We start from the raw sequence: 57,110 nt of genomic DNA, 5'->3' as shown, positions 1-57,110 counted from the left end.
ACCGAACTGCCGGCGCTCTGCGCCGAGGCGGGGCTGGACGCGGCCGCCTGCGCCGATGTCGCCGCCTACGTCAAGGGGCTCCAGGACTGGCAGTCGGGCGGCCACGAGTGGCACATGCGCTCCAGCCGCTACATGAACGGCGGGGGAGCGGTCGCCGGGCGCCCGGCGCGGCTGCCGTTCGTCCCCTCGGGGCCGGGCACCTCGGCGTTGGCGACGCTGCGACCCGCCCCCCGCGCGCAGGCGCGCCGGGCCCGCTCCTTCGCGCACGTACCGCACGAGCGCACCGGCCCCTCGGTGCTGCCGCAGTTCGAGATGCCCTTCGCCGACCGGCTCAGCCCGCATCTGGACGGCGCCCGGGAGCGGGTCGTCGCCTGGGCGCACGGGACGGGGCTGCTGGGCCCGCAGCCGGACGTGGCGGGCGGCCGGGTGTGGGACGAGGAGCTGATCCGGGACTACGACCTGCCGCTGTGCGCCGCCGGAATCCACCCGGATGCGACAGCCGCCCAACTCGACCTGAGTTCGGCCTGGCTGGCCTGGGGCACCTGGGGCGACGACTACTATCCGGTCCGCTTCGGCCGCACCCGGGACCTGGCGGGCGCCAGGGAGTGCACCCGGAGGCTCTCCCTCTTCATGCCCGTCGACGGGGAGTCCGCGCCGCCGCCGGGCAGTCCGCTGGAGTGCTCGCTGGCCGACCTGTGGGCCAGGACGGCAGGGCCGATGCCGCCCGCCAAGCGCCGCCGCTTCCGCACCGCCATCGAGGTGATGGCCGAGAGCTGGCTGTGGGAGCTGGACAACCAGGCGCTCAACCGCATCCCCGACCCCGTCGACTACGTCGAGATGCGGCGCAGGACCTTCGGCTCCGACCTGACGATGAGCCTGTGCCGGCTGGCCCAGCCGGACACGATCCCGGAGGCCGTCTACCGCAGCGGGCCCGTGAAGTCGCTGGAGAACGCCGCCGCCGACTATGCATGCCTGCTCAACGACGTCTTCTCCTACCAGAAGGAGATCGAGTTCGAGGGCGAGCTGCACAACGGTGTGCTGGTCGTGCGCAACTTCTTCGACTGCGACTACCCCACCGCGCTGCGCATCGTCGACGACCTGATGAAGTCCCGGATGCGGCAGTTCCAGCACGTGGCCGCGCACGAGTTCCCTGTGCTCTACGACGACTTCGCGCTCGACGAGGCGAGCCGGGCCGCGCTGGACGGCTATGTGCGGGAGCTGGAGAACTGGATGTCCGGGATCCTGGTGTGGCACCGCGACTGCCGCCGCTACGGGGAGGCCGATCTGCGCCGCCACTTCCTTCCTAACTGGCCGTTCGACGGCCCGACGGGGCTGGGGACGTCGGCTGCCCGGCTGGCGGCGCGGTAGCCGCGGCGACCGGCTGCGGGGGGCGCGGGCTCCGGCCCCGGGAGCGGGAGACCGCGACCCCCGCCAGGCACAGCAGACCGCCGCCCAGGGCCAGGGGGCCGGGCACCTCGTCCAGGACGATCCAGGACATCAGCACGACGAGGACGGGCACGACGTAGGTGGTGGATCCCATCCGGCCCGCGGTGCTGCGGGAGAGCGCGTAGGCCCAGGTGGAGAAGGCCAGCGCGGTCGGGAACACGCCGAGGTAGACGGTGTTGAGGGTGGCGGACAGCGGCGCGTCCGCCATGTCGGAGACCAGGTGCCCGCCGAACGGCAGGCAGGCGACGAATCCGATCAGGCAGCTGAACGCGGTGACCTGGAGCGGGGAGGCGTGCCGCAGCGCGGGCTTCTGGCTGACGACCCCGACCGCGTAGGCGACGGCGGCCAGCACGCACAGCACCACTCCCAGGGGCGAGGAGCCCCCGCCGTCGGAGACGGACAGGCCGACCACGACGGCACCCGCGAAGGAGACCGCCATTCCGGCCAGCAGCCGGGCGGGGAAGCCCTCCTTGAGCAGCCAGCCGCCCAGCAGCGCCATCAGGATGGGGCCGATGTTGACGAGCATGGCGGCCGTCCCGGCGTCCACGAGGCGCTCACCCCAGTTGAGGACGACCATGTAGCCGCCGAACCACAGCAGTCCGGAGGTGATGATGCCGGGCCAGGCGGCGCGCGGTGGGATTCCCTCCCGGCGCACGAGGAGCACCGCGCACAGGACGAGGGCCCCGGCTCCCAGCCGCCCCAGGGCCAGTGCACCGGGGGTGAAGTGTTCACCGGTACTGCGGATGGAGACGAACGACGAGGCCCACAGCACGACCGTGACGGCGGCCGCCAACAGTGCCTTGGCATCGGTGCGTCTTGCGTCTGCCGCCATGGGGGCTCCTTCATGAGTTCGCCTGACCGACCGTGATGTCAGGACCGTAGAGCACCCATGCTCATGACGCCACCGGTTTTCCGGCGCCCCGGCTCCGGCGCGGCGGAGCCGGTCCCGCCCCGCCCGGCCGAGGGTGCGGGCGGGGCGGCGCGGGAGGACGGGATCAGGGCAGCAGCGAGCGCACCAGACGGCAGGTGGTGAGGGACGGCGGGTGCACGCCGATGCGGTGCGCCGTCGTACGGATGGTGCGGTTCCGGGCCTGCGCGGCGGTGTGGACGCCGGTGTCGAGCAGGGCTATCGCGATCCGCATGGCCTTGAGGCGTCGGTTGTGCGCCTCGTACCACTCGCGCGGCCGGCCGGCCGGAAGCGGCTTCTTGGGCAGCACGGGAAGGGTGGACATCTTCGGCAGGGGCTGCTGCTGCGGAATCGCAGTGCGGGTGGTGCGGGTCGTGGGGCGGGAGTGCGAACGAGGGGTTCGGGAACGGACAGCAGTCATCGACGGCCTCCTCCAGACGTCGGTGCGCTTCCTGATTACTACCCCATATCCTACCCCGCCCCACCGACAAAACCCGCTGGTCACCCGGGAATTCGGGACTCGTGTTCGATTATGCGGCGGTCTCCTGCGCCGCCTCTCGCACGGGCTCCCGCGCCGCCTCTCGCGCACCCGGTGCGACGGACTCGTGCGTGCCCTGCCCGGGGGCTGCCGGGCGGCCGAAGTCCCGCAGGATCTGCTCCGTCGCGCGCTCGGCCGAACGCAGTGCCCCGCGCGGTGTGCTGGTGTCCCGGTGCTCCCCGCACACGTACAGGCCCGACAGCACCCGGACCGGACGCCGCGGGTCGTGCGGTGCGGGCATCGCCGGTACCGCGTCCGGATCGTGGTAGGCGGCCAGCAGCTCCCAGCGGTCCGTCGGCACCCCGTAGACACGGGCCAGTTGGCGGCGGGCGGCCGCGTCCAGTGCGGCGGCCGGCTCGCTCGCACGCGTGCCCAGTACGACCGAGGTCAGCAGTGCCCGGCCCGGTGCGGCACGTGACGGGTCCACCGCCGAGGCCGCCCAGGTGTGGCTGACCGGACCCGGCTCCGCCACCTCCCGCTCGGCGCACACGGTGAACGACGGTCCGTCCGCACCCGGCGGGAGGGGCTCGGGAGCGGCGTGGTGCAGCACGGTCACCGGATGGAACTCCGGTACCCGCAGCCCCGGCAACAGCGCGGCGGCCGAACGGGCACCGGTGGCCACCAGCGCCGCCTCGCAGCCGAACGTGCCGTGCTCGGCGGTGCGGACGGCGTGCGTGCTCACCGAGGTGACGCGCACGCCCGTGCGTATCGAGTCCGGCGGCAGCGCGGCGGCCAGCAACTCCACGGCGGCTTCCTGACCGCCTGCCGGTACGCCCAGACCGCCGCGGGCGAAACCGCGCAGGGTCAGATCGGCGACCCGGCTGGAGGTGGTCAGCGCGGGATCCGACAGCAGCGCGGTGAGCAGCGGACGCACCAGCGTCTCCGCGGGACGGGTCGGCAGCCCGCGTGCGGACAGCGCCTGGCCGGCCGGCAGTTCGGGCCGCGACAGCAGACCCTGGGGCGGTACCGCGGCGAACCGGTCCAGGGAGGCGCGCAGCCGGACGAGGCCCAGCGCGTCGGACATGTCGGCCCGGCTCCGCGCTCCCGTGAGCGCACGTGCGGTGGTGAGTGCGCCCCGAGTGCTCCCTGCGCCCCTGGTGCGCCGGTCGAACAGCACCGCACGGCCTGTCCGCTGCGGCGGCAAGCGACGCTCCGCCGACCGGGCCGCCACCCGGTGGGTGCGGCCCTCCGAGTGCAGCAGCGCCCCCGGCGGGAACGGGCGCAGCGCGAGCCCCTCCAGGGCCGGCAGCCGGGTGAGCGCCTCCGCGTCCCGGTCCAGGCTGAGCACACCGGGACTCCGGTCCAGCCGGAACCCCTGGACGCGGTCGGTCCGTGACCGGCCCCCGACGCGGTGCGCCGCCTCCAGGACCAGGACGCGCAACCCCGCGGCGGTCAGCCGGTGCGCCGCGGCCAGTCCGGCCAGTCCCGCTCCGACGATCACCACGTCCGCGGTCCTGGCCCTGCCCCGGCCCTCCACCTCCTCGTCGCCGGTCCCGGTCCGGGTGCCTGCGTATGCGCTGCTGATCAGCACGTTTCCTCCCGACGTCGACGCGCGTACGAGCCGATGGGTCTGCCTTCTCGCTGCTGCCTGTTCTCGTGCTGTGCGGCTGTGCGGCTGTGCGGCCGTGCAGTTGCTGTGTGGCGGTGCGTGTGTCCGGCGGTGCGGCGGTGCGTGTGTCCGGCTGTGCGTCTCCGCGTCCGTGCGTGTGCGGATCCGTGTGCCGCGAGTGCTGCCCGCGGCTGCTGTGCGTGCCGGTGTCCGCGCCTGTGCGGGCGCGTTCCGACCTGTCCGTGTACGTGGGGCCCTGTGCTGCTGCGGGCGCCGGCTGCCGTCCTGATGCCCCGGCGCGCTCAGCTCATACCCGTGTTCGAGCGTTCGTGTGCCGCCGTCCGTGCGGTACGTCGCGCGAGGGGCGCCCGGATGCACATCCCCGGCGTCCACCGCCGTGGCGCACCGCTCCCGGATCCGATTCCGGCTCTCCTCCGGCGCCCTGCGCCCGGGCCCCCGCCGGAGGGGAGACGGTTCACAGGGCGGCGCGGATGGCCTCCGTGACCGTGGGGAAGGCGAACCGGAAGCCCGCGTCCAGCAACCGGCGGGGCAGGACGCGCTGGCTGCCCAGCACGTCCCCGGCGAACTCGCCCAGGGCGGCCCGCAGGACGGGTGCGGGCACCGGGAACGGGGTGGGGCGGCGCAGTACGTGCCCCATGGCGGCGGTCACCTCGCGGTTGGTGGCCGGTTCCGGTGCGGTCAGGTTCACCGGGCCGGCCGGTGCGTCCTCGTCCAACAGGAACCGCAGCGCCGCCACATGGTCGTGCAGGGCGATATGGCTCCAGTACTGCCGCCCGTCACCCAGCCGCCCCCCGAGGCCCGCCTTGAACAGCGGGAAGAGCCGCCCCCACGCCCCGCCGCCGCGGGCGACGACCAGGCCGGTGCGGCCCAGGACCGTGCGGATCCCGGCGTCCTGCGCGGCACCGGCCGCCGCTTCCCAGTCCTGGCACAGCTCCGCCAGGAACCCCTCGCCGGGCGGGGCGGACTCGTCGACGGCCCGGTCCCCGGTGTCGCCGTAGTAGCCGATCGCCGAGCCGACGATCAGGGTGCGGGGCGGGGTGTCCAGTCCGGCCAGCGCCTCGGCGACGGTCCGGGTGCCCTGCACCCGGCTGTCGCGCAGCTCGCGCTTGTAGCTGTCCGTCCAGCGGTGATCGCCGATGCCGGCGCCCGCCAGATGGACGACGGCCTCGCACCCGGCCAGCCCCGCGGTGTCCACCCGGCCCGCTCTCGGGTCCCACCGCACCTCGTCGGCCGCGGCCGCGGGGCGCCGCACCAGCCGCAGTACGTCGTGGCCCTCTGCCCGCAGGGAGCGGGTGAGCGCCGAGCCGATGAGTCCGCTGGATCCGGTGACCGCGATACGCATGCGCCCATCCTGACGTATGCCCCGGGCCGTTGTCGGCTGCGGCTCACAGTCCGCGTACGGCGGCGATCGTGAACGGCGTCCGCGGCGTGCCCGGTCCCATCGGGCCGCCCCGGTCGAACTGCGAGCGGACCACGTACGGCGTGCCGCGCGAGCGGGTCGGCGCCGTGGCGGTTGCAGGCCGCGGAGTGCGGTGGCCGTGACGGCGACGAGCGCGGCCAGGGCGCTGCGGCGGCCAGCGGAGTGAGGTGCCGGGGTCACTCGCCCCGGAAGCGGTCCCACAGCCGGGGCAGGCGGTCGGCCAGCGCCCCGGTGTCCTCCAGGTCGAGGGCGACGCCCTCCGGGTCGGCCGGAGCCTCCGGCAGCCCCAGGTCGGGCAGGACGGTGCCGGTGAGCTGCTCGTACGCCTCGTCCGCCGCGAAGCCCAGCTCCTCGCCGTCGCCGTCCAGCTCCTCGTCGAAGTCGTCCAGCAGTTCGGCGAGCGCGTCCGCGTCGTGGGCAGCGCCCTCGAAGACCTCCCGGCCCTGGCCGATCAGCCAGCAGCGGAACGCGTCGAAGACGTCGTCGCTCGCGCCGTCCAGCAGGATCCAGGCGGCCGCCCACAGATCCCACTGGTAGGCGCGGTTGTAGCGCGACTCGAAGTGGCGGGCGAAGTACGTCACCGCGTCGGGATCGAGCTGCGTCAGCCGCTCGACCAGCAGATCCGCCTGTTCCTGGGGGTCACTGTCGGCCTCCTGCCGGGTGGAGTCGATCAGCTCCCAGAACTCCGTCTCGTCCATCACGCACTCAGCATCGGGCCTGGAGGCCCGCAACGCACGCGGAGTGCGCCAGATGCGGCTGTGTCGTTACGAGAGGTGCACCGCACGGCGATTCCGGTTCCGATACCCGACAGGCGGTGTCCGGTATCCCCGGCAGTGTGTCCCGCCCGGACGGACGCGGCAGCGGCGCCCGGCCGGACGCCGCTGCACGCCGAGGTGTGCAGCGGCACACCGGTCATATCGGGCACGCCGAGGTATGCCGAGGATGCCGTGAGAGGTCCGTGCGGAGCCATGAGAAGTCGTCAGCGGCGCGGGAAGCCGCGAGAGGAGCAACAGGTGCAGGAGCAGAGCAGTTCCCCGGGGCCGCTGGCCGGCAAGGTCGCCCTGGTCGCCGGAGCCACCAGGGGAGCGGGCCGGGCGATGGCCGTCGAACTGTGCCGCGCCGGGGCCGCCGTCTACGCCACCGGCCGTACCACCCGCGCCACGATCAGCGAGGTCGGCCGGGCGAGCGAGACGATCGAGGAGACGGCCGAACTGGCGAGCGAAGCCGGTCGGGAGAGCGGGGGCAGTGCGACCGCCGTCGCCGTCGACCACCTCGACCCCGGCCGGGTGCGTGCGCTGATCGACCGCATCGACCGGGAGGCGGGCGCGCTCGACATCCTGGTCAACGACCTGTGGGGCGGTGACCATCTGGTCGGCTGGGGCAAGAAGCTGTGGGAGCACGACCTGGCCGACGGGCTGCGGGTGCTGCGGCTGAGCATCGACGCCCACCTGATCACCAGCAGCCACGCGCTGCCGCTGCTGACCCGGCGTCCGGGCGGACTGCTCGTCGAGGTCACCGACGGCACCGAGGAGTACAACCGGCGCTACCGGGAACCGGTCTACTACGACCTGGCCAAGTCCGCGCCGCTGCGCGTCGCCCGGGCGCTGGCCCAGGAGACCGAGGAGCACGGCACCACCGTGGTCTGTCTGACCCCGGGCTGGCTGCGCTCGGAGGCGATGCTGGACACCCACTTCCGGGTGACGGAGGAGAACTGGCGGGACGGCTGCGCCGTCGACCCGCACTTCGCCATCTCCGAGAGCCCCGTCTTCGTGGGCCGCGCCGTGGCCGCGCTCGCCACCGACCCGCAGCGGGCGCGCTGGAGCGGGCAGTCCCTCTCCAGCGGCGGGCTGGCCCGGGTCTACGGCTTCACCGACACGGACGGCTCGGCGCCGGACGCCTGGCGCTACCTCGTCGACATCGAGCAGGCCGACGCCGACACGCCGGTGGACGCGGCCGACTACCGCTGAGCGTCCGGGTCCGTGCCGTCCGGGTAGAGGGCCGCCGTCCGCCGCGCCGCGTCCGCGAAGCGCTGCCGCAGCGACGGCGGCCCCAGGACCTCGCACTCCGGACCCAGGGTCAGGAGCTGTTCGAAGCCCACCTCTTCGCTCTCCACCCCCAGCACCACCGTCGTGCGGCCCCGCCCGTCCACGGTGCCGCCCGCCAGCGCCTCGTCGGCAGCGGCCCGGTCGGTGACGTACCGCAGCCTGCGGACGCCCGGGGCGGTGAGCCGCACCGTCACCTCCGACCGCAGCAGCGAGTGCGCGAACGCCGCCGCGTGCTCCGTCCAGAAGCCCGCCAGGTCGAATCCGCCGTCCCGGTCGAAGTGCGCGTCGTGCACGGCGACCTCAGTGAACCGGCCCACCCGGTAGACCCGCCAGGGGGACCGGTCCACACGGCCCGCGTCCGCGGGGACGCGGGCCGCCAGATACCATCGGCCCGCCTTCAGGACCAGGCCGTGCGGCTCCAGCGTCCGCTCGACCTCCCGGTCACCGGGCGCATTCCCGCGGCGGTAGCGGACCAGAATCCTCCGGTCGGACCAGACGGCGTCGGCCAGTGCGGGCAGCTGCGCCGGGGTCTCGGGCGCCTGCCACCAGCCGGGTGCGTCCAGATGGAAGCGCTGCGCCGCACTGCCGTGCACATCGCCCAGCGCCGGGTCCAGCGCCGCCGAGACCTTCAGCCGCGCCGCCGAGGCCGCGTCGGCCAACCCCAGATCCCGCAACGCCGAGGGCACCCCGGACAGGAACAGCGCCTCCGCCTCGCCGCGGCCCATCCCGGTCAGCCGGGTGCGGTAGCCGCCGACCAGCCGGTATCCGCCCGCACGTCCGCGGTCCGCGTATACCGGCACGCCCGCTTCGGAGAGTGCCAGGACATCGCGTGAGACAGTACGCTCGGAGACCTCCAGTTCCGCTGCGAGCTCCGCGGCGGTCATCTCCCGCCGTGCCTGGAGCAGCAGCACCATCCTGATCAGCCGGGCTGCCCGCATGCTGAATACTCCTCCCGTGGGCCGTGGCCCGCTGTTAACGTTCCGCCCGTTATACAGCGAACTAGGAAACGGTCATGTCTCAGCAAAATCGCGAACAGCGCGAACAGTGGGGCTCGCGGGCCGGATTCCTGATGGCGGCCATCGGTTCCGCCGTCGGGTTGGGAAACATCTGGCGCTTTCCCGCTGAGGCCTACAAGAACGGCGGCGGGGCCTTTCTGCTCCCGTATCTCGTCGCGCTGCTCACAGCGGGCCTCCCGCTGCTCATCCTCGAATACACCGTCGGCCGGAAGTACCGGAAGTCGCCGCCCGCGGCCTTCCGGCAGATCTCCCGCCCGGCCGAGGCGATCGGCTGGTGGCAGGTCGCCATCTGCTTCGTCATCGCCTCCTATTACGCCGTGATCGTGGCGTGGGCCGTACGGTACGCCGGATTCTCCTTCGGCAAGGACTGGGGCGACGACCCCGAGGGCTTCTTCGGCGGCGACTTCCTGCACGCCGCGGCCGAACCCGGACTCCCCAGCTCCTTCGTCGGCAACGTCTTCTGGCCGCTGCTCGCCGTATGGCTGATCGTGCTGATCATCCTGGCGCTGGGTGTGCGCCGCGGCATCGAACGGGCCAACAAGATCTTCATCCCGGCCCTGGTGGTCTTCTTCGTCGTCCTGGTGGTCCGCGCCGTGACGCTGGACGGCGCGGCCAAGGGACTGGACGCCCTCTTCGCCCCCGACTGGAGCGCGCTGACCGACGGCAGCGTCTGGGTCGCCGCCTACGGGCAGATCTTCTTCTCGCTCTCCATCGGCTTCGGCATCATGGTCACCTACGCCTCCTACCTGGGCCGGCGCGCAGACCTGACCGGCTCCGCGCTGGTGGCAGGCTTCGCCAACAGCTCCTTCGAGATCCTGGCCGGTATCGGAGTCTTCGCCACTCTGGGCTTCATGGCGCAGTCCAGCGGCGCCGCCGTCGGCGACGTCGTCAGCGAAGGAGTGGGGCTGGCCTTCATCGCCTTCCCGGCGGTCATCTCGCAGATGCCACTGGGCGCGGCCTTCGGGGTGGTCTTCTTCGTCTCGCTGGCCATCGCGGGGCTCTCCTCGCTGATCAGCATCGTGCAGGTGGTCATCTCGGCCGTGCAGGACCGCACCGGCATGCGCCGGGTGCCCGCCGTGTGGACCGTCGGCGGCCTGCTGGCGGTGGTCTCGCTGGCGCTCTTCCCCACGGACGCGGGCCTGTCCCTGCTGGACGCGGCCGACCACTTCATCAACCAGTACGGCATCGCGCTCGCCGCGCTCGTCTTCCTGATCGTCATGGCCTGGGTACTGCGCCGGCTGCGGACCTTCCAGGCCCACGCCGACGAGACCTCGGCCGTGCGGCTGGGCACCTGGTGGCGGGTCTGCCTGGGGGTCATCACCCCGCTGGTGCTCGGCTGGATGATGATCGACAGCTTCCGCAAGGAGCTGGACGAGAACTACGCCGGATACCCCCTCTCCTTCCTCGCCTGGGCCGGATGGGGCGTCGCCGCCGGCGCGCTGCTGGTGGGTGTGCTGATCTCGCTCATCCCCTGGCGCGGGGCACCCGGTGGGGGAGAGGCCGAGAGCACTGCCGACAGTGAGGAGGTGCGCTGATGTCGACCGGAGCCATCGTGATGATGGCCGTGGCCATCCTCATCGTCTGGGGTGGCCTGGTAGCCGCCATTCTCCGACTGCGCAAGCACCCCGAGCCGGAGTGACCGGACCGCGGTGACCGGTGACCGGCGCTGACGCCGGTCGCCGGAGCAGCGCGAAGGCCCTGCCCCCGCGGATGGATCCGGGGGCAGGGCCTTCGTGTGCTGCGGCTGTGTTCTTCCGCCGCGTTCCCGGCGGAGCTCTTCCGAGCCGCCGGGGACGCGGCGGACCGCGTCAGGCCAGGCCGTACTTCTCGGCGGCGCGGCGGACGTCCTCCGCCTTGACCTCGCCCCGGCGCGCGAGCCGGGACAGCGCGGCGACCACGACCGACTCGGCGTCCACACCGAAGTAGCGGCGCGCTGCCTCCCGGGTGTCGGAGAGCCCGAACCCGTCCGTACCCAGCGAGGCCCAGTCCTGCTCCACCCACTGGCTGATCTGGTCGGGTACGGCCCGCATCCAGTCGCTGACCGCCAGCACCGGGCCGGGAGCGCCCTCCAGCGCGCGGGTCACATACGGCACCCGCTCCTCGCCGCGCAGCGCGGCGGCGTCGCACTCCATGGCCTCGCGCCGCAGCTCCGTCCAGGACGGCGCCGACCACACGTCGGCCGCCACGCCCCACTCCTCGGCGAGGATCCGCTGCGCCTCCAGCACCCAGTGGATCGCCGTACCGGAGGCCAGGAGCTGGATGCGCGGCGCGTCGTCGGCGGCGTCCGCCGCCTCCTGGAAGCGGTACAGCCCCTTGAGGATGCCCTCCTCGACGCCCTCGCCCGCGGGCATGGGCGGCTGCACCTTGGTCTCGTTGTAGACCGTCAGGTAGTAGAAGACGTCCTCCTGCGCCGCCGCGTCCGGGCCGTACATCCGGCGCAGACCCTCCTTGACGATGGCGCCGACCTCGTAGGCGAACGCCGGGTCGTAGGAGACGACCGCCGGATTGGTGGAGGCCAGCAGGTGCGAGTGGCCGTCGGCGTGCTGGAGGCCTTCACCGGTCATCGTGGTGCGGCCCGCGGTGGCGCCGATGACGAAGCCGCGGCCGAGCTGGTCGGCCAGCGCCCAGAACTGGTCCGCGGTGCGCTGGAACCCGAACATCGAGTAGAAGATGTAGAACGGGATCATCGGTTCGCCGTGGGTGGCGTACGACGTCGCGGCCGCGGTGAAGTCCGCCAGCGAACCGGCCTCGGTGATCCCCTCGTTGAGGATCTGGCCTTCCTCGGCCTCCTTGTAGTACAGCAGCTGGTCGCGGTCGACCGGGTCGTAGTTCTGGCCGAGCGGCGAGTAGATGCCGGCCGAGGGGAACAGCGACTCCATACCGAAGGTGCGGGCCTCGTCGGGCACGATCGGTACCCAGCGCTTCCCGGTCTCCTTGTCCCGCATCAGGTCCTTGACCAGCCGCACGAACGCCATCGTGGTGGCGATCTCCTGCGAGCCGGAGCCCTTCTTGAGCACGTCGAAGGGTTTGTCGGCGGGCGCGGGCAGACCGACCGGGTGCACCCTGCGGGCCGGGGCCGGACCGCCCAGCTCGGCGCGCCGCTCCTGGAGGTAGCGCACCTCGGGGGAGTCGGCACCCGGGTGGACGTACGGCACCAGCTCGTCGTCCAGCTTGCTGTCCGGGATCGGCAGCTCCAGCAGGTCCCGCATGGCGCGGAACTCCTTGCCCGTGAGCTTCTTCATCTGGTGGTTGGCGTTCCGGGACTCGAAGCCCGGGCCCAGCGTCCAGCCCTTGACCGTCTGCGCCAGGATCACCGTCGGCGCGCCCTTGTGCTCGACGGCCGCCCTGTAGGCCGCGTACACCTTGCGCGGCTCGTGGCCGGCGCGGGAGGACGTGAACAGCTCGGTGATCTTGTCGTCGGTCAGCAGCCTGCCGAGCTCGGTGAGCGCGGGGGAGGCGCCGAAGAAGTGTTCGCGGATGTAGGCCGCGTCGCGGGTGGCGTAGGTCTGGAACTGCGCGTCCGGCACCTCGCGCAGCCGGCGGGTCAGCGCACCGGTGGTGTCGAGCGCGAAGACCTCGTCCCAGGCGCTGCCCCACAGCGACTTCACGACGTTCCACCCGGCCGCGCGGAACTGGGTCTCCAGCTCCTGCACGATCTTGAAGTTGGCCCGCACCGGGCCGTCGAGGCGCTGGAGGTTGCAGTTGATCACGAAGGTGAGGTTGTCCAGCTGCTCGCGCCCGGCCAGGGCCAGCGCCGCGGTCGACTCCGGCTCGTCCATCTCGCCGTCGCCGAGGAAGGCCCACACATGCGATCCGGCGGTGTCCTTGACGCCGCGGTGGGTCAGATAGCGGTTGAAGCGCGCCTGGTAGATCGCCGAGATCGGGCCCAGACCCATGGAGACGGTGGGGAACTCCCACAGCCAGGGCAGCCGCCGCGGGTGCGGGTACGAGGGCAGTCCCTCGCCGCCGGCCTCCTGCCGGAAGCGGTCCAGATGCCCCTCGGTGAGCCGCCCGTCGAGGAAGGCGCGGGCGTAGACGCCGGGGGAGGCGTGCCCCTGGACGTAGAGCTGGTCGCCGGAGCCGTCCTCGCCTTCCTTCCCGCGGAAGAAGTGCTGGAACCCGGTCTCGTAGAGCCAGGCGGCGGAGGCGAAGGTGGCTATGTGGCCGCCGAGCCCCTGGCGGCTGCCGCGGGTGACCATGGCCGCCGCGTTCCAGCGGTTCCACGCCGTGATGCGGGATTCCATCGCCTCGTCGCCCGGGAAGGCGGGCTCGGCCGAGGTCGGGATCGTGTTGACGTACTCCGTCTCCAGCAGCGCCGGTACGGCCAGGCCGCTGTTCCGGGCGTGCTCGACGGTACGACGCACCAGGTATGCGGCTCGTTCGTCGCCCGCGTGTGCCGCTACGGCGTCGAGCGACTCGCGCCACTCGCCGGTCTCCTGCGGATCACGGTCCGGGAGCTGGTCCAGCTCGCTCGGACACGACGGGCGTACGGGATCGGGCATGGTGGCCACCTTCCGGACGTGTAGGCCCCTCCAAACGGGTCGGGAGGGCGGTTGTGCGGGTGGGTCGTGGACCCTGACGGGCAGGACAGGGGAACCCAACGAAGGGACTGTACGCCTCTGATCGATGATCGATCAAAGGTTCTGAAGGGGAAATCCGCCCGCAGACCGAAAATGGCATTCCGTGCCCCGAAATTCGGCACCGAATGCCAGGCTGCCGCGCCTCAGTCCCGCGGAGCGGGCGCACAGCCCAGCACGTGCTCCTTGACCAGCGCACCGATGTGCGGATCGCGGCGCTCGATGGCCGCCATGACGGCCTCGTGCTCCTCCGCGTACGACTCCTGCACCGTCCCCAGCCAGCGGATCGACAGCGCCGTCCACACCTCGATCCCCAGCCCCTCCCAGGTGTGCAGCAGCACGCTGTTGCCCGCGGCGCGCACCAGCTCCCGGTGGAAGGCCACCGTGTGCCGCACCTGGGCCTCCCCGTCCCCGAGCCGGTCCGCCTCGTACAGCGCTGCCACGTGGGGCCGCAGCGCGGAGACGTCCCCGGCCAGCCGGGGCACCGCCAGCTCGGCCGCGATCTGCTCCAGCCCGGCCCGCACCGGGTAGATCTCCTCCAGATCCGCCGCCGACAGCTCCCGCACCCGCACGCCCTTGTTCGGCGCCGACTCGATCAGCCGCAACGCCTCCAGCTCCCGCAGCGCCTCCCGCACCGGCGTCTGGCTGACCTCCAGCTCCACCGCGATCCGCCGCTCCACGATCCGCTCGCCAGGCTTCCACCGCCCGCTGACGATCCCCTCCACGATCCGCTCGCGGATCTGCTCGCGCAGCGACTGGACGACGGGCGGGGTCATGAAGATGCTCCTCGCAACGAGGTGGTGGGCTCCTAGACGATACGGCGTGACCGGGCACGCAGTGCCACTGCGTACGGTGAGGTATCCGTCACGCGAATTCTCCGGCGTCGGCGATCGGGACGCCCACCGGCACCGCGGCGGACAGGCAGGACCGCGAGACATCCGGTGGGCGGGGGCCGCACCCGCCGCGTCGCCCGGTCGGCCGCCGGGCGGCCGGGCACGGCGCCGGCCACGAAAAATGCCCCCGCCACAGGTGTGGCGGGGGCACCTTCGGTACGCGGTGACCGCGGGCCTACAGGCCCAGCTCGCCCTCGAACTCGCCGGCCTCCAGGCGGGCCTTGACGTCGTTGAGGTATCGGGCGGCGTCGGCGCCGTCCACGAGCTGGTGGTCGTAGGACAGGGTCAGGTAGACCATGTCGCGGATCGCGATGGTCTCGCCCAGGTCCGGGTGGTTGACCACCATCGGGCGGCGCACGGTGGCACCGATGCCCAGCTCGGCGACCTGCGGGTAGTTCACGATGATGGTGTCGAAGAGCGCGCCCCGCGAACCGGTGTTGCTGATCGTGAACGTGCCGCCGGACATGTCGTCCGGGCCCAGCCCGCCCTCGCGGACCTTCTTGGCCAGATCGGCGGTCTTGCGGGCGATGCCCGCCAGGTTGAGGTTCCCGGCCTCCTTGATGACCGGGACCATCAGGCCCTTCTCCGAGTCCACCGCGACGCCGATGTTCTCCACGTCGTGGTAGGTGATGGTGCCGTCGTCGTTCAGCCGCGCGTTGACGGACGGGTGCGCCTTCAGCGCCTCGGCCGCCGCCTGCACGAAGAACGGCATCGGCGAGAGCTTGACGCCCTCACGTGCCGCGAAGGAGTCCTTCGCGCGGGCCCGGAGCTGCATCACCCGGGTGACGTCCACCTCGACGACGGTGGAGAGCTGCGCCTGGCTGTGCAGCGCCTTCATCATGTTGTCCGCGATGAGCTTGCGGATCCGCGGCATCTTCACCGTCTGGCCGCGCAGCGGCGACGGCTCCAGCTTCGGCGACTTCGGAGCGGCCGACGCCGCGGCGGTGGGCGCCGCGGCCGGGGCCTGCGCCTTCTTGGCCTCGGCGGCCTCGACGACGTCCTGCTTGCGGATCCGGCCGCCCACGCCGCTGCCGCGCACCGCGGAGAGGTCGACGCCCTGCTCGGCCGCCAGCTTGCGGACCAGCGGCGTCACGTAGGCGCCGTCGCTCTCCGGAGCCGGTGCCGCCGGGGCCTGCGCGGCCGGGGCGGGGGCCGCCGCCGGGGCGGGCTGGGCCTGCGGGGCCGGCTGTGCGGGCTGTGCGGGGGCCGGCTGGGCCTGCGAGGGCTCCGGAGGCGCCTGCGGAGCGGCGGGCTGTGCCGGAGCGGCAGCGGGCGCCTGCGGGGCCGGGGCGGGCTCCGCGGGGGCGGCCGGGGCCTGTACGGCGGGTGCCGGCGCCGCGGCACCGGCGGCACCGATGACGGCCAGCTTGGCGCCGACCTCAGCCGTCTCGTCCTCGCCGACGCTGATCTCCAGCAGAGTACCGGCGGTGGGGGCCGGGATCTCGGTGTCGACCTTGTCGGTGGAGACCTCCAGCAGCGGCTCGTCGGCCTCGACCTCGTCACCGACCTGCTTCAGCCAGCGGGTGACGGTGCCCTCGGTGACGGACTCGCCCAGTGCGGGCAGCACCACGTCGGTGCCCTCGGCGGCGCCGCCGGCGGCGGGCGCGGCGGCGGGCTCGGGCTGGGCCGGGGCGGCCGGTGCCGCGGGCTGCTCGGGCTCGGCCGCCGGAGCGGCGGCGGGCTCCTCGGCGGCGGCCGGCGCCGAGGCCGGCGCGCCGGAGCCGTCGTCGATGACGGCCAGCTCGGCGCCGACCTCCACCGTCTCGTCCTCGGCGACCTTGATGGAGGAGATGGTCCCGGACGCGGGGGCCGGGATCTCGGTGTCGACCTTGTCGGTGGAGACCTCGAGCAGCGGCTCGTCGGCCTCGATGTGCTCACCCTCGGCCTTCAGCCATCGGGTGACGGTGCCCTCGGTCACGCTCTCGCCGAGCGCCGGCAGGGTTACGGAAACCGCCATGGTTTCTGTTGCTCCTTACAAAGCTGTGCGGATGGGTCGCGCCCTGACTCGAACTCGGCGGTCAGTCGTGGGAGTGCAGCGGCTTGCCGGCCAGCGCCAGGTGGGCCTCGCCGAGCGCCTCGGTCTGCGTCGGGTGGGCGTGGATGAGCTGGGCCACCTCGGCGGGCAGCGCCTCCCAGTTGTAGATGAGCTGGGCCTCGGCCACCTGCTCACCCATGCGGTCACCGACCATGTGGACGCCGACCACGGCACCGTCGCGCTCCTGGACGAGCTTCACCTCGCCTGCCGTCTTGAGGATCTTGCTCTTGCCGTTGCCCGCGAGGTTGTACTTGAGCGTGACGACCTTGTCGGCACCGTACCGCTCCTTGGCCTGCTCCTCGGTCAGACCGACCGAAGCCACCTCCGGGTTGCAGTAGGTCACCCGCGGTACCCCGGCGTAGTCGACCGGAACCGGGTTCAGACCCGCCAGCCGCTCCGCGACCAGGATGCCCTCGGCGAAGCCCACGTGCGCGAGCTGCAGGGTGGGGATCAGGTCGCCGACGGCGGAGATCGTCGGGACGCCGGTGCGGCAGTACTCGTCCACCGTCACGAAGCCGCGGTCCACGGCGACCCCGGCCTCCTCGTAGCCCAGGCCCTCGGAGACCGGGCCGCGGCCGATGGCGACCAGCAGCACCTCCGCCTCGAACTCCTTGCCGTCGGCCAGGGTGACCTTGACCCCGCCGTCGGTGTACTCGGCCTTGTCGAAGAAGGTGCCCAGGTTGAACTTGATGCCGCGCTTGCGGAAGGCCCGCTCCAGGAGCTTGGAGCTGTTCTCGTCCTCGGCCGGCACCAGGTGCTTGAGGCCCTCGACGACGGTGACGTCCGCGCCGAAGGACTTCCACACCGAGGCGAACTCGACGCCGATGACGCCGCCGCCCAGGATGATCGCGGACTTCGGGACCCGGTCCATGACCAACGCGTCGTCGGAGCTGATGATGCGCTCGTGGTCGATGGTCAGGCCCGGCAGCGACTTCGGCACCGAGCCGGTCGCCAGCAGGATGTGGCGGCCCTCGTAGCGCTGGCCGTTGACGTCGACCGAGGTCGGCGAGGAGAGGTGGCCGGCGCCCTCCACGTAGGTGACCTTGCGGGAGGCGACCAGCCCCTGCAGGCCCTTGTGGAGGCCGGAGATCACGCCGTCCTTGTACTTGTGGACACCGGCCATGTCGATGCCCTCGAACGAGGTCTTGACGCCGAACTCGGCGCTCTCGCGGGACTGGTCGGCCACCTCGCCCGCGTGCAGCAGCGCCTTGGTCGGGATGCATCCCCGGTGCAGGCAGGTGCCGCCCAGCTTGTCCTTCTCGATCAGGGCGACGTCGAGACCGAGCTGCGCGGCGCGAAGGGCGGCGGCATAACCGCCGCTGCCGCCCCCGAGGATCACTAGGTCGAAAACGGTGCTGGCGTCGTTCGCCACGTCACGTCCTCCATGCATGGGTACGCCGTAGCCGGTCTCCTGTGACCGGGCGGCTTGAGGTTCGGCCGCTGTGTGTCTGCTCGGCCCTTGTCGTGTCGGCTTCTGTCAAGCCGTGCGGGGCCCTGTCCTGCCGGTCATCCATCTTCGCACCTGTTGCCGGAAACCGGGACGCGGGCCCCCGCTACCCGAAGAACCGGGCCCGGGGCGCGCGGCCCCGCCCGCTCACCGGTGCCGGTGGCGGCCGGGGCCGCGCCGGGTACGCGGGGCCGGCGGTGGACCCGCATCCGCCGCGGGCTCAGTCCAGACCGCTCTCCGCGGTGCGCTCCACGAGCCGGACCAGCGTACGGACCGCCGAGCCCGTGCCGCCCTTGGGCGTGTAGCCGAAGGGGCCGGACTCGTTGAAGGCGGGGCCCGCGATGTCCAGGTGCGCCCAGCGGGTGTCCTCGGGGACGAACTCCTTCAGGAAGACCCCGGCCAGCAGGCCGCCGCCCATCCGCTCGCCGATGTTGGCGAGGTCGGCGACCGGCGAGTCCATGCTCTTGCGCAGGTACCCGGGCAGCGGCATCGGCCAGGCGGCCTCGCCCGCCTCCTCCGCGGACTCCTGCACCGCGCCGCGGAACCCGTCGTCGTTCGCCATGATCCCGAACGTCCGGTTGCCCAGCGCCAGCACCATCGCGCCGGTCAGGGTGGCCACGTCCACGATCGCGTCCGGCTGCTCCTCGCCGGCCCGGGTCAGCGCGTCCGCCAGCACCAGCCGGCCCTCGGCGTCGGTGTTGAGCACCTCCACGGTCTTGCCGCTGTACATGGTCAGCACATCACCCGGACGGGTGGCCGAGCCGGACGGCATGTTCTCCGCGAGGGCCAGCCACCCGGTCACATTCGCCCGCAGCCCCAGCCGGGCGGCGGCGACGACCGCGGCGAAGACGGCGGCGGCGCCGCTCATGTCGCACTTCATCGTCTCGTTGTGGCCGGCGGGCTTGAGCGAGATGCCGCCCGAGTCGTAGGTGATGCCCTTGCCGACCAGCGCCAGGGAGGTCTTCGCCTTCGGGTGCGACCAGCCGATCCGCACCAGCCGCGGCGGCTGCGCCGAGCCGTTGCCGACCCCCAGGATGCCGCCGTAGCCGCCCTTGGTCAGCGCCTTCTCGTCCAGCACCTCGAAGGTGAGGCCGTGCGCCTTGGCCGCGTCGCGGGCCTCGGCGGCGAACGCCTTGGGGTCCAGCCCGTTGGCCGGGGTGTTGATCAGGTCACGGGCGCGGTGCACCTCCTCTGCGACGACCAGGGCCCGGTCGACGGCCGCCTTGTGTGCCTTGTCCCGCGGCTTGCCGCCGAGCAGCGCGACCTCCGCCAGCGGCGCCGAGGCGTCCTTGCCGTCCTGGGACTCGCTGCCCTTGCCGCGGTACGCGGTGAAGGAGTAGGCGCCCAGCAGCGCGCCCTCGGCGACCGCGGCCACCGCCTCGGCGTCCTCCAGCGGCAGTGCGAACCCGGCCTTCCGGCTGCCCGCCAGCGCGCGCGCCGCGGCCCCCGCCGCCCGGCGCAGCGCCTCGGTGCCGTACGTCTCCTGCTTGCCGGGGGCGTCGCCCAGGCCGACCGCGAGCACCAGCGGGGCCTTCACCCCGCTCGGTGGAGCCGGGAGTTTGGTGACCTCGCCCTCGCCGCCGCCGGCGCCGAGCGTCTCGAGTGTCGCGGCCAGCTTCCCGCCGTACGCCTTGTCCACGGCCTCCGCGCCGGCGGCGAGGACGACGGCGGAGCCGCCTGTCCGGCCCGCCTTGCCGGCGGAGCCGCCCTTGGCGATACCGATGACGACAGCGTCCGCGCGCAGCGTCGCAGCGGACGAGGTGCTGAGAGTCAGTGCAGACACGTGGGAGAGACCTTCTTCCTGGACAGGCTCCGGAGTGGGATGCGCCTCCGGTTTCGGACGCTCCGGGCATGGTATGCCCGCCCACTTCCTCCCGTCGCAGGTCCTCCCGCCCCGTCCGGCCCGCCCGGCGCGTGCACCGGTGCTCACAGCAGGACCGCCACGACCAGGGTGCAGCTCGCCGCGGCCTCGGCCGCCCCGCCGAAGACGTCCCCGGTCACGCCGCCGAACCGTCTGACGCAGTGCCGCAGCAGCAGTTCGGCGGCGCACAGCCCCAGCGCCGTAGCGGCCGCGGCCGCCATGGCGGCCGAACGTCCCGCCGGCCAGGCGCCCCCGGCCGACAGCACGGTGCAGCAGCCCGCCGCGGCCAGCGCCGCCGCCCGCGGCACCGTCTCCGCGACGGCGGCACCCAGGCCCTCGGGCCGTGCGGCGGGCACGCCCCGGCGGGCAGCGAGGGCCAGCGCGCCGCGGGCGGCGACGGCGGCGGCCACCGCACCGGCCGCCCCGGCGGACCACCCCCGCGCGTACAGCTCGGCGAGCGCGGCCACCTGCGCCAGCAGCACGAACACCAGGGTGACCACGCCGAACGGTCCGATGTCGGACTGCTTCATCACCCGCAGCGCCGCGTCGGCGGGCTTCCCGCTGCCCAGCCCGTCGGCGACATCGGCCAGCCCGTCCAGGTGCAGTCCCCGGGTCAGCACGGCGGGCACCGCCGTGCTCACGACCCCGGCCAGCAGCGCGGACGCGCCGCACAGCAGCAGTGCGGCCCCCGCCGCCGCGGCGAGACCGCCCACCACCAGCCCGACCGCCGGAGCGCACACCATGCCCGCCCGGGCGGCCGGCCGGTCCCAGCGGGCGACCCGCACCGGCAGCACGGTCAGGGTGCCGAAGGCGAACCGGAGTCCCTCGGCCGCGGAGGCCGGAGCGGCACCGTCGGGAGCACCGGGGGGAGTACCGGCGGAGGAGGAGGCGTCCATGGCGGAGCAGGCTACCCACGCCCTCCGCCCGGCCCCGGGCCCGGGCGGAGGGCGCCGCCTCCGCCCGGAGCGGACCGGGCTCCGCACGGGCCGTGGCGGCGCGCCGCCACGGCCGCCCCGGCACCCGCCGGTGCTCAGGTGGCGTCCAGGGCCTCCGGCCCGCCGGGTCGTCCGGTGTCCGGGTCCCCGCCCGGCTCCTCCGGGTCGGCCACGGGGCCCTCCTGGACGGGGAGTTCGGCGGCCAGCGCCGCCGCCGCCCGCACCAGCGGCAGCGCCAGCAGCGCACCGGTGCCGCCGCCCAGCTCGACGCCCTGTTCCAGCAGCGGGTCGGCGGCCAGCCGGTCCAGGGCCTTGGCCTGTGCCGGTTCGCTGCCCGCCTGACCCGCCAGCCACCAGTCCGGGGCCCGGAAGGCCACCCGTTGGCCGACCAGCGCGCAGGCCGCGGAGACGACACCGTCGAGGACCACCGGGGTGTGCCGGACCGCGGACTGCAGCAGGAAGCCCGTCATCGCCGTCAGGTCGGCGCCGCCGACCGCCGCCAGCAGCTGGAGCTGGTCGCCCAGCACCGGCCGGGCCCGGCGCAGCCCGTCCCGGACAGCGGCGCACTTGCGCATCCAGGTCAGATCGTCGATCCCGCCCCCGCCGCGCCCGGTCACCACCGAAGCGTCGGTGCCGCACAGCGCGGCGATCAGCGTCGCGGCCGCGGTGGTGCCGCCGACGCTCAGGTCGCCGAGCACCACCAGGTCGGTCCCGGCGTCGGCTTCCTCGTCGGCGAGCACCATCCCCGTGCGGAACGCCTCCTCGGCCTCCTCGGGGGTCAGCGCGTCCTCGGTGTCCAAGCGGCCCGACGAGCGGCGCACCCGGTGCCGGGTCACCTCGGCCGGGAGCGTCCCGGGGTCGCAGTCGAGCGCCATGTCGACCACCCGCACCGGCACCTCGAACTGCCGCGCGAGGATGCCTGCGGGGGACGCGCCGTCCAGCAGTTCGCGGACCAGTTCGGCGGCGGTGCCCGGCTGCCGGGTGGAGACGCCGAGTCCGGCGACGCCGTGGTCCCCGGCGAAGACCACCAGGCGCGGGCGGGCGACCGGCCGCACCGGTACCCGGGCCTGCGCGGAACCGAGCCATTCGCCCACGTCCTCCAGCCGTCCCAGGGCCCGCGGGGGCAGCCCGGTCAGCGCCCGCCGTTCCTCGGCCTCCTGGCGCAGGCCGCCGTGCGGCCGCTCGATGAGGTCGGAGAAGTCGTCCAGATCCAGGCTGCGCTCGCTCATGCTCGCCGAGCGTACGTGAGTGGCACGAGCGCTTCAGCAGCCCCCGTACGGCAGTTCGGGGGAGAGCGGTGAGCTGGGGGAGCGGGGCCGGTCCCGCTCCCTCACCGCAGCGGCAGCGCCACTCCGGCGACCGTCAGCAGCACATGCTCGCACTCCTCGCCGAACCGCGCGTTCAGCCTGCCCAGTTCGTCGCGGAACCGGCGTCCGGCCGAGGTCGCCGGCACCACCCCGGACCCCACCTCGTTGCTGACCGCCACCAGCAGCCGCGGCGTGCGGCGTACGGCCTCCAGCAGCGCCCCCACCCGTGCGGAGAGTTCGGCGGCCCCGCCCTGCGCCCAGCGGGTGTCGTCCCACGCCTCCACCTCGTCCATGGCGTGGGTCAGCCACAGCGCCAGGCAGTCGATCAGCAGCGGCGGCCCTTCCCGTTCCAGCAGCGGCACCAGGTCGCAGGTCTCCTCGGTGCGCCACGAGGCGGGGCGCCGCTCGCGGTGCTCGGTCACCCGCGCCGCCCACTCGGGGTCCCCGTCGCGGGTGCCGCTCGTCGCCACGTACACCACCCCGGGGAACGCCGCCAGCCGCCGCTCGGCCTCCACCGACTTGCCCGACCGGGCCCCGCCCAGCACCAGCGTCCGGCGCGGGACCTGCGGGCCGTCCGCTCCGCCGTGGTACGCGCCGGCGGTGAGCGTCGTACCGTCCGGCACCGTCCGGGCCCCGGCGGCGGCCAGCCGCCGGTGCAGCTCCGCACCCGGCGGCACCGCGTGCCCCAGGTGGACGGCGACGACATCGGTGCCCGCGCCGACCAGGCCCGCCTCCCGCAGCCCGGCCAGCGCGTCGGGTCGCCCGGCGACATCCATCAGCACGGTGTCGCAGGGACCGCCGTGCCCGGCGCCGCCGCCCACTCCGGCGGGTGCGGCGCCCGGCGGCAGGTGGAGCAGCCGCTCCCCGTCGGGGCCGGTGACCAGGTAGCCGGTGCCGGGCGAATCCAGCGCCAGGGCCCGCACCCGGTGCCCGCTGATCAGAGCCAGTTCCTGGCGGTCCGGCAGCCGGACGGGGGACGGCAGCCCGGCGGGCACCTCCGGGGCCGGACCGTCGTGCGGATGGGTCAGCAGCACCTGCCGCACCCCGCTGAGCGACCGCCCGGCCCGTGCCGCGGCGAGCGCCGGCCCCGGGGTCAGGTCCAGCAGCAGGGTGCTGTCCACCAGCACCGCCGTCGCCGCCCGTGCCTCGCTGCCGGTGGCGGCGGCGCAGCGGGCGCAGGGGCAGTCGGGCAGCGGGAGGCCGGCGGGACCGCCGGTGCCGAGCAGAGTGAGTTCCACCCTCCGATCGTCTCGTGACCTGCCGTCGCGTGCGCACGGGGGACTACGCTTCCGGGAGCAACCGGCGATCTTACGGAGGCACTGATGGCGTGGACGTGGCGGTTCGAGAAGGCCGACGGCACGGAGACCGAACCGGCCGTGGAGCCGGAGGAGTTCCCCACCCAGTCGGACGCCGAGTCGTGGATCGGCGAGGTGTGGCGGGAACTGCTGGAGGGCGGCACCGATCAGGTCACCCTCCAGGAGGACGGCAGCACCGTCTACGGGCCGATGAGCCTGCGTTCGGCTTCGGAGGCGGACACCGGGGAGGCCGCCGCCGGGTGACGGGGCGGCGCCCCGCGCACCCCGGAGCCCGCCCCGCGCTCGGCCCGGGGTTCGGTGCGGCGGTCCGGCCGGCGACCGGTCTCGCCGGTATCCGACAGCCGCTACCCTCGGTGCGCATGGACGTACGAGGTGCGGTTTACGTGGTGCTGCGGGGCCCGGCCGAAAAGGTGGAGCGGACATTGGCGACGCTGAAGAAGGCCGGGATCTTCGCCGAACGGTCGGTGCGCGGGCCCGACGCGGTCGAGGCCTTCTTCCACGGGGGTGACGAGCGCCCCAGTCCCCGCTTCATGGACGTGTGCGCGGCCCATGTGGCCAAGGCGGCCATCGGCACCGACTTCACGGTCGAGGAGACGGGCACCATCAGCAGCGCCGCGGCCGCCCGGCAGCTCGCCTACAACCGGCGGACGGGGGAGTGGCTGGGCGCCTTCATCGACACCCAGGCGCCGGAGCAGGCCCGGTCCGAGACGCTTGCCCACCTCGCCCGGGAGCAGGGCATCGAGCGGGCCGACATCGAGCTACGCGATCCGCCCGAGTTCCGGCCCGCCGCCGGCTGACCGGCGGCCGTCTCCGGGAGAGCCGAGCGGGGCTGCGCACACACCGGGCCCCGCGGGCCCCGGCACCGTCCGGACGGCCGCCCGGCACGGCCGGGCGGCCTCAGTCCCGCACCAGCGACCTCGGCCCCCGGACAAGCTTCAGCCCCGCACTCCGGGCCTCAGCCCCGCACCCCGAACAGGTGCAGCGACTCGGCCACGCCCCGGTAGGGGTCCATGCGGCAGGCCCGCTCCTCCGCCTCCAGGGCCTCGGCGGGACCGGCCGGGTCGCCCGGTGCGAGCACCCCCACGCCGTACCAGCGGTCCATGGGCACGCCGATCCGGGCGAGGAACGAGGTCAGGGCCTCCAGCCGCAGAAAGCGGTCGCTCTCGCCGGGCTCGGCCTCCAGCGCCGCCCGGGCGCCCGCCCAGTCCCCGGCGAGCCCGGGCCGCATCGCCCGGGCCGCCACGTTGGGCAGGACGAGCGAGAGCAGCCCGCCGGTGTCGAGCACCCGGGCGAGCCCGGCCAGTGTGCTGTCCGGGTCCCGGGACCGGCCCAGGATGTCGTGACCGAGCACCAGGTCGAAGGTGCCGGGCAGGAAATGTGCCCCGGTGTCCTGGCCGCCGCCGGCCCGGGTGCGGAAGCGGGCGCGTATCCCCTCGGGCTCCTCCGCGAGCGCCGCGTCCAGCGCCGCGAGCCGCGCCGGATCGGACTCCAGGCCGGTGACCTGGTGACCGGCCCGCGCCAGCCGCAGCGCCTGCGCGCCGTCGCCCAGCCCGGCGTCCAGCACCCGGAGCCGCCGCCCTACCTCGAAGTGCGCGGCGATCCGCTCCTCGAGCTGCCGGGCGACCAGCTCCTGCCTGATCAGGGCTTCTCGCCGCGCGCGACCTGCGGCTTGGGCAGGCGCATGCGGCGCATCTGAAGGGTCCGCATCAGCGCGTAGGCGATGGCGCCCCGGCGGTTCTCGTTCGGGTAGCGCTCCCGGACCCGCTTCTTGAGCCGCACCGTGGTGCCGATGGAGTCGATGACGATCAGCACGATCACCACGAGCCACAGCAGCAGCGAGATGTTCTTGAGCTGCACCGGGGGCAGCATGCTCAGGACGAGGATGATCACGGCCATCGGCAGGAAGAACTCCGCCACGCTGAACCGGGAGTCCACGAAATCGCGCGCCAGGCGCCGCACCGGACCCTTGTCGCGGGCCGGCAGATGGCGCTCGTCCCCGCTGGCCAGCGCCTCGCGCTGCTTGGCCAGCTCGGCCCGGCGAGCCTCACGCTGCCGCTTGGCCGCGTCCTTGCGGCTCTGCGGCCCGGTGGCCATCGGGCGGCGCGGACCGCGCGCCTCGCTGCGCTTGGGAGTGGGGCGACCCTTGGGGGCTTGCGGGTCGCGGGGCTGGTGGGGCTCGGCCGCCATCACCTGGGATGAGCCGGCCTGCCCTGCTTTCGAACGGCTACGGAACACACCTCAAGAGTACGGTGTGACGCGGAGTGCGCCCCAGCCCCCAGGGGTAGGGACTGGAATCACCGGTCCCTGTCGCGGACGGGTGCCTACTCCCTGCGCCGGAGAGCGCGGGAGGCTGATCGTCCTCACGGAGGAGCGTTTCCGCACTCGAACGGTGCGGTAATGGAAGACAGCCCCGTACCCTGGGGTCTGTAGGTTGCCGAGGGTTTGAGTCCGTTACGAAGGGGGCGCGCGAGGCCCATGAGCGGTGTCATGAAGCGTATGGGGATGATCTTCCGCGCGAAGGCCAACAAGGCCCTGGACCGGGCCGAGGACCCGCGTGAGACGCTCGACTACTCGTATCAGAAGCAGCTCGAACTGCTGCAGAAGGTGCGCCGCGGCGTCGCGGACGTCGCCACCTCCAGAAAGCGCCTGGAGCTGCAGATGACGCAGTTGCAGGGGCAGTCCTCCAAGCTGGAGGAGCAGGGCAAGAAGGCGCTCGCGCTGGGCCGCGAGGACCTGGCCCGGGAGGCGCTCTCGCGCAGGTCCGCTCTCCAGCAGCAGGTCACCGACCTGGAGGGGCAGCACCAGACGCTGCAGGGCGAGGAGGAGAAGCTCACCCTGGCGGCGCAGCGGCTGCAGGCCAAGGTGGACGCCTTCCGCACCAAGAAGGAGACCATCAAGGCCACCTACACCGCCGCGCAGGCGCAGACCCGGATCGGCGAGGCGTTCTCGGGCATCTCCGAGGAGATGGGCGACGTCGGCATGGCCATCCAGCGGGCCGAGGACAAGACGGCCCAGCTCCAGGCCCGCTCCGGCGCCATCGACGAGCTGCTGGCCTCCGGGGCGCTGGACGACCCCTCCGGCATGGCCAGGGACGACATCACCGCCGAGCTCGACCGCCTCTCCGGTGGCAGCGACGTGGAGCTGGAGTTGCAGCGGATGAAGGCGGAGCTGGCCGGCGGCAGCGGCAGCGGCGGCCAGCAGGCCATCGAGGGGGGCCAGGACCAGGAGGGTCAGGCCAACGGACGGCAGCAGGACGCGCCCAGGTTCAACAAGGAGTGAACCGGGCCTCAGCGGCACCCCCGCGCAGCCTGAGGAGGAGAACGGCATGATCGTACGGATCATGGGCGAGGGCCAGGTCAGACTGGACGACAGCCACTTCGCCGAACTGAACAGGCTCGACGACGAGCTGCTCGAGGAGATGGAGAGCGGAGACGAGACCGGCTTCCGCCGCACGCTCCACGCGCTGCTCGACGCCGTTCGCCGGCTGGGCAGCCCGCTGCCCGACGACGCGCTCGAACCCTCCGAGCTGATCCTGCCCGCGCCCGAGGCCGACCTGGACGAGGTGCGCAAGATGCTCGGCGACGACGGACTCATCCCCGGTTAGCCCGCGTCCGGCGCCGCACGACCGGGCGCCTCCGTCCTGTTCCTCACTCCCGACGCCCCCGACGACCCGCACGCAGACCACGACGGCACACACACCAGGAGAGCCGGGCATACGGTGCCTGCTGTAACCCTCCGCGACATCCGCGAGCGCCTCCGCGCGCATCCCCACGCGGTCGACGCCCTCATCGCTGTCGGGACCTTCTGCTGCATCCTCCTCGGCGCCTCGACCGAGCCGCACGGACCCGACGGCCAGCCGCGGTTCGCGGAGCGCGAGATCAGCGGTCAGACGGTGTTGCTGGCGGCGCTCTCCTGCGGGGTGCTGGCGCTGCGCCGCCGGGCTCCGATGCCGGTGCTGCTGCTGACCGGGGCGATATCGGTCCTCGCGCTCGCCGCGGGCGAGGGCCCCACCGGCGGTTCGGCGCCCGAGGCGCCGCTCGTCTCGGCCGCCGTCATCGCGCTCTACACCGTCAGCAACACCACCGACCGCCGTACCAGCTGGCAGGTCGGAGCGGTCAGCGTCGGTGTGCTCACCGGCGCGAGCATGCTCTTCGGAGCCCGGCCGTGGTACGCGCAGGAGAACCTCGGCATCTTCGCCTGGACCGCGCTGGCCGCCGCCGTCGGCGAGGCCGTGCGCAACCGGCGCGCCTTCGTCGACGCCATCCAGGAGCGGGCCGAGCGCGCCGAGCGCACCCGTGAGGAGGAGGCCAGGCGGCGGGTCGCCGAGGAGCGGATGCGCATCGCCCGCGAGCTGCACGACGTGGTCGCCCATCACATCGCCCTGGTCAACGTGCAGGCCGGGGTGGCCTCGCACGTCATGGACCGGCGTCCCGACCAGGCCAAGCAGGCGCTGTCCCATGTGCGGGACGCCAGCCGGCACGCCCTGGCCGAACTCCAGACCACCGTGGGGCTGCTGCGCCAGTCCGGGGAGAGCACCGCGCCCACCGAGCCCGCGCCCGGACTGGAGGTGCTGGACGACCTCGTGGACGGCTTCCGCAACGCCGGGATGTCCGTCGCCGTGGAGGCACCGTTGCCCGCCGGGGGGCCGCCGCTCTCCTCGGCCGTGGACCTGACCGCCTACCGGGTCGTCCAGGAGGCCCTGACCAACGTGCACAAGCACGCGGGCAGCGGCGCCCACGCCGAGGTGCGGATACAGCGGGACGCGGAGGCGTTGGAGATCGTGGTCGTCGACGACGGGGCGGGCACCACGCACACCGTTCCCGACGAAGCGGCGGATCCCGCGGACGGGGACGAGCCGGGGCGGGCCGCGGGCGGCACCGGCGGGCACGGCCTCGTCGGTATGCGGGAGCGGGCCGCCGCACTGCACGGTGTCTGCGAGACCGGGCCGCTGCCCGGCGGCGGATTCCGGGTCCACGTACGGTTGCCGCTGGAGACGACGGCGCCCCGGAAGGAGACCCCGGCATGATCCGTGTCGTACTCGCCGACGACCAGGCGCTGCTGCGCAGCGCCTTCCGGGTGCTGGTGGACTCCGAGCCCGATATGGAAGTGGTGGGCGAGGCGGCCGACGGCGCCGGGGCGGTGGCGCTGGTGCGCGAGCGGGGCGCGGACGTGGTGCTGATGGACATCCGGATGCCCGGCACCGACGGGCTGGCCGCCACCCGCGCCATCAGTGCCGACCCGGCGCTGGCCGAGGTCAGGGTCGTCATCCTGACCACTTTCGAGGTGGACGAGTACGTGGTCGCGGCACTGCGCGCGGGGGCCTCGGGGTTCCTGGGCAAGGGCGCCGAGCCGGGGGAGCTGCTCTCCGCGGTGCGGACGGCGGCCAAGGGAGACGCGCTGCTCTCGCCGGTGGCGACCAAGGGGCTGATAGCCCGGTTCCTGGCACAGGGCGGCGCCGTGGAGGGGGACGACCCGGCGGCCGGGGGGCGTGCTGCCCGGCTGGATGCACTGACCGCCCGCGAGCGCGAGGTGCTGGCGCAGGTGGCAGGGGGGCTGTCCAACGACGAGATCGGCGTCCGGCTCGACGTCAGCCCGCTCACCGTCAAGACCCATGTCAACCGGGCCATGGCCAAGCTCGGCGCCCGGGACCGGGCGCAGTTGGTGGTGGCCGCGTACGAGAGCGGACTGGTGCGGCCGGCCGTCCCGGAGTGACCGGCCGGTCCGGCGCGCGGCGCCGCCGCCCCGTACCACCCGCGGCGGGGCGGTAGGGGGCGGCGCCGCGGCGCTCCGGGGTCAGACCAGGTGGCCCTGGACCTCGGTGGCGGCGTCGTGGCCGTAGGCCTTGGTGAAGCGCTCCATGAAGTGGACGCGCTTGAGCTCGTACTCCTGGGTGCCGACCGTCTCGATGACGAGGGTGGCGAGCATGCAGCCCACCTGCGCGGCGCGCTCCAGGCCGACGCCCCAGACCAGCGCGGAGAGGAATCCGGCGCGGAAGGCGTCGCCGACGCCTGTGGGGTCGGCCTTCTGCTTCTCCTCGGCGCAGCCGACCAGGATCGGCTCCTCGCCCGCGCGGTCGATGCGGGCGCCGTTCTTGCCGAGGGTGGTCACGCGGGTCCCCACGCGCTGGAGGACCTCCTCGTCGCTCCAGCCCGTCTTGGTCTCGATCAGCTCCTTCTCGTACTCGTTGGAGAAGAGGTAGGTGGCGCCGTCGGTCAGCGCCCGGATGCCGTCGCCGTCCATCCGCGCGATCTGCTGCGAGTAGTCGGCGGCGAAGGGGATGCCGCGGGCGCGGCACTCCTCGGTGTGCCGCATCATGCCCTCGGGGTCGTCGGCCCCGATGAGGACGAGGTCGAGCCGGCCCGCCCGGTCGGCGACGTGCTTGAGCTCGATGTTCCTGGCCTCGGTCATGGCGCCGGTGTAGAACGAGCCGATCTGGTTGTTGTCCGCGTCGGTGGTGCAGACGAATCGTGCGGTGTGCGCGACCTCGGAGATGTGCACGGACTCGGTGTCCACACCGTGTCGTTCGAGCCAGGCGCGGTATTCCTCGAAGTCCTCTCCCGCCGCACCGACGAGGATCGGCTGGACACCGAGCTGGCCCATGCCGAAGGCGATGTTGGCGCCGACGCCGCCTCGGCGGATGTTGAGGCCGTCGACGAGGAAGGAGAGCGAGACCGTGTGCAACTGATCGGCGACCAGTTGGTCGGAGAAGCGCCCCGGGAAGGTCATCAGGTGGTCGTTTGCGATGGAGCCGCAGACTGCGATACGCACGACGAATTCTGCTCCTGAGAGACATCGGGTGCCCCCGTACGCCCAGCGCACGAGGGGAAGGCCAGCGCCACGCTACCCGCTGGGCCCGCCGAGCCGAACAGGACACAACTACCTCATAGTAGGGTCTTACGGGCAGGTCATCGGATCCGTAGCGTGATCCTCATGCCGAAAACAGCGCTTTTCCCGCCCGGATACGCCGAGCACGAGTCGATGGAGCAACTCCTCGGCGACTGCGCGCGGATGGCCCCGCACTGGACGGTTGCGCCCGCGGGGGCGCAGGAGCAGCACCGCGCGCCGCTGCCCGCGCTGCACGGCGTGCGCGTTCCGGTACGCTCCGCACGCCTCCTGGAGGGGATGTCCGAGTACGGCGACTGAGGCGGCCGGGGCGCTCGCCGAGCGCCCCTCTGGAACCGTCGGCTCCCGCTCCCCGTCCCACTCACGTCCCCCTCGCATGAGGGAGCGCGCCTCTCCTCGCCCGCGGGGAGGGTGTGCGGGAGGACCTCGCGACGAGGGAGAACCCCATGGACGCGGAGCCAAAGGAGTTTTCGGTGAGTACAGACCAGTCCCCCGAGACCGAGGACCGGCCGGCCCCCCGGAGCAGGCGGCGGCGGCTCTCCGTCGCGGCTGTGGCGACCGCGGTGCTGCTGGCCGGCGGGGGCGGCGCGTACTGGGCGTCCTCCGCCTCCTCCGGCGGTTCGGACTCCGAGAGCGCCGCAGCCGACGGTGACAGCGGCCCTCCGAAGCTGGCGCTGGACGGCACGACCGCGTCCGACCAGGACCGCGGCGAGGGCATCGCGCCGGGCGAGCCGATGGGCCCGCGCGGCTACCGGGCCGAGGGAGAGCTGCCGGACGGTCCCGAGTCCGCCGCCGTCCGCAAGCCCGGACACCGGGTGAGCCGCGCCGAGGCGGCCCGGCTCGCGGCGGCCTTCGGGATCGAGGGCGGGGTCGAGGCCGAGGCGGGCCGCTGGCAGGCGGGCGGCGACAGCAAGGGGAAGGACCCCCGGCTGACCGTCGAGCGGGGAGCCGGCGGCGGCGCGTGGACGTATCAGAACGGCGGAACGGTGCCGCTGGACGCCGACCCCGACCCGGCGCCCGGCGGTGAGCCGCTCTCCGCCGCCGAGGCGAAGAAGGCCGTGCGCCCCGCGCTGCGCGCGCTCGGGCTCCAGGACGCCTCGCTGGACGCCGGGTCGCCGGTCGGCGGCACCCGTACCGTGACCGCCTCGCCCGAAGTGGCAGGTCTGCCCACGCACGGCTGGGACAGCACCTTCGTGGTGGACGACAAGGGTGCGGTCACCCGGGCGCAGGGGAACTGGAACAAGACCCGCAAGGGCGAGGCCTACCCGGTGGGCAGCGCCACCGCGACGCTCGACCGGCTGAACAAGGCCGAGCAGGCGCGCGGCGGCCACCGCGAGGGGGCCCAGGGGAACGAGCCGACCAGGATCGGCGGCGCGTCGTTCGGGCTCGCGCTGGAACGCTCGCACGGCGAGCCGCTGCTGGTGCCGGCGTGGATCTACCAGGTCAAGCGGTCGGGCGGGGGAGACCTGGAGGTCACCCATCCGGCGGTGTCGCCCGAGTACCTCAAGCCGTCGAAGACCTCCGGCCATCCTCCGGTGCCGGACGGCAGCACGGGGCCGGGGAAGAAGCCCTCGCAGGCGGTCGAGTCGTACGAGGTGCACGGGCGCACGCTGGAGCTGAGCTTCTGGGGCGGGGTGTGCGACACCTACCGGGCCGAGGCCGAGGAGTCGGGGTCCGCGGTGCGGGTCTCCGTCGAAGCCGGTGAGAAGAAGGCCGGCAAGGACGGCAAGAAGGTCTGCGTCAAGATCGCCAAACGGCAGACGGTCGAGGTGGAACTCGACGAGAAGCTGGGCGACCGCAAGGTGCTGGACGCGCGGAACGGCGAGAAGCTGCCGAGGAAGTGAGCGCGGCCCCGCCCGCCCGGAACCGGCGAGGGCGGCGGACTCCTGGTGGGGGGAGTCCGCCGCCCTCGCCATGGCCGCGACCGGCCGGCGCCGCCCGGTGTCCGCCGTCGGCGGCCGCCGCGGGCCGGTGGCTCAGTTGAACGAGTCGCCGCAGGCGCAGGAGCCGGTGGCGTTCGGGTTGTCGATCGTGAAGCCCTGCTTCTCGATGGTGTCGACGAAGTCGATGGAGGCGCCGCCGAGGTAGGGGGCGCTCATCCGGTCGGTGACGACCTTGACGCCACCGAAGTCCTTGACCACGTCGCCGTCGAGCGAGCGCTCGTCGAAGAAGAGCTGGTACCGCAGGCCGGAGCAGCCGCCCGGCTGGACGGCGACGCGCAACGCCAGATCGTCGCGGCCCTCCTGCTCCAGCAGGCTCTTGACCTTCGCGGCGGCGGCGTCGGACAGGATGATGCCCTCGCTTACAGCGGTCTCGTCCGAAACGGACATCTGCTTCTCTCCCGGGTTGTACGGACTGCACTCTTACCGTCGGCCTAACCGGCGGCATCCCGGATTCATTCCAGGAGTGGTCACTTCATGCTCGCACACCGCCGGAGCGCGTGGGAATGCGTCACATCGACGCGATGGGCATCGTCAAACTGACGTGAAGCGGTTATGATAGATAGCGTCACTTAGACGAGAATCCGATGGGGGCCGCACCGGAAGGCCGCGCGGGGAAGCGTGTCCCGCGCCTGACCGGTACGGCTCCGTGTGGCGCCTCCGACGCTACTGAGCTACAGAAAGGGCTGGTCCTGTTGAGTGCCGCCCAGCCGCTGGACGTGCAGCCGACCCCGCTCGCGCTGCTGCTGCTCGGCCGCGAGGCCGACCCCAGGAGCGAGCGCGGGGTCGAGTGCCCCGGCGACCTTCCCGCTCCCTCCGACCCGGACCTGGTGGCCCGGGCGCGCGCCGCGAAGGAGCAGCTCGGCGACCGTGTCTTCGTGCTCGGCCACCATTACCAGCGCGACGAGGTCATCGAGTTCGCCGATGTGACCGGTGACTCCTTCAAGCTGGCGCGGGAAGCGGCGGCCCGGCCCGAGGCCGAGTACATCGTCTTCTGCGGTGTGCACTTCATGGCCGAGTCGGCCGACATCCTCACCTCGGCGCAGCAGCGGGTGGTCCTGCCCGACCTGGCGGCCGGCTGCTCCATGGCGGACATGGCCACGGCCGAGCAGGTCGCCGAGTGCTGGGACGTGCTGACCGAGGCCGGGATCGCCGAGACGACCGTCCCGGTCTCGTACATGAACTCCTCGGCGGACATCAAGGCGTTCACCGGACGGCACGGCGGCACCATCTGCACCTCCTCCAACGCCAAGCGGGCGCTCGAGTGGGCCTTCGGCCAGGGCGGGAAGGTGCTGTTCCTGCCCGACCAGCACCTCGGCCGCAACACCGCCGTTCGCGACATGGGCATGACGCTGGACGACTGCGTGGTCTACAACCCGCACAAGCCGAACGGCGGGCTGACCCCGCAGCAGCTCCGCGACGCGCGGATGATCCTGTGGCGCGGCCACTGCTCCGTGCACGGCCGCTTCTCGCTGGACTCGGTCCGCGAGGTGCGCGAGCGCATCCCCGGCGTCAACGTCCTGGTGCACCCGGAGTGCAAGCACGAGGTCGTCGGCGCGGCCGACCAGGTCGGCTCCACCGAATACATCATCAAGGCCCTGGAGGCGGCTCCCGCCGGATCCAAGTGGGCCATCGGCACCGAGCTGAACCTCGTCCGGCGGCTGGCGAATCGTTTCGCCGCCGAGGACAAGGAGATCGTCTTCCTGGACCGCACCGTCTGCTTCTGCTCCACCATGAACCGCATCGACCTGCCGCATCTGGTGTGGGCCCTGGAGTCGCTGGCCGACGGCACCGTCGTCAACCGGATCGAGGTCGACGCGGAGACGGAGAAGTTCGCCAAGCTCGCCCTGGAGCGGATGCTCGCCCTGCCGTAGCGCCCGGGCCGGGGGACCGCTCCGGCCCCGTGTGCGTGCCCCCACCGCTGCGGTGCCGGCTCCGGCCGGGACCGCAGCGGCGCTCGCCCGGCCCCGGCGGGCTGCCGTAGCGTGCTCCGATGCTGCTGCGACCTGTCAGGGACACCGAAGACGACGCGGAGACGGTACGGACGCTGGCCGAGGCGGCGTTCGGGGCCTCGCACCAACTCAAGGGCGACGCACCGAATCCGCCCTCGGCGGACCGCGCGGCGCTCAAACGCGCGCAGATCCTGCACATCGTCCGGCACGACCCCGCGGGCAGCTGGCTCGCCGAGGACGCCGACGGCCGGGCCGTCGGCGCGGCCCAGTCCCACATCCGCGAGGGCACCTGGGGCCTGGCCCTCCTCGTCGTACTGCCCGGTGTCCAGGGCGGGGGCGTCGGCCGGGCCCTGCTGCAGCGCACCCTGGAGTACGGGCGCGGCTGCCTGCGCGGGATCATCTGCTGCTCGCGGCATCCCGCCGCCGCGCGCGTCTACCGGCAGGCCGGGTTCGCGCTGCACCCCACCATCCGGATGCGGGGCCCCGTCGACCGGGCGGGACTGGGCGGCGCCGAGGGCGCCGCGGTCGAGGGCGGCCCCCGCGAACGCGATCTGCTCGACTCCGTGGACCGGCGGCTGCGCGGCGGGGCGCACGGTCCCGACCACGACTTCCTGATCCGGCACCACCGGCTGGTCGTCGCCGACGACCTGGCCGGCAGCGGCTACTGCTACCTCACCGCCGACGGGAGCAGAGTCGCGCTGCTCGGCGCCACCTCGCGGCGGATCGCCACCCGAGTGCTCACCGCGGCACTGCACAGGGTGCCGGAGGGGACCGAGGTGGAGGTGCAGGACGTCACCGCGGAGCAGCAGTGGGCGGTCGACGTGGGCCTCCGCGCGGGCCTGGAGCTCCGCTCCGAGGGGTTCGTCTGCTTCCGCGGCCTGCGGCCCCCGTCGCCGTACATCCCCTCGGGGGCGTTTCTGTGACGCGGGGCCACCCCGCAGCGGGGGCGCTCATCCGCTGCCGCCCGCTCTCCGCACCCGGTACTCGACGCCCTCCGCTCCCTCGAAGGCGTGTCCGGTCATCTCGCACCAGGCCGGGATGTCGAGCCGGGCGGCCTCGTCGTCGGCCAGCACCCGCACCAGGCCCCCTGCCGGGACCCGCCCCACAGCCTTGGCCAGCTCGATCACCGGCAGCGGACACAGCCTCCCGCGCGCGTCGACCGTGATCTCCCCGGCTCCTTCCGGGGGTGTCGCCGCCGTCGCGGCGACGTCCGCGGCCGTGTCCCGGTCCGGGCCGGCGTCCCCGGCCGTCGTGCCCCCGGCGTCCTCGGCGGCCCCGGCCGCGGGTGCGGCTCCCAGCCGGGCCCGTACCTCCGCGACGGCTCCCGGCAGCACCTGGAGGAACCGGTCCACCTCGCTCTCCTGCGTCCCCGGCGGGAGTGACACCCGCACATTGCCCTCCGAGAGCACCCCCATGGCCCGCAGCACATGGCTCGGCGTCAGGGTGCCGGAGGTGCAGGACGAGCCGCTGGAGACCGAGAACCCGGCGGCGTCCAGCGCGTGCAGCAGCGCCTCGCCGTCCACGTACAGACAGGAGAAGGTCACCAGGTGCGGCAGTCTGCGCACCGGATCGCCGACGACCTCGGTGTCCGGGACCAGTCCGGGCACCCGGGCCCGGATCCGGTCCACCAGGGCCCGCAGCCGGGCGCCCTCCGCCTCGGCCTCTGCCCGTACGGCGCGCAGCGACGCGGCCGCCGCGACCACGGCGGGGACGTTCCCGAAGCCGGGGGCGGCTCCGGACTCCCGTTCGTCCACCGGCCCGGGCGGAGCGAACCGCACGCCCTTGCGCACGGCGAGCAGCCCCACCCCGGGCGGCCCTCCCCACTTGTGGGCGCTGCCGGTCAGCAGCGACCAGTGCCCCTCCACCGGCCCCCAGGGGAGTGACTGGGCCGCGTCCACCAGCAGCGGCACGCCCGCCGCGGCGCAGACCTCGGCCACCCGGGCCACCGGCTGCACGGTGCCGGCCTCGTGGTTGGCCGACTGCAGACAGGCCAGCGCGCAGTCCTCGCCGAGCGCCTGTGCCCACTCCTGTGCGTCGATCCGTCCGGTGCGGTCGACCTCCACCTGGTGCACCAGGCCGCCCGCCCGCTCGTGGGCCTCGCCCGCGTGCAGTACGGCAGAGTGTTCGACCGCGGAGACGACCAGTCGCCGCCCGGCGCGCCGCCGCGCCGTGAGCGCGCCGCCGATCCCGGTGTGCAGGGCCTGGGTACCCGAAGAGGTGAAGCGCAGTTCGTCCGGCCGGCACTCCAGCGCCTCGGCTGCCGTCTCGCGGGCCGCGTCCAGCAGCATCCGGGCGCGCCGGCCCTCGCGGTGCGGGCGTGCCGGGTCGGCCCACCCCTCGTCCACCGCCGCCAGCAGCGCCTGCCGCGCGACCGGGTGGAGGGGGAGCGAGGACGCGGCATCGAAATAGGACACACTTGTACGCTACCGCCGCACCCGTCCCCGGCGTACTCGGTGCCCTTCCCGGCCGGGAAGGGGCCTGTCCAGCCTCAGTTCGGGGGCGGCGCGGATGCGTCCCGGCCCATCGGGGTGGCACGCGGCGCGTTACACCCCCTCCCCGCGCGACCCCAAATGGCGTCGGCTAGGGTTTGGTCCGCATAAACATCCAAACCCCTGCCCGCGCCTGGGCCGGCGCCCGACCACGTAAGAGGGCCGCCCGACCGACGCGGGCGAGACTCTCGGGAAGGCGCTACGTGAGTCCCAACGGCTCCGACCTCCCCCACGAGCGCCCTTCGGGCGCCGTGGGAGGCACCCCCACGTCGCGGCGCCCGATGCGGCGGAAGCTGCAGCAGGCGTCGGCAGCGGGCCTGGTCCTGGCAACCGCGACCGGTTGCACATCCAAGGACTTCCCCCGTCTCGGCATGCCCACCCCGGTAACGGACGAGGCGCCGCGGATCCTCTCCCTGTGGCAGGGCTCCTGGGCGGCCGCGCTCGCCGTGGGCGTGCTGGTGTGGGGCCTGATCCTGTGGAGCGTCATCTTCCACCGGCGCTCCAGGTCCAAGGTCGAGATCCCGCCGCAGACCCGGTACAACATGCCCATCGAGGCCCTGTACACCGTGGTCCCGATCATCATCATCGCGGTGCTGTTCTACTTCACGGCCCGGGACGAGACCAAGCTTCTGGCGACCTCGAAGAAGCCCACCCATGTGATCAACGTCGTTGGTTACCAGTGGAGCTGGGGCATCAACTACATCGAGGACGTGGACGGCGACCCCAGGACGGACGTCAACACGGACAAGGCGCTGGACAAGGAACTGAGCGCCATCCCGGACCGGATGACCAAGGGCTTCCCGAAGGGTGCCGAGGGCGTCTACACGGCGGGCACTCCGGCCGATGTGAACCCGCAGACCAAGAACCCGGGCCCCACGCTGTGGCTGCCCAAGGGCGAGAAGGTCCAGTTCATCCTGACCTCCCGGGACGTCATCCACTCCTTCTGGGCCATCCCGTTCCTGATGAAGCAGGACGTCATCCCGGGCCACGTCAACCGCTTCGAGGTGACCCCCAACAAGGAGGGCACCTACCGGGGCAAGTGTGCCGAGCTGTGCGGCGTCGACCACTCCCGGATGCTCTTCAACGTGAAGATCGTCTCCCCGGAGCGCTACCAGAAGCACCTGGAGGACCTGGCGAAGAAGGGCCAGACCGGCTACATCCCGGCGGGTACCGCCACCACGGGCGGCGCCAAGAATGCGGAGACGAATAACCCGTGAGCATCCTCAACGAACCCCAGGGTGCCGCCGCGACAGCTCCGGCGACAGCCTCCGGACGGCCCAAGCGGCCCGGCCAGATCGTTGTCGACTGGATGACGACGACGGACCACAAGAAGATCGGCAGCCTGTACCTGATCACGTCGTTCGTCTTCTTCTGCGTCGGCGGCGTCATGGCGCTCCTCATGCGCGCCGAGCTCGCCCGTCCGGGCACGCAGATCATGTCGAACGAGCAGTTCAACCAGGCGTTCACCATGCATGGCACGGTCATGCTGCTGATGTTCGCCACCCCGCTGTTCGCCGGCTTCGCGAACTGGATCATGCCGCTGCAGATCGGCTCGCCCGATGTGGCCTTCCCGCGGCTGAACATGTTCGCCTACTGGCTCTACCTCTTCGGCTCGCTGATCGCGGTGGGCGGTTTCCTCACCCCGCAGGGCGCGGCCGACTTCGGGTGGTTCGCCTACTCGCCGCTGTCGGACGCGGTCCGCTCGCCGAGCGTCGGCGCCGACATGTGGATCATGGGTCTGGCCCTCTCCGGCTTCGGCACCATCCTCGGCTCGGTCAACTTCATCACCACGATCATCTGCATGCGCGCACCGGGCATGACGATGTTCCGCATGCCGATCTTCACCTGGAACGTGCTGCTGACCGGTGTCCTGGTGCTGCTGGCCTTCCCGGTGCTGGCCGCCGCGCTGTTCGCCCTGGAGGCGGACCGCAAATTCGGGGCGCACGTCTTCGACGCCGCCAACGGCGGAGCGCTGTTGTGGCAGCACCTCTTCTGGTTCTTCGGCCATCCTGAGGTGTACATCATCGCGCTGCCGTTCTTCGGCATCGTCTCCGAGGTCATCCCGGTCTTCAGCCGCAAGCCGATGTTCGGCTACATCGGCCTGATCGGTGCCACCATCGCCATCGCCGGCCTCTCGGTGACGGTCTGGGCGCACCACATGTACGTGACGGGCGGCGTGCTGTTGCCGTTCTTCTCGTTCATGACCTTCCTGATCGCGGTGCCGACAGGTGTGAAGTTCTTCAACTGGATCGGCACGATGTGGAAGGGCTCGCTGTCCTTCGAGACACCGATGCTGTGGACCATCGGCTTCCTGATCACCTTCACCTTCGGCGGTCTGACCGGTGTCATCCTGGCCTCGCCGCCGATGGACTTCCACGTCTCGGACTCGTACTTCGTCGTCGCGCACTTCCACTACGTCGTCTTCGGCACCGTGGTCTTCGCGATGTTCGCCGGCTTCCACTTCTGGTGGCCGAAGTTCACCGGCAAGATGCTGGACGAGCGGCTCGGGAAGATCACCTTCTGGACGCTGTTCATCGGCTTCCACGGCACGTTCCTGGTGCAGCACTGGCTGGGCGCCGAGGGCATGCCGCGGCGGTACGCGGACTACCTCGCCGCCGACGGATTCACCGCGCTGAACACCATCTCCACCATCAGCTCGTTCCTGCTCGGCATGTCCATGCTTCCGTTCTTCTACAACGTGTGGAAGACGCACAAGTACGGCGAGAAGGTCGAGGTCGACGACCCCTGGGGTTACGGACGCTCCCTCGAATGGGCGACGAGCTGCCCGCCCCCGCGGCACAACTTCCTCACGCTGCCGCGTATCCGCTCCGAATCCCCGGCCTTCGACCTGCACCACCCGGAGATCTCCGCGCTCGACGAGTTGGAGAACGTGGGCAGGGAAGACAAGGCGCTCGCCGGCAGCAAGGAGGCCGGGAAGTGAAGATCCAGGGCAAGATGTTCCTGTGGCTGTCGCTCTTCCTGCTGGCAGTCGCCATCACCTACGGGCTCTGGTCGAAGGAGCCGGTGGGCACCACCGGCCTCTTCCTGGCCTTCGGCCTGTCGATCATGATCGGCTACTACCTGGCGTTCACCGCGCGCCGGGTGGACACCGGGGCGCAGGACAACAAGGAGGCGGATGTCGCGGACGACGCCGGCGAGCTGGGCTTCTTCAGCCCGTGGAGCTGGCAGCCGCTGGCGCTGGGCCTCGGCGGCGCCTTCGCCTTCCTGGGCGTGGCCATCGGCTGGTGGCTGGTCTACGTCTCGGCGCCGCTGCTGCTGATCGGCCTGTTCGGCTGGGTGTTCGAGTACTACCACGGTGAGAGCCGCACCCAGTAGCCGTCCGCCGGGCCGCGCGGCGGCCCGGCGGAACAGCACCACAACCGAAGAGCAAGGACCGGCCCCCCGACACTCCGGGGGGCCGACCCGTTTGTACGCACTCAGCGAGCCCGAAATGACGATTCTTCATATTTTGGGCACATGAGCCACAGCCATAACACCGCGATAGCCGAGGGGGTCCTCACCCCCCGCACCGTCTCCCGCAAGCACAAGCGCCGGGTGGTCCGCAGCTGCGCCCTGCTGCTGGCGCCCCTCTCCGTGGGGCTCGCCGCCTGCAGCGGGGGCAGCGACGGGAGTTCGCTCGCCTCCGCGCCCTACGACGCCACGGACGCCGTCGCCGTCAACGCCGACGCCGACAGCAAGGACGTCGACCCGGACAAGGCGCTGGAGGTCACCGCCCAGCACGGCGACACCCTCACCGACATCTTCGCCAGCGACGCCTCGGGCCACGTGGTCCAGGGCGAGCTGTCCGAGGACGGCAAGCACTGGCGCAGCACCGGGCCACTTGCCGCCGATGCCCGCTACACCCTCAAGGTCAGCACCGAGAACGACGAGGGCGCCCCAGGGCGGCGCACGGTGCACTTCCGGACCAAGGCGGCCTCCAAGCACCTGAGCGTCAAGCTGGGCCCGGACAACGGCACCTACGGCGTCGGGCAGCCGCTCACGGCGAAGCTGGGCCGGGCCATCAAGAAGCCCGCACAGCGGGAGTTGGTGGAGCGTGCACTGAAGGTGAAGTCCACCCCCCATGTGGACGGCTCCTGGCACTGGGTGAACAGCAAGGAGCTGCACTACCGGCCCCGCTCCTACTGGCCCGCGCACGCCTCCATCACGCTCCGCTCCTCACTCGAAGGGCTGAAGGTGCGCAACGGTCTCTACGGCGGGAAGACCGATCCGGTCCGGATGCGGACCGGGGACCGAATAGAAGCGATCACCGATGCCTCGTCCCTGGTCATGAAGGTCAAGAAGAACGGGAAGACCATCCGCACCATCCCCGTGACCACCGGGAAGTCGGGCTACGAGACCCGCAACGGCATCAAGGTGATCCTCACCAAGGAGCCCTACGTCCGGATGACCAGCGCCAGCATCGGCGCCGGGGACTTCTACGACCTGGGGGTCCACTGGGCCACCCGGCTCACCAACAGCGGCGAGTACGTGCACGGGGCCCCCTGGTCGGTCGCCTCCCAGGGCGTGTCCAACACCAGCCACGGCTGCACCGGGATGAGCAGCTCGAACGCCAAGTGGTTCTTCGACCACGTCCGGCAGGGCGACATTGTCCAGCACGTCAACACGGCCGGCGACCGGATGGCGCCCTTCGGCAACGGCTTCGGCGACTGGAACCTGGGCTGGAAGAAATGGCGCGCGGGCAGTGCCGTCAACACCAAGCCCGTCGGCAGCGGCCCCGCGGACGCCGCGCGGCTGCGTCCTTCGGTGTGACCCACCCCGGAGGAGAACGGAACGACGCGCCCGGGCATCCCTCGAACGAGGGGTGCACGGGCGCGTCACCTTGCAGAAGGGGCCCTGCCGGGGCTCACGTGCGGGCCAGGTCGCTCCTGGCGGCGCGGTCCCGCAGCAGCCCGGCCAGCGCGTCGGCCAGCGCGAGTGGGTCCACCGGGTGCGAGACCGCCGCCTCGGCCCGGCTCCAGGTCGCCAGCCAGGCGTCCTGCGGCCTGCCGATCAGCAGCAGCACCGGGGGGCAGTCGAAGATCTCGTCCTTGATCTGCCGGCACACGCCCATGCCGCCCGCCGGGGCGGTCTCGCCGTCCAGCACGCAGGCGTCCACGTGCAGCTCCTCCAGGGTGGAGAGCACGGCCGGCAGGGTGGCGCACTCCACATAACGGATCTCGGGCACATCGGTTGCGGGCCTGCGGCCTGCTGCGAGCCGCACCTGCTCGCGGGTGGTGGCGTTGTCGCTGTAGACCAGCACCGTGGCGGTCGGCTGCATCGTTCCTCCGCGTCCGTATCGGGTGAACCGCTGACGCACCGGGCGGCTTCGGGCACATTCCGCGGTGGCGCCGCTCGGATGCTACTCCCTCCGACGCACCGTCAACACCGGTCGGCACGCACCGGTGCCCGGGAACCGGGGCCGCCGGGGGATCGTCGTCCCTGGTTACAGCCCGGCCGCCGGGTATGGACACACCGAACGGCACCCCCGAAGTGAGGCCGGGATAAGCGACCGACATAATGTCGGTCGTGGCGACAGCAACAGCAGTAGAAACCGGGCACGCGCACCCGTCGGTCAACCGGCCGAACCTCACCAGCGTCGGAACCATCATCTGGCTGAGTTCCGAGCTGATGTTCTTCGCGGCCCTCTTCGCGATGTACTTCACCCTTCGGTCGGTGACCGGCGCCGAGTACTGGAAGGAGCATGCCTCCGAGCTGAATCTTCCCTTCGCGGCGACGAACACCACGATCCTCGTGCTCTCCTCGCTCACCTGCCAGCTCGGCGTCTTCGCCGCCGAGCGCGGTGACGTGAAGAAGCTCCGCGCGTGGTTCGTCGTCACCTTCATCATGGGTGCGATCTTTATCGGCGGCCAGGTCTTCGAGTACACGGAGCTGGTCAAGGAGGGCACCTCACTCTCCTCGAGTCCGTACGGATCGGTGTTCTACCTGACCACCGGGTTCCACGGCATGCACGTGACAGGTGGTCTGATCGCCTTCCTGTTCGTCCTGGGGCGCACCTATGCGGCCAGGCGGTTCACTCACCACCAGGCCACCGCCGCCATCGTCGTGTCCTACTACTGGCACTTCGTCGATGTCGTCTGGATCGGCCTCTTCGCCACGATCTACCTGATCCGGTAACGGGCCGGGGCGCGGTCCCGCCGCGCGCGCCGTGCCGCGCAGGCGGACCACGGAACAGACGGACAGACACAGCATCGACGAGAAGATCCTGACACCGGGGTAATCCGTGAAAAAGCTCTCCGCACGACGGCGCCATCCGCTGGCGGCGCTCGTCGTTCTACTCTTCGCGCTGGCGGCCACCGGGGGGCTGTACACCGCGTTCGCTCCCGCGGGCGAGGCCAAGGCCGAGCAGGAGTCGACCCAGTCCCTCGCCATCGAGGAGGGCAAGAAGCTCTACGCCACCGGGTGCTCCAGCTGCCACGGAACCGGCGGCCAGGGGACCAGCGACGGTCCCAGCCTGGTCGGTGTCGGGGCCGCGGCGGTGGACTTCCAGGTCGGCACCGGCCGGATGCCGGCCCAGCAGCCCGGCGCCCAGGTGCCCAAGAAGAAGAGGATCTACGACCAGGACGAGATCAACCAGCTCGCCGCGTACGTCGCCTCGCTGGGTTCGGGCCCGAGCCGGCCCACCAAGGAGATGTACGACCCGGCCGGCGCCGACATCGCCAGGGGCGGGGAACTCTTCCGCACCAACTGTTCGCAGTGCCACAACTTCACCGGTGAGGGCGGCGCGCTCACCCACGGCAAGTACGCCCCCGACCTCGGCGACGTCGATCCCAAGCACCTCTACGAGGCCATGCAGACCGGCCCCCAGAACATGCCGTCCTTCACCGACGGTGCCCTTCCCGAGAAGGACAAGCGGGACATCGTCGCGTACGTGAAGGAGGTCAACAGCGGCAAGTCGGAGAGCCCCGGTGGGTTCAAGCTCGGTGGGTTCGGCCCGGTCGCCGAGGGCATGTTCGCCTGGGTCTTCGGTCTCGGCGTGCTGATCGCCGTCGCTGTCTGGGTCGCCGCTCGGACCGCAAAGGCCAAGAAGTCATGAGTAGCGAGACTGGACCGGACGAGAACGTGTCAGACGAGAACCTGCCTGCTGAGCAGGAAACGGCCCACGGCGCGGAAGTCGCCGAGGGCGACCCCTTCGTGGATCCTGGACTGCCGCCGCACGAGCACCGCATCCAGGACATCGACGAGCGGGCGGCCAAGCGCTCCGAGCGCGCCGTCGCCTTCCTCTTCACCCTGTCGATGCTCGCCACGGTGGGCTTCATCGCCTCCTTCGTGGCCTTCCCGATCGACAAGATCATCTATGTCTGGCCGCTCGGGCACATCAGCGCGCTGAACCTCTCCCTCGGCCTCACCCTCGGTGTCGCCCTGTTCTGCATCGGCGCCGGAGCGGTCCACTGGGCCCGCACGCTGATGTCGGACGAGGAGATGGTCGACGAGCGGCACGCCGTCGCCGCGCCCCCCGAGGTCCGCGAGAAGGTCTTCGCCGACTTCAAGCAGGGCGCCAAGGAGTCCGCGCTCGGCCGCCGGAAGCTGATCCGGAACACGATGTTCGGTGCCGTGGCCCTGGTGCCGCTCTCCGGCGTCGTCCTGCTCCGCGATCTGGGCCCGCTGCCCGAGGACAAGCTGCGGCACACGGCCTGGAAGAAGGGCAAGCTGCTCGTCAACGAGAACACGAACGAGCCGCTGCGTCCGGAGGACATCGCCGTCGGCTCGCTCACTTTCGCCAAGCCCGAGGGCCTGGAGGAGGACGACGAGGAGTTCCAGAAGGAGATCGCCAAGGCCGCCCTGATGATCATCCGGCTGGAGCCGAGCGACATCAAGGACAAGCGCGAGCTGGACTGGTCGCACGAGGGCATCGTGGCCTTCTCGAAGATCTGCACCCACGTGGGCTGCCCGGTCAGCCTCTACGAGCAGCAGACCCACCACGTCCTGTGCCCGTGCCACCAGTCGACCTTCGACCTGTCCGACGGTGCGCGTGTGCTGTTCGGCCCGGCCGGCCACCCGCTGCCGCAGCTCGACATCAGCGTCAACAAGGACGGCTACCTCGAAGCGCAGGGCGACTTCGCGGAGCCCGTCGGTCCGGCCTTCTGGGAGCGCGGATGAGTACTGCAACCGAGACCCCGGGCAGCGCGGCTGCCGAGGGCAAGAAGAAGGCGCCCGCGGGTGAGCGGGTCGCCGACTGGGCCGACGGGCGGCTGGGGATCTACAGCCTCGCCAAGGCCAACATGCGCAAGATCTTCCCGGACCACTGGTCCTTCATGCTGGGCGAGGTCGCGCTCTACAGCTTCATCATCATCATCCTGACCGGTGTCTACCTGACGCTGTTCTTCCACCCGTCGATGAACGAGGTGGAGTACCACGGCGCGTACACGCCGATGCAGGGCGTCCGGATGTCCGAGGCTTTCGCCTCGACCCTGGACATCAGCTTCGACGTGCGCGGTGGTCTGCTGGTGCGGCAGATCCACCACTGGGCGGCGCTGATCTTCCTGGCGGCGATGTTCGTGCACATGATGCGCGTCTTCTTCACCGGGGCGTTCCGCAAGCCGCGCGAGGTCAACTGGGTCTTCGGGTTCCTGCTCTTCGTGCTGGGCATGTTCACCGGCTTCACCGGCTACTCGCTCCCGGACGACCTGCTCTCCGGTACCGGTGTGCGGTTCATGGAAGGTGCGATCCTCGGGACACCGGTTGTCGGCACCTACGTGTCGATGTTCCTCTTCGGCGGCGAGTTCCCGGGGCACGACTTCGTGGCCAGGTTCTACTCGGCCCACATCCTGCTGCTGCCGGGCATCATGCTCGGGCTGCTGGTGGCGCACCTGATCCTGGTCTTCTATCACAAGCACACCCAGTTCGCGGGTCCCGGCCGGAAGAACTCCAACGTGGTCGGCATGCCGCTGCTGCCGGTCTACATGGCCAAGGCGGGAGGCTTCTTCTTCCTGGTCTTCGGCGTGATCTCGGCCATCGCGGCGCTGTTCACGATCAACCCGATCTGGGTGCTGGGCCCCTACCGGCCGGACCAGGTCTCCACCAACGCGCAGCCCGACTGGTACATGGGCTTCTCCGAGGGCCTGATCCGGGTGATGCCCGGCTGGGAGATCAACCTGTGGGGCCACACGCTGGTACCCGGTGTGGCCATCCCGCTGATGATCGTCTTCCCGCTGGTCCTCGTCGCGATCGCGGTGTACCCCTTCATCGAGGCGTGGGTCACCGGCGACAAGCGCGAGCACCACATCGCCGACCGGCCGCGCAACGCGCCGACCCGGACCGGGTTCGGGGCGGCGTGGATCGCCTGGTACTTCGTGCTCCTGGTCGGCGGCGGCAACGACCTGTGGGCGACGCACTTCAACCTGTCGATCAATGCGATCACCTGGTTCGTCCGCGTCGGGTTCTTCGTGGTGCCGGTCCTGGTCTTCTGGGTCACCCGGCGGATCTGCCTGGGCCTGCAGCGCAAGGACCGGGAGAAGGTCCTGCACGGCAGGGAGACCGGCACGATCAAGCGGCTGCCGCACGGCGAGTTCGTGGAGATCCACGAGCCGCTCTCCCAGGAGCAGCTGCACTCGCTCACCGCGCACGACCAGTACCAGCCGCTGGAGATCGGTCCGGGCACGGACGAGAATGGCGTCGAGCGGAGGATCTCCCGCGGGCAGAAGCTGCGCGCCAAGCTCTCGAAGGGCTACTTCGGGGAGTCGGGACAGATCCCCAAGCCCACCCGCGAGGAGTACCGCGAGGTCGAGAGCGGGCACGGGCACCACTGACCGGTCCGCGCGACCGGACACGCCACACCGAAGGGGTCCACGGGTACGCCCGGGGCCCCTTCCGGCGTTCCGGGCACCGGCCTGCGCGGCTCCTGCCCGCAGGTCGGACGGATGACCGGGCGAGCCCCGGAATCGATAGGGTGGCCGCACAAACGCGTCGGTTCTATTGCCAGGAAGTGGTCCCCATGAGCGCTGCTGTCCCCGCCGGAGGCGACACCGTGGCGGCGCGCACCTGGCCCGACGTGCTGAGCGCCCTGCTGGCGGGCGAGGACCTGAGCGCCGACGCCACGGCCTGGGCGATGGACCGGATCATGCGTGGCGAGGCGAGCGACGTGCAGATCGCGGGCTTCGCCGTGGCGCTGCGGGCCAAGGGCGAGACGGTCGAGGAGATCTCGGGCCTCGTGCGGGCGATGTACGCGCACGCCCGCACGATCGAGGTGCCCGGCCGCACCGTCGACATCGTCGGCACCGGTGGCGACCGGGCGAAGACCGTCAACATCTCCACCATGTCGGCGATCGTCGTCGCCGGCACCGGCGCCAGGGTCGTCAAGCACGGCAACCGTGCCTCGAGCAGCGCCAGCGGTGCCTCGGACGTGCTGGAGAAGCTCGGCGTCAACCTGGAGCTGCCGCCCGACCGGGTCGCGGGGATGGCGGACGAGGCGGGGATCACGTTCTGCTTCGCGGTCAGGTTCCACCCCGCGCTGCGGCACGTCGCCGTGGCCCGCAAGGAGCTGGGGGTCGCCACCCCCTTCAACTTCCTCGGCCCGCTCACCAACCCCGCCCGGGTCGGCGCCCAGGCGACGGGGGTCGCCGACGCGCGGATGGCGCCGATCGTCGCCGGGGTGCTGGCGGCACGCGGCTCCTCGGCGCTGGTCTTCCGGGGGGACGACGGACTGGACGAGCTGACGACGACGGCGACCTCCACCGTGTGGACCGTCCGCGACGGCACCGTGCGGGAGGAGACCTTCGACCCCCGCGACGTGGGCGTCGAACTGGTGCCGGTGGAGGCGCTGCGGGGCGCGGACGCGGCCTACAACGCCGATGTCGCGCGCCGGCTGCTGGAGGGGGAGCGCGGTCCTGTGCGGGATGCCGTGCTGCTCAATTCCGCCGCCGCGCTGGCGGCGCTGGACCCGACCGGCGCCCCGCTGAGCGAGCAGATCGCCGCGGGGATGGCCCGCGCCGCCGAGTCGCTCGACTCGGGCGCGGCGCGTGCGGTGCTGGAGCGGTGGGTGGCGGCCAGCAACCGCCCCTAGAACGGCCTGGGAGACGGCCGTTCGGCGGCGGCCCCGGCGGCGGACGGGCGCGGTCCGGCCCGGTTTCCGGCCCGGGCCGCGCACACCGCGAGCGGCCACCCGCCGCTCAGGCGGATCCCTGCCGCACGGCCTCCTCCAGCGCGTTCAGGTCGAGCTTCTGCATCCGGAGCATGGCGCGGGTGGCCGGTTCGGACACCTTCGGGTCCGGGGAGCCGACCAGCTCCAGCAGCCGGCGCGGCACGATCTGCCAGGAGAGGCCGTACTTGTCCTTGAGCCAGCCGCACGGTCCCTCCTGTCCTCCGTCGGCGGTCAGCTTCGCCCACAGGTCGTCCACCTCGTCCTGCGTCTCGCAGTCCACCTGCAGCGAGATCGCCTCGGTGAAGGAGAACTGCGGGCCGCCGTTGAGCGCCACGAACTGCTGCCCGGCCAGTTCGAAGACGACCGTCATGACCGAGCCCGTCTCGCCGGGAGCGGCGTCGTTGTAGTGGGTCACCTCCACGACGCGGGAGCCGGCGAAGAGGGAGACATAGAACCGCGCCGCCTCCTCGGCCTGCCCGTCGTACCACAGGAACGTCTTGATCTTCTGCGGCTGCATCATGATGCGCCCTCCTGAGCGATCGGTGCGGCCGGCCGGGGTACCGGGCCGGCCGCCGGGGTGTCCTCGCAGGAGAGACCGGCCGCGGCGCCGGAATTCATCGGCCCCGCGGCGAGATGTCCTCACTCCGTCCCCGCGGCCCGCGTGAGCACTCCCTTTCGTGTGCGTTACGGGGCCGCCCGGAGGCGGTAACGGCCCGCTCCTAGCATCGGTGTTCCTTCCAGCGGACAGGAGACGATGTGCGAGCACGGTGGATCACCCGATGGGAGCCGGAGGACCCGGGCTTCTGGGCGAGCGAGGGACGGCGCACGGCGCGGCGCAACCTGTGGCTGTCCGTGTTCGCCGAGCACATCGGGTTCGCGGTCTGGAGCCTGTGGTCGGTACTGGTGCTGTTCATGACGCCGCAGGCCGGCTTCACCCTGACCCCGGACGAGAAGTTCCTGCTGGTGTCGCTGGTGTCCCTGGTGGGCGCGCTGCTGCGGCTGCCCTACGGGTTCGCCGTCACCCGGTTCGGGGGCCGCACCTGGACGGTGTGCTCCGCACTGGCCCTGCTGATACCCGTGGCGTCGGCGGCGGTACTGGTGCGCCGCCCGGACACGCCGCTGTGGGCACTGCTGCTGTGCGCCGCCGTGTCCGGCCTGGGAGGCGGCAACTTCGCCTCCTCCATGGTCAACATCAACGGCTTCTTCCCCGAGCGGGAGAAGGGCTGGGCGCTGGGACTGAACGCCGGGGGCGGCAACCTCGGGGTCGCCACCGTGCAGCTGCTGGGGCTGGCCGTGCTGGCCACCGCGGGCATCGCACACCCGGAGGTGCTGCCCCTGCTGTTCGTCCCGGCCCTGCTGCTGGCCGCCCTGCTGGCCCACCGGGGGATGGACAACCTGGCCACCAACCGCACCGACTACGGCGCCTACCGGAGCGCGGTGCGCGACGTCCACTGCTGGTCCCTCTCCCTGCTGTACATCGGCACCTTCGGCTCCTTCATCGGCCTCGGATTCGGCTTCGGGCTGGTGCTGCAGAACGAGTTCGGCAAGAGCCCCGCGCAGGCCGCCGCGCTGACCTTCCTCGGGCCGCTGCTGGGCTCGCTCTCCCGGCCGCTGGGCGGCAGGCTGGCCGACCGGTTCGGCGGCGCCCGGGTCACCGCCTGGTCGTTCCTCGCGCTGGCCTGCGGCGCCGGATGCGTGCTGGCCGCCTCCGCCGCCGACTCGTTCGCCGCCTATGTGGCCGTCTTCACGGTGGTGTTCGTGCTGACCGGACTGGGCAACGGCGCCACCTACAAGATGATCCCCGCCCGCTATGCCGCGCGTGCCCGGAGCGCCGTGGAGGCCGGGGCCGACCCCGAGGCCGCCCTGGCCCGGGGACGCAGGCTGGCCGGTGCGGTCATCGCCGTCTCGGGCGCGATGGGCGCCCTGGGCGGGGTCGGGATCAACCTCGCCTTCCGCCAGTCGTACCGGAGCACGGGTGACGCGGACGCGGCGATCGGCGCCTTCCTGGTCTTCTATCTGCTGTGCCTGGCGGTGACCTGGGCCGGATACCTGCGGCGGCCCGCCGCCGGACCCGCCATCCGGGCGGCCGCGGTGCGGCGGCAGCCGGCCCGGCCGGAATCGGACGCGCGGCCGGAACCGGACGGCCGGCCGGAGCCCCAGCCGGCCGTCGCCGAGCGGGGGGCCTGAGGTGACCACGGCAGCCACCGCGACCCACTGTCCCTACTGCGCGCTGCAGTGCGCCATGACCCTCACCCCCGGGCCCGCCCCCGGAGCCGCACCGGGCCCGCCGCCCGCACCGGCCCGCCCGTCCGTCGCCCCGCGCGCGTTCCCCACCAACCGGGGTGGCCTCTGCCAGAAGGGTTGGACCTCCGCGCAGCTGCTGGACTCGCCCGACCGGCTGACCAACCCGCTGATCCGGGACGCTGCGGGCGGCCCGCTCCGCGAGGCCGGCTGGGACGAGGCACTGGACCTGGTGGCCCGGCGCTTCGCCGCCCTGCGCGAGCGGCGAGGAGCCGACGCCGTCGCCGTCTTCGGCAGCGGCGGGCTGACGAACGAGAAGGCGTACGCGCTCGGCAAGTTCGCCCGGGTCGCGCTCGGCACCTCGCAGATCGACTACAACGGCCGGTTCTGCATGTCGTCCGCGGCCGCGGCGGGCAACCGGGCCTTCGGACTCGACCGCGGACTGCCGTTCCCGGTCACGGACCTGGACGACTCCGGTGCGCTGGTGCTCGTCGGCGCCAACCCCGCCGAGACGATGCCGCCGCTGATGGGACACCTCGACCCCGCGCGGCTGATCGTCGTCGACCCGCGGCGGACCGCCACCGCCCAGGCGGCGCTCGACGGCGGCGGCAGCCACCTCCAGCCGGCGCCGGGCACCGATCTGGCGCTGGCGCTCGGGCTGCTGCACATCGCGCTGGTGGAAGGGCACCTGGACACGCCGCGGCGCCGCGCCTACCGCCGGGAGCGCACCACCGGCTGGGAGGCGGTACGGCGGTCCGCGGCGCGCTGGTGGCCCGAGCGCACCGAGCGGCTGACCGGAGTGGCCGCCGCCGACCTGCGCCGCGCCGCCGCGGCACTGGCCCGGGCACCGCGCGCCCACATCCTCACCGGACGCGGTGCCGAGCAGCACAGCAAGGGCGTCGACACCGTCTCCGCCTGGATCGACCTGGCTCTGGCGCTCGGACTCCCCGGCACCCCGGGCTCCGGCTACGGCTGCCTGACCGGGCAGGGCAACGGGCAGGGCGGCCGCGAGCACGGCCAGAAGGCGGACCAGTTGCCCGGCTACCGGCACATCGAGGACCCCGCGGCCCGCGCGCACGTCGCCGGGGTCTGGGGGGTGCCCGCGGCGTCGCTGCCCGGCGCCGGACGCAGCGCCTGGGAGCTGCTGGACGCGCTCGGCACCCCGGAAGGACCCGGCGCGCTGCTGGTGATGGGCTCCAACCCGGTCGTCTCCGCGCCGCGCGCCCGCCGCGTCGCCGACCGGCTGGGCGCGCTGGACCTGCTGGTCGTGGCCGACTTCTTCCGCTCGGAGACCGCCGAACTCGCCGACGTGGTGCTGCCCGTCGCCATGTGGGCCGAGGAGTCCGGCACCATGACCAATCTGGAGGGCCGGGTCCTGCGCCGCAGGGCCGCCCAACCCCCGCCGCCCGGAGTGCGGACCGACCTGGAGGTGCTGCACGGCCTGGCGGTGCGGCTGGGCCGCGCCGGGCACGAGTTCCCCACCGAACCGGCCGCCGTCCTCGACGAACTGCGCCGCGCCTCGGCGGGCGGCACCGCCGACTACGCCGGTGCCGCGCCGGAGCTCCTGGACGCGGGGCGGCCCGTGTACTGGCCCGTCCCCGTCCCCGTCCCCGTCGCGCCGCCCAGCGCCGGCGCGACGGAGCCGACCGGCGCCGTCGGCACCCCGCGGCTCTTCCTCGACCGGTTCGCGCACCCGGACGGCCGGGCCCGCTTCCTGCCGGTCGAGCACCGGGACGCGGCCGAACTGCCCGACGCCGCACACCCGCTGTACGCCACCACCGGGCGGCAGTCGCAGCACTACCAGTCCGGAGCCCAGACCCGCCGGGTGCCCGAACTGGCCGCCGCCGGGCCCGGACCCTATGTCGAGGTGCACCCCGACACGGCCCGCCGCGCCGGGCTCGCCGACGGGGACACCGCGCGGATCGTCTCGCGGCGCGGCGCCGTCCTCGCCCGCACCCGCTGTGTCGCGAGCCTGCGCCCCGACACGGTCTTCCTGCCCTTCCATTTCCCCGGCGACGGCGCCGCCAACGTCCTCACCAACCCCGCGCTCGACCCGGTCAGCCGGATGCCGGAGTTCAAGCTGAGCGCCGTCCGGCTGGAGCCCGCCCACGGCGACGGCGACGGGCCGCGTCCGGGGCGCGCGTACGAAGAGCCCGCAGCGCCCCCGGTGGGCGGGGAGACCGCGCGGACCGGGAAGGGGACGGCGTGAGCAGGGCGCTGGACGTGGTGGTCGTCGGCAACGGCATGGTCGGCGCACGGCTGCACGAGGAGACGCTGCGCCGCGATCCGGAGCGCAGCCGGGTACGGATGACCGTCCTGGGCGCGGAACCGGTCGGCGGCTGCAACCGGGTGCTGCTGCCGACCCTGCTGACCGGCTCGCTCACCGAGGCCGACCTGGTGCCGGAGCCGGCCGGCCCGGGTCCGCTCGCCACCGGCACCACCGTCACCGCCGTCGACCGCGCCGCCCGCACTCTCAGCACCGCCGACGGGCGGCGGCTCCGCTACGACAGGCTGGTGCTGGCCACCGGCGCCCGCCCGGTGCTCCCCCCGCTGCCCGGACTGGCCGCCGCGCCGGACGACGGCGGCTCGCACCCGGCGGCACCGGCCCGCGGCGTCACCGCGCTGCGGACGCTCGCCGACGCCCGGCGGCTGGCCCGGCTGGCCGACCGCGCCCGGGCGCGCGGCTCGCGGATCGCCGTGCTGGGCGGCGGCGTCCTCGGTCTGGAGGCGGCCCGGGCCCTGGTGGCACGGGGCGTCGCGGTGACCGTCGTGCACCCCGCAGCGCACCTGATGGACCGGCAGCTGGACGGGCCCGCCGCGCGGGTGCTGAGCCGCGTGCTGCGGCGCACCGGCGTCGAGCAGCGGCTGGGCACCGCCGCGGTGCGCTGGGAGCCGGAAGCCGGACTGCACCTGGAGGACGGCAGCGTGCTGCCCGCCGCCGGACTGCTGCTGTGCACCGGGACCCGCGCCGAAACCGGACTCGCCCGCGCCTGCGGACTGGCCGCCGGACCGGCCGGGATCGCGGTCGACGACACCCTCACCACCTCCGACCCGGACATCCACGCCCTCGGCGACTGCGCCGACGCCGCCCCCGGGCTGGTGCAGCCCGGATGGGAGCAGGCCGCGGTCCTGGCCGCCCGGCTGACCGGCGCCGACCCGCACGCGCGCTACCGGGGCACCCCGCGGGTGACCCGGCTCAAGGCCGCGGGAGTCGAACTGGCCAGCCTCGGCGACCCGTTCGTCGAGGACACCGCGGACGGCGGCACCCCGGTCGGCGACCGCCCCGACGGCAGCCCCGAGGTGCTGCGGCTGGAGGACCCGACCGGGGAGCGGTACGCCAAGCTGGTGCTGCACGGCGACCGGGTCACCGGCGCCATCCTGCTCGGCCTGCCCGACGCGGCGGCCGGACTCGTCCAGCTCTACGACCAGGGCGCCCCGGCACCCTCCGACCGGCTCGCCCTCATGCTCGGCCGGGCCCTCCCGTCCGGCACGGCGGACGGCGCCGACCTGCCCGACCACGCGACGGTGTGCCGCTGCAACAGCGTCACCAAGGGTGCGCTGCGCACCGCCTGGGCCGACGGCGCCCGCTCCACCCGCGAACTGACCGGCGCCACCCGGGCCACCACCGGCTGCGGCGGCTGCCGCGGCGCCGTCGAGAAGCTCGCCGCCCGCTTCGCCGAGACCACCCCGCCCGCCCGCCACGACACCCCCGCCACGACCGTTCCGAGGAGATTCCCATGAACCCGACCCGGCCGACCCGGCCTCCGCAGGACAGCAGCGCCCCGTACCCCGGTACCGGCACCGCGGACGCCCGCAGGCTCGTCGTCGTCGGGCACGGCATGGTCGGCCACCGGCTGGTCGAAGCACTCGACTCCCGGGACACGGAGCGGCGCTGGGAGATCACCGTGCTCGCCGAGGAGCACCGCCCGGCCTACGACCGGGTGGCTCTCTCCTCCTGCTTCGAGGGCGCCGACGAGAGCGCGCTGCGGCTGCCCGCACACGACCCCGGCCGGGTCGGACTGCGACTGGGCGACCCCGCGACGGCGCTCGACCGTGCCGCACGGACCGTGCACACCGCCTCCGGCGCCCGGGTGCCGTACGACGCCCTGGTCCTGGCCACCGGATCGCGGCCGTTCGTCCCGCCGATCCCCGGCGCCGAGGCCCCCGGCTGCCTCGTCTACCGCACCCTGGACGACATCGACGACATCCGCGCCGCGGCCGCCGGGTCCCACACCGGACGGGCCGTCGTCGTCGGCGGCGGGCTGCTCGGCCTGGAGGCGGCCAACGCACTCCGGCTGCTGGGCCTGACCACCCACGTCGTGGAACTCGCCCCGCACCTGATGGCCGTCCAGCTCGACCAGGGCGGCGGCGCACTGCTGGGCCGCATGGTGGGTGAACTGGGCGTGAGCGTCCACACCGGAACCGGGACCCGCGGCGTCGCCACCCACCCGCGCACCGGAGCCGCCGCCGGAGTGGAGCTGACCGACGGCACCTTCCTGGATACCGACCTGGTCGTCTTCGCCGCCGGGGTGCGGCCCCGCGACGAGCTCGCCCGGGACGCCGGACTCCGGGTGGGGGAGCGCGGCGGAGTCGTGGTCGACGGCGGCTGCCGCTCCGTGACCGATCCGCGGGTGTGGGCCGTCGGCGAGGTCGCCTGCGTCGAGGGCCGCACCCTCGGGCTGGTCGCGCCCGGCTACGCCATGGCTGAGACCGTCGCCGACCGGCTGCTGGGCGGTGCGGCCGTGTTCCCCGGCGCCGACACCGCCACCCGGCTCAAGCTGCTCGGCGTCGCAGTGGCCTCCTTCGGCGACGCGCACGCCACCACCCCCGGCGCGCTGGAGGTCGTGCTCAACGACCCCGTCGCCGCCACCTACGGCAAGCTCGTCGTCTCCGACGACGCCCAGACCCTGCTCGGCGGCATCCTCGTCGGCGACACTTCCGGCTACCCGCTGCTGCGCCCCCTGGTCGGCAGCCCGCTGCCCGCCGGACCGTCGGCGCTGCTCGCGCCCGGAACCGAGGACGGCGGGGGTGCCGGGAGAGGAGTGGCCGCGCTGCCGGACAGTGCCCAGATCTGCAGCTGCCACGCCGTCACCAAGGGCACGCTGACCGCGGCCGTCACCGGGCAGGGTTGCACGGACGTGCCCGCGCTCAAGTCCTGCACCAGGGCCGGCACCGGCTGCGGCTCCTGCGTCCCGGCACTCCAACAGCTCCTGGAAGCGGCGGGCGTCGAGCAGCCCACGGCGCTGTGCGAGCACTTCGACCACTCGCGGGCCGAGCTGTTCGAGATCGTCGCGGCCACCGGCATCAGCACCTTCTCCCGGCTGCTGACCGAACACGGGCGCGGCCTCGGCTGCGACGTGTGCAAGCCCGCCGTCGCCGCGATCCTCGCCTCCCGGGACAGCGGCACCCACATCCTGGACGGCGAACGCGGCGGACTCCAGGACACCAACGACCGCCACCTGGCCAACATGCAGCGCAACGGCACCTACTCCGTCGTACCCCGGGTACCCGGCGGCGAGATCACCCCGGCCCGGCTCATCGTGCTCGGCGAGGTGGCCCGCGACTTCGGCCTCTACACCAAGATCACCGGAGGTCAGCGCATCGACCTGCTCGGCGCCCGGCTGGAAGAGCTCCCCGCCATCTGGCGCCGGCTCACCGAAGCGGGCTTCGAGTCCGGGCACGCCTACGGCAAGGCCGTCCGCACGGTCAAGTCCTGCGTCGGCTCGACCTGGTGCCGCTACGGAGTGCAGGACTCGGTCGGCCTCGCCGTCGAACTGGAACTGCGCTACCGGGGGCTGCGCGCACCCCACAAGCTCAAGGCCGGCGTCTCCGGCTGCGCCCGCGAGTGCGCGGAGGCCCGCAGCAAGGACTTCGGCATCATCGCCACCGAGCAGGGCTGGAACCTCTACGTCGGCGGCAACGGCGGCGTCACACCACGGCACGCCGAACTCCTCGCCACCGACCTCGATCACGACACCCTGGTGCGCACCATCGACCGGTTCCTGATGTTCTACATCCGCACCGCCGACCGCCTCCAGCGCACCGCCGCCTGGCTGGAATCCCTCGAAGGCGGCCTGGATCACCTGCGGGCCGTCGTGCTGGACGACGCGCTCGGCATCGGCGCCGACCTGGACGCGGCCATGGCCCGGCACGTGGCCGACTACCGCGACGAGTGGCGCGGCGTCCTGGAGGACCCCGCCAAACTCGCCCGGTTCACCTCCTTCGTCAACGCGCCCGGTACCCCCGACCCGGCGATCTCCTTCGCCGTCGAACGGGGCCAGCCCGTCCCGGTCGACCTCGGACTGCCGGCCGCGCGTGCCGCCGCCGAGGCGGGCACCCGATGACCGGCGCCGCGCCCGACTGGACAGCGCTCTGCCCGCTGGACGCCCTCCCGGCCGACCAGGGACGCGCCGCACTGCTGCCGGACGGCACGGGCGTCGCCCTCTTCCGGCTGCGCAGCGGCGAGCTCCACGCGCTGGGAAATCTCGACCCCTTCAGCGGGGCACCCGTCATCTGCCACGGCATCGTCGGCGACCGGGCCGGGGTCCCCGTCGTCACCGGCCCCCTCGGAAAACAGACCTTCGAACTGGCGACCGGGCGCTGTCTGGAGGACGACACCGTCCGGCTTCCGACCCACGACGTGCGGCTGTCCGGACACGTGATCGAGGTCTCCACCCGCCGGACCGCCGCGCGCGAGACCATGGCGGACATGCGCGAGACCATGGTGGACAGCAGCATCCCCGCACACCCGACCGGGCCGCCCGGCGCGGACACCGGGCACTGAGAGGAGACGCGGTGCCGGCATCCCCACCGCCACGGAGCCGCACCCGCTCCGCACCCCCGCTCGCCGGATTCACCGTCGCCGTCACGGCCGCGCGCCGGGCCGAAGAACTCGGCGCACTGCTGGAGCGGCGCGGAGCGGCCGTCGTACACGGGCCCGCACTGCGCATCGCCCCGCTCGCCGACGACGAGGAACTGCGCGACGCCACCGGGCAACTCCTCGCCCGCCCGCCCGACGTGGCCGTCGCCACCACCGGCATCGGCTTCCGCGGCTGGATGGAGGCCGCCGACGGCTGGGGCGAGGGCGAAGCCCTCCGCGGCGTCCTCGCCGCGAGCGAACTGCTCGCCCGCGGCCCCAAAGCATGCGGGGCGCTGCGCGCCGCCGGACTCCGCGAAGCCTGGTCCCCCGCCTCGGAATCCTCCAGCGAAGTCCTCGAACGGCTGCTCGCCCGCG

General features: G+C 72.8%; 50 protein-coding genes (2 of these 50 only partly in view). 29 read left to right on the top strand and 21 right to left on the bottom strand.

All coding sequences use genetic code 11. From position 1 onward, the window contains the following. Positions 1-1,368 carry the 3' portion of a germacradienol/geosmin synthase gene (locus ACFYMO_RS08720; RefSeq protein WP_366773996.1) on the top strand. Its footprint begins 852 nt before the window's first position, so only the last 1,368 of its 2,220 coding nucleotides appear in the window; its start codon lies beyond the left edge, outside the window; it ends in the stop codon at positions 1,366-1,368. Here ACFYMO_RS08720 and ACFYMO_RS08715 read toward each other — a convergent pair. From ACFYMO_RS08715 to ACFYMO_RS08695, 5 genes are all read right to left on the bottom strand, one after another. Next, complete coding sequence (locus ACFYMO_RS08715; RefSeq protein ID WP_366773995.1) at positions 1,304-2,278, bottom strand: DMT family transporter; 975 nt, start codon at positions 2,276-2,278, stop codon at positions 1,304-1,306. The genes ACFYMO_RS08720 and ACFYMO_RS08715 overlap by 65 nt on opposite strands. 163 nt (positions 2,279-2,441) lie before the next feature. Continuing rightward, on the bottom strand, positions 2,442-2,678 hold the full coding sequence (locus ACFYMO_RS08710) for a hypothetical protein (protein WP_366774020.1): 237 nt from the start codon (positions 2,676-2,678) through the stop codon (positions 2,442-2,444). Between the two features lie 205 nt (positions 2,679-2,883). Continuing rightward, a complete protein-coding gene (locus ACFYMO_RS08705) occupies positions 2,884-4,422 on the bottom strand; it encodes an FAD-dependent oxidoreductase (RefSeq protein WP_388545178.1) in 1,539 nt (512 codons plus the stop codon). A gap of 493 nt (positions 4,423-4,915) precedes the next feature. Next, on the bottom strand, positions 4,916-5,803 hold the full coding sequence (locus ACFYMO_RS08700) for a TIGR01777 family oxidoreductase (protein WP_366773994.1): 888 nt from the start codon (positions 5,801-5,803) through the stop codon (positions 4,916-4,918). A gap of 254 nt (positions 5,804-6,057) precedes the next feature. Beyond that, positions 6,058-6,579 (bottom strand): DUF4240 domain-containing protein, encoded by a 522-nt coding sequence (locus ACFYMO_RS08695; RefSeq protein WP_019358720.1) that lies wholly within the window; start codon positions 6,577-6,579, stop codon positions 6,058-6,060. A 315-nt stretch (positions 6,580-6,894) separates the two neighbouring features. Here ACFYMO_RS08695 and ACFYMO_RS08690 point away from each other — a divergent pair, with 315 nt between their 5' ends. Then, on the top strand, positions 6,895-7,848 hold the full coding sequence (locus tag ACFYMO_RS08690; RefSeq protein ID WP_366773993.1) for an SDR family oxidoreductase: 954 nt from the start codon (positions 6,895-6,897) through the stop codon (positions 7,846-7,848). Here the strand turns inward: ACFYMO_RS08690 and ACFYMO_RS08685 are convergent. Then, a complete protein-coding gene (locus tag ACFYMO_RS08685) occupies positions 7,839-8,864 on the bottom strand; it encodes a WYL domain-containing protein (RefSeq protein ID WP_366773992.1) in 1,026 nt (341 codons plus the stop codon). The genes ACFYMO_RS08690 and ACFYMO_RS08685 overlap by 10 nt on opposite strands. A gap of 74 nt (positions 8,865-8,938) precedes the next feature. Between ACFYMO_RS08685 and ACFYMO_RS08680 the strand changes: the two genes are divergently transcribed. Together ACFYMO_RS08680 and ACFYMO_RS08675 are read left to right on the top strand one after the other, a co-directional pair. After that, on the top strand, positions 8,939-10,477 hold the full coding sequence (locus ACFYMO_RS08680; RefSeq protein WP_366773991.1) for a sodium-dependent transporter: 1,539 nt from the start codon (positions 8,939-8,941) through the stop codon (positions 10,475-10,477). Beyond that, positions 10,477-10,581, top strand: coding sequence for a methionine/alanine import family NSS transporter small subunit (locus ACFYMO_RS08675; RefSeq protein ID WP_019358716.1), 105 nt, complete (start codon positions 10,477-10,479; stop codon positions 10,579-10,581). Before ACFYMO_RS08680 ends, ACFYMO_RS08675 begins: the two co-directional genes overlap by 1 nt. A gap of 169 nt (positions 10,582-10,750) precedes the next feature. Here the strand turns inward: ACFYMO_RS08675 and aceE are convergent, their stop codons facing one another. The 8 genes from aceE to ACFYMO_RS08635 form a co-directional block, all read right to left on the bottom strand. After that, the gene (gene aceE, locus ACFYMO_RS08670; protein WP_366773990.1) at positions 10,751-13,444 is read right to left on the bottom strand and encodes a pyruvate dehydrogenase (acetyl-transferring), homodimeric type; all 2,694 of its coding nucleotides are present in this window, start codon (positions 13,442-13,444) and stop codon (positions 10,751-10,753) included. Positions 13,445-13,665: 221 nt separating this feature from the next. Further along, positions 13,666-14,295 (bottom strand): GntR family transcriptional regulator, encoded by a 630-nt coding sequence (locus ACFYMO_RS08665; RefSeq protein WP_388545172.1) that lies wholly within the window; start codon positions 14,293-14,295, stop codon positions 13,666-13,668. A 292-nt stretch (positions 14,296-14,587) separates the two neighbouring features. Further along, complete coding sequence (gene sucB, locus ACFYMO_RS08660) at positions 14,588-16,369, bottom strand: 2-oxoglutarate dehydrogenase, E2 component, dihydrolipoamide succinyltransferase (protein WP_388545169.1); 1,782 nt, start codon at positions 16,367-16,369, stop codon at positions 14,588-14,590. A gap of 61 nt (positions 16,370-16,430) precedes the next feature. After that, the gene (gene lpdA, locus ACFYMO_RS08655) at positions 16,431-17,837 is read right to left on the bottom strand and encodes a dihydrolipoyl dehydrogenase (protein ID WP_366773988.1); all 1,407 of its coding nucleotides are present in this window, start codon (positions 17,835-17,837) and stop codon (positions 16,431-16,433) included. Positions 17,838-18,114: 277 nt separating this feature from the next. Continuing rightward, positions 18,115-19,677: a leucyl aminopeptidase gene (locus ACFYMO_RS08650; RefSeq protein WP_366773987.1), complete on the bottom strand. Its 1,563-nt coding sequence runs from the start codon at positions 19,675-19,677 to the stop codon at positions 18,115-18,117. Between the two features lie 143 nt (positions 19,678-19,820). Continuing rightward, the gene (locus ACFYMO_RS08645) at positions 19,821-20,651 is read right to left on the bottom strand and encodes an adenosylcobinamide-GDP ribazoletransferase (RefSeq protein ID WP_366773986.1); all 831 of its coding nucleotides are present in this window, start codon (positions 20,649-20,651) and stop codon (positions 19,821-19,823) included. Between the two features lie 134 nt (positions 20,652-20,785). Further along, a complete protein-coding gene (locus ACFYMO_RS08640) occupies positions 20,786-21,919 on the bottom strand; it encodes a nicotinate-nucleotide--dimethylbenzimidazole phosphoribosyltransferase (RefSeq protein ID WP_388545165.1) in 1,134 nt (377 codons plus the stop codon). A gap of 101 nt (positions 21,920-22,020) precedes the next feature. After that, positions 22,021-23,235: a bifunctional adenosylcobinamide kinase/adenosylcobinamide-phosphate guanylyltransferase gene (locus tag ACFYMO_RS08635; protein ID WP_366773984.1), complete on the bottom strand. Its 1,215-nt coding sequence runs from the start codon at positions 23,233-23,235 to the stop codon at positions 22,021-22,023. Between the two features lie 84 nt (positions 23,236-23,319). Between ACFYMO_RS08635 and ACFYMO_RS08630 the strand changes: the two genes are divergently transcribed. Next, positions 23,320-23,556: a hypothetical protein gene (locus ACFYMO_RS08630; RefSeq protein ID WP_366773983.1), complete on the top strand. Its 237-nt coding sequence runs from the start codon at positions 23,320-23,322 to the stop codon at positions 23,554-23,556. 116 nt (positions 23,557-23,672) lie between these two features. After that, positions 23,673-24,110: a hypothetical protein gene (locus ACFYMO_RS08625; RefSeq protein WP_366773982.1), complete on the top strand. Its 438-nt coding sequence runs from the start codon at positions 23,673-23,675 to the stop codon at positions 24,108-24,110. Between the two features lie 158 nt (positions 24,111-24,268). On the opposite strand, the gene ACFYMO_RS08620 is transcribed toward ACFYMO_RS08625, so the two are convergent. Both ACFYMO_RS08620 and ACFYMO_RS08615 read right to left on the bottom strand, forming a co-directional pair. Then, complete coding sequence (locus tag ACFYMO_RS08620) at positions 24,269-24,955, bottom strand: methyltransferase domain-containing protein (RefSeq protein WP_366774018.1); 687 nt, start codon at positions 24,953-24,955, stop codon at positions 24,269-24,271. Next, positions 24,952-25,548 carry a DUF3043 domain-containing protein gene (locus tag ACFYMO_RS08615; RefSeq protein ID WP_388545160.1) on the bottom strand — a complete coding sequence of 199 codons (597 nt, stop codon included), beginning with the start codon at positions 25,546-25,548 and terminating at the stop codon, positions 24,952-24,954. The genes ACFYMO_RS08620 and ACFYMO_RS08615 overlap by 4 nt, the downstream gene beginning before the upstream one ends. 240 nt (positions 25,549-25,788) lie before the next feature. On the opposite strand from ACFYMO_RS08615, the gene ACFYMO_RS08610 reads away from it, so the two are divergent. The 4 genes from ACFYMO_RS08610 (at position 25,789) to ACFYMO_RS08595 (ending at position 29,025) form a co-directional block, all read left to right on the top strand. Next, complete coding sequence (locus ACFYMO_RS08610) at positions 25,789-26,592, top strand: PspA/IM30 family protein (protein ID WP_366773980.1); 804 nt, start codon at positions 25,789-25,791, stop codon at positions 26,590-26,592. Between the two features lie 46 nt (positions 26,593-26,638). After that, positions 26,639-26,917 (top strand): hypothetical protein, encoded by a 279-nt coding sequence (locus ACFYMO_RS08605; protein WP_366773979.1) that lies wholly within the window; start codon positions 26,639-26,641, stop codon positions 26,915-26,917. Positions 26,918-27,031: 114 nt separating this feature from the next. Further along, positions 27,032-28,339, top strand: a complete 1,308-nt coding sequence (locus ACFYMO_RS08600; RefSeq protein ID WP_366773978.1) for a histidine kinase — start codon at positions 27,032-27,034, stop codon at positions 28,337-28,339. After that, positions 28,336-29,025 carry a response regulator transcription factor gene (locus ACFYMO_RS08595; RefSeq protein ID WP_366773977.1) on the top strand — a complete coding sequence of 230 codons (690 nt, stop codon included), beginning with the start codon at positions 28,336-28,338 and terminating at the stop codon, positions 29,023-29,025. Before ACFYMO_RS08600 ends, ACFYMO_RS08595 begins: the two co-directional genes overlap by 4 nt. A gap of 81 nt (positions 29,026-29,106) precedes the next feature. Here ACFYMO_RS08595 and ACFYMO_RS08590 read toward each other — a convergent pair whose 3' ends face one another. Continuing rightward, positions 29,107-30,081, bottom strand: coding sequence for a carbohydrate kinase family protein (locus tag ACFYMO_RS08590; protein ID WP_388545156.1), 975 nt, complete (start codon positions 30,079-30,081; stop codon positions 29,107-29,109). A 162-nt stretch (positions 30,082-30,243) separates the two neighbouring features. Between ACFYMO_RS08590 and ACFYMO_RS08585 the strand changes: the two genes are divergently transcribed. Beyond that, entirely contained in the window at positions 30,244-30,456 is a 213-nt protein-coding gene (locus tag ACFYMO_RS08585) for a hypothetical protein (RefSeq protein WP_366773975.1), read from the top strand. A gap of 173 nt (positions 30,457-30,629) precedes the next feature. Continuing rightward, a complete protein-coding gene (locus ACFYMO_RS08580) occupies positions 30,630-32,000 on the top strand; it encodes a hypothetical protein (protein ID WP_366773974.1) in 1,371 nt (456 codons plus the stop codon). Positions 32,001-32,132: 132 nt separating this feature from the next. Here ACFYMO_RS08580 and ACFYMO_RS08575 read toward each other — a convergent pair whose 3' ends face one another. Then, positions 32,133-32,486, bottom strand: coding sequence for an iron-sulfur cluster assembly accessory protein (locus ACFYMO_RS08575; RefSeq protein ID WP_019357422.1), 354 nt, complete (start codon positions 32,484-32,486; stop codon positions 32,133-32,135). Positions 32,487-32,791: 305 nt separating this feature from the next. Here ACFYMO_RS08575 and nadA point away from each other — a divergent pair, with 305 nt between their 5' ends. Then, entirely contained in the window at positions 32,792-33,970 is a 1,179-nt protein-coding gene (gene nadA / locus ACFYMO_RS08570; protein ID WP_388545152.1) for a quinolinate synthase NadA, read from the top strand. Positions 33,971-34,089: 119 nt separating this feature from the next. Next, the gene (locus tag ACFYMO_RS08565; RefSeq protein WP_388545150.1) at positions 34,090-34,971 is read left to right on the top strand and encodes a GNAT family N-acetyltransferase; all 882 of its coding nucleotides are present in this window, start codon (positions 34,090-34,092) and stop codon (positions 34,969-34,971) included. 27 nt (positions 34,972-34,998) lie between these two features. Here the strand turns inward: ACFYMO_RS08565 and ACFYMO_RS08560 are convergent, their stop codons facing one another. Beyond that, the gene (locus ACFYMO_RS08560) at positions 34,999-36,462 is read right to left on the bottom strand and encodes a cysteine desulfurase/sulfurtransferase TusA family protein (protein ID WP_388545147.1); all 1,464 of its coding nucleotides are present in this window, start codon (positions 36,460-36,462) and stop codon (positions 34,999-35,001) included. Positions 36,463-36,740: 278 nt separating this feature from the next. On the opposite strand from ACFYMO_RS08560, the gene coxB reads away from it, so the two are divergent. The 4 genes from coxB to ACFYMO_RS08540 all read left to right on the top strand — a co-directional run bounded on the left by coxB (position 36,741) and on the right by ACFYMO_RS08540 (position 41,307). Then, positions 36,741-37,754, top strand: a complete 1,014-nt coding sequence (gene coxB / locus ACFYMO_RS08555; protein WP_388545144.1) for a cytochrome c oxidase subunit II — start codon at positions 36,741-36,743, stop codon at positions 37,752-37,754. After that, positions 37,751-39,478 carry a cytochrome c oxidase subunit I gene (gene ctaD, locus ACFYMO_RS08550; RefSeq protein ID WP_366773969.1) on the top strand — a complete coding sequence of 576 codons (1,728 nt, stop codon included), beginning with the start codon at positions 37,751-37,753 and terminating at the stop codon, positions 39,476-39,478. Before coxB ends, ctaD begins: the two co-directional genes overlap by 4 nt. Further along, positions 39,475-39,873 carry a cytochrome c oxidase subunit 4 gene (locus tag ACFYMO_RS08545; protein WP_366773968.1) on the top strand — a complete coding sequence of 133 codons (399 nt, stop codon included), beginning with the start codon at positions 39,475-39,477 and terminating at the stop codon, positions 39,871-39,873. The genes ctaD and ACFYMO_RS08545 overlap by 4 nt, the downstream gene beginning before the upstream one ends. Positions 39,874-40,014: 141 nt before the next feature. Further along, positions 40,015-41,307: an Ig-like domain-containing protein gene (locus tag ACFYMO_RS08540; protein WP_388545139.1), complete on the top strand. Its 1,293-nt coding sequence runs from the start codon at positions 40,015-40,017 to the stop codon at positions 41,305-41,307. 94 nt (positions 41,308-41,401) lie between these two features. On the opposite strand, the gene ACFYMO_RS08535 is transcribed toward ACFYMO_RS08540, so the two are convergent. Further along, entirely contained in the window at positions 41,402-41,815 is a 414-nt protein-coding gene (locus tag ACFYMO_RS08535; protein WP_366773966.1) for a hypothetical protein, read from the bottom strand. A gap of 239 nt (positions 41,816-42,054) precedes the next feature. Here ACFYMO_RS08535 and ACFYMO_RS08530 point away from each other — a divergent pair, with 239 nt between their 5' ends. The 5 genes from ACFYMO_RS08530 to trpD all read left to right on the top strand — a co-directional run bounded on the left by ACFYMO_RS08530 (position 42,055) and on the right by trpD (position 47,557). After that, on the top strand, positions 42,055-42,672 hold the full coding sequence (locus ACFYMO_RS08530) for a heme-copper oxidase subunit III (RefSeq protein WP_026004777.1): 618 nt from the start codon (positions 42,055-42,057) through the stop codon (positions 42,670-42,672). A 106-nt stretch (positions 42,673-42,778) separates the two neighbouring features. Beyond that, positions 42,779-43,591, top strand: coding sequence for a c-type cytochrome (locus ACFYMO_RS08525; RefSeq protein ID WP_360296448.1), 813 nt, complete (start codon positions 42,779-42,781; stop codon positions 43,589-43,591). Further along, positions 43,588-44,655 (top strand): Rieske 2Fe-2S domain-containing protein, encoded by a 1,068-nt coding sequence (locus ACFYMO_RS08520; protein WP_366773965.1) that lies wholly within the window; start codon positions 43,588-43,590, stop codon positions 44,653-44,655. The genes ACFYMO_RS08525 and ACFYMO_RS08520 overlap by 4 nt, the downstream gene beginning before the upstream one ends. Then, positions 44,652-46,304, top strand: a complete 1,653-nt coding sequence (locus tag ACFYMO_RS08515; protein WP_366773964.1) for a cytochrome bc complex cytochrome b subunit — start codon at positions 44,652-44,654, stop codon at positions 46,302-46,304. The genes ACFYMO_RS08520 and ACFYMO_RS08515 overlap by 4 nt, the downstream gene beginning before the upstream one ends. 185 nt (positions 46,305-46,489) lie before the next feature. Beyond that, positions 46,490-47,557, top strand: a complete 1,068-nt coding sequence (trpD, locus tag ACFYMO_RS08510; RefSeq protein ID WP_366773963.1) for an anthranilate phosphoribosyltransferase — start codon at positions 46,490-46,492, stop codon at positions 47,555-47,557. A 106-nt stretch (positions 47,558-47,663) separates the two neighbouring features. On the opposite strand, the gene ACFYMO_RS08505 is transcribed toward trpD, so the two are convergent. Further along, the gene (locus tag ACFYMO_RS08505) at positions 47,664-48,155 is read right to left on the bottom strand and encodes a VOC family protein (RefSeq protein ID WP_366773962.1); all 492 of its coding nucleotides are present in this window, start codon (positions 48,153-48,155) and stop codon (positions 47,664-47,666) included. Positions 48,156-48,391: 236 nt separating this feature from the next. On the opposite strand from ACFYMO_RS08505, the gene ACFYMO_RS08500 reads away from it, so the two are divergent. The 6 genes in view from ACFYMO_RS08500 to ACFYMO_RS08475 are tightly spaced (at most 11 nt apart) and all read left to right on the top strand, a layout consistent with a single transcriptional unit that may run on beyond the window. After that, complete coding sequence (locus ACFYMO_RS08500) at positions 48,392-49,822, top strand: nitrate/nitrite transporter (protein WP_388545134.1); 1,431 nt, start codon at positions 48,392-48,394, stop codon at positions 49,820-49,822. A 1-nt stretch (position 49,823) separates the two neighbouring features. Next, positions 49,824-52,085 carry a molybdopterin oxidoreductase family protein gene (locus tag ACFYMO_RS08495; protein WP_388545131.1) on the top strand — a complete coding sequence of 754 codons (2,262 nt, stop codon included), beginning with the start codon at positions 49,824-49,826 and terminating at the stop codon, positions 52,083-52,085. Continuing rightward, entirely contained in the window at positions 52,082-53,617 is a 1,536-nt protein-coding gene (locus ACFYMO_RS08490) for an FAD-dependent oxidoreductase (RefSeq protein ID WP_366773959.1), read from the top strand. Before ACFYMO_RS08495 ends, ACFYMO_RS08490 begins: the two co-directional genes overlap by 4 nt. Then, positions 53,614-56,220: a nitrite reductase large subunit NirB gene (gene nirB / locus ACFYMO_RS08485; RefSeq protein WP_388545128.1), complete on the top strand. Its 2,607-nt coding sequence runs from the start codon at positions 53,614-53,616 to the stop codon at positions 56,218-56,220. Before ACFYMO_RS08490 ends, nirB begins: the two co-directional genes overlap by 4 nt. After that, positions 56,217-56,660, top strand: coding sequence for a nitrite reductase small subunit NirD (gene nirD / locus ACFYMO_RS08480; protein ID WP_366773957.1), 444 nt, complete (start codon positions 56,217-56,219; stop codon positions 56,658-56,660). The genes nirB and nirD overlap by 4 nt, the downstream gene beginning before the upstream one ends. A gap of 11 nt (positions 56,661-56,671) precedes the next feature. Next, positions 56,672-57,110, top strand: partial view of a uroporphyrinogen-III synthase gene (locus ACFYMO_RS08475; protein ID WP_366773955.1) — the 5' portion only. 719 nt of this gene lie beyond the right edge of the window; 439 of the gene's 1,158 nt are visible here — the first part of the coding sequence; the start codon lies at positions 56,672-56,674; its stop codon lies beyond the right edge, outside the window.

This window comes from Streptomyces sp. NPDC007025 (genome assembly GCF_042869455.1).
Lineage (GTDB): Bacteria > Actinomycetota > Actinomycetes > Streptomycetales > Streptomycetaceae > Streptomyces.
This window is presented reverse-complemented; position numbering and strand designations above follow the sequence as displayed.

Excerpts from the sequence above, each read along its gene's own strand:
- trpD (WP_366773963.1), top strand. The coding sequence starts at position 46,490 with ATGAGCGCTGCTGTCCCCGCCGGAGGCGACACCGTGGCGGCGCGCACC.
- ACFYMO_RS08530 (WP_026004777.1), top strand. The coding sequence starts at position 42,055 with ATGTCGGTCGTGGCGACAGCAACAGCAGTAGAAACCGGGCACGCGCAC.
- ACFYMO_RS08585 (WP_366773975.1), top strand. The coding sequence starts at position 30,244 with ATGCCGAAAACAGCGCTTTTCCCGCCCGGATACGCCGAGCACGAGTCG.
- ACFYMO_RS08685 (WP_366773992.1), bottom strand. The coding sequence starts at position 8,864 with ATGCGGGCAGCCCGGCTGATCAGGATGGTGCTGCTGCTCCAGGCACGG.
- nirB (WP_388545128.1), top strand. The coding sequence starts at position 53,614 with ATGAACCCGACCCGGCCGACCCGGCCTCCGCAGGACAGCAGCGCCCCG.
- ACFYMO_RS08520 (WP_366773965.1), top strand. The coding sequence starts at position 43,588 with ATGAGTAGCGAGACTGGACCGGACGAGAACGTGTCAGACGAGAACCTG.
- ACFYMO_RS08515 (WP_366773964.1), top strand. The coding sequence starts at position 44,652 with ATGAGTACTGCAACCGAGACCCCGGGCAGCGCGGCTGCCGAGGGCAAG.
- ACFYMO_RS08505 (WP_366773962.1), bottom strand. The coding sequence starts at position 48,155 with ATGATGCAGCCGCAGAAGATCAAGACGTTCCTGTGGTACGACGGGCAG.
- ACFYMO_RS08645 (WP_366773986.1), bottom strand. The coding sequence starts at position 20,651 with ATGGACGCCTCCTCCTCCGCCGGTACTCCCCCCGGTGCTCCCGACGGT.
- ACFYMO_RS08695 (WP_019358720.1), bottom strand. The coding sequence starts at position 6,579 with ATGGACGAGACGGAGTTCTGGGAGCTGATCGACTCCACCCGGCAGGAG.
- ACFYMO_RS08535 (WP_366773966.1), bottom strand. The coding sequence starts at position 41,815 with ATGCAGCCGACCGCCACGGTGCTGGTCTACAGCGACAACGCCACCACC.
- ACFYMO_RS08630 (WP_366773983.1), top strand. The coding sequence starts at position 23,320 with ATGGCGTGGACGTGGCGGTTCGAGAAGGCCGACGGCACGGAGACCGAA.
- ACFYMO_RS08675 (WP_019358716.1), top strand. The coding sequence starts at position 10,477 with ATGTCGACCGGAGCCATCGTGATGATGGCCGTGGCCATCCTCATCGTC.
- aceE (WP_366773990.1), bottom strand. The coding sequence starts at position 13,444 with ATGCCCGATCCCGTACGCCCGTCGTGTCCGAGCGAGCTGGACCAGCTC.
- ACFYMO_RS08710 (WP_366774020.1), bottom strand. The coding sequence starts at position 2,678 with ATGTCCACCCTTCCCGTGCTGCCCAAGAAGCCGCTTCCGGCCGGCCGG.
- ACFYMO_RS08540 (WP_388545139.1), top strand. The coding sequence starts at position 40,015 with ATGAGCCACAGCCATAACACCGCGATAGCCGAGGGGGTCCTCACCCCC.
- sucB (WP_388545169.1), bottom strand. The coding sequence starts at position 16,369 with ATGGCGGTTTCCGTAACCCTGCCGGCGCTCGGCGAGAGCGTGACCGAG.
- ACFYMO_RS08605 (WP_366773979.1), top strand. The coding sequence starts at position 26,639 with ATGATCGTACGGATCATGGGCGAGGGCCAGGTCAGACTGGACGACAGC.
- ACFYMO_RS08680 (WP_366773991.1), top strand. The coding sequence starts at position 8,939 with ATGTCTCAGCAAAATCGCGAACAGCGCGAACAGTGGGGCTCGCGGGCC.
- ACFYMO_RS08715 (WP_366773995.1), bottom strand. The coding sequence starts at position 2,278 with ATGGCGGCAGACGCAAGACGCACCGATGCCAAGGCACTGTTGGCGGCC.
- ACFYMO_RS08640 (WP_388545165.1), bottom strand. The coding sequence starts at position 21,919 with ATGAGCGAGCGCAGCCTGGATCTGGACGACTTCTCCGACCTCATCGAG.
- ACFYMO_RS08700 (WP_366773994.1), bottom strand. The coding sequence starts at position 5,803 with ATGCGTATCGCGGTCACCGGATCCAGCGGACTCATCGGCTCGGCGCTC.
- ACFYMO_RS08595 (WP_366773977.1), top strand. The coding sequence starts at position 28,336 with ATGATCCGTGTCGTACTCGCCGACGACCAGGCGCTGCTGCGCAGCGCC.
- ACFYMO_RS08575 (WP_019357422.1), bottom strand. The coding sequence starts at position 32,486 with ATGTCCGTTTCGGACGAGACCGCTGTAAGCGAGGGCATCATCCTGTCC.
- nirD (WP_366773957.1), top strand. The coding sequence starts at position 56,217 with ATGACCGGCGCCGCGCCCGACTGGACAGCGCTCTGCCCGCTGGACGCC.
- ACFYMO_RS08625 (WP_366773982.1), top strand. The coding sequence starts at position 23,673 with ATGGACGTACGAGGTGCGGTTTACGTGGTGCTGCGGGGCCCGGCCGAA.
- lpdA (WP_366773988.1), bottom strand. The coding sequence starts at position 17,837 with ATGCATGGAGGACGTGACGTGGCGAACGACGCCAGCACCGTTTTCGAC.
- ACFYMO_RS08665 (WP_388545172.1), bottom strand. The coding sequence starts at position 14,295 with ATGACCCCGCCCGTCGTCCAGTCGCTGCGCGAGCAGATCCGCGAGCGG.
- ACFYMO_RS08610 (WP_366773980.1), top strand. The coding sequence starts at position 25,789 with ATGAGCGGTGTCATGAAGCGTATGGGGATGATCTTCCGCGCGAAGGCC.
- ACFYMO_RS08565 (WP_388545150.1), top strand. The coding sequence starts at position 34,090 with ATGCTGCTGCGACCTGTCAGGGACACCGAAGACGACGCGGAGACGGTA.